The sequence below is a fragment of the Flavobacterium difficile genome (assembly GCF_011392115.1).
In the GTDB taxonomy this organism is placed as follows: Bacteria; Bacteroidota; Bacteroidia; order Flavobacteriales; family Flavobacteriaceae; genus Flavobacterium; species Flavobacterium difficile.
Genome location: NZ_JAAJBT010000002.1, coordinates 461,371 through 519,041, shown reverse-complemented (window position 1 = coordinate 519,041; position 57,671 = coordinate 461,371). Strand labels below are relative to the sequence as shown.

Below are 57,671 nucleotides of genomic sequence, written 5' to 3'. Positions count from 1 at the left end.
TAATATTTCGAACCATCGCATCTTTTAATAAAGAATAACGATTATCCATTTCCAAACATAAAGAGTTTAAGGTGTTAATTACTTTCGCATTATCAGTAATAATGGCTTCTTCTGTATCAGGAAGTTTCGCTAAATAATGGCGCTCAATCTTATTAAAAAGCGTCAATTCTACTTTTTTAGGATCCACCAAAACGAATTTTACTTCGGCAGGATGTTTTTTGTATAATAACGAAGTTAAAACCGCATTCAATCCGACCGATTTTCCCTGACCTGTTGCCCCTGCCATTAATAAGTGTGGCATTTTTGCTAAATCGACTACCAATGTTTCATTAGAAATCGTTTTTCCTAAAGCGATGGGCAATTCCATTTCTGCTTGTTGGAATTTTGGCGATGCAATGGCACTTTTCATAGAAACCATTGACGGATTAGCATTAGGAACTTCAATACCAATAGTTCCTTTTCCAGGAATCGGTGCGATAATACGAATTCCTAGTGCTGATAAAGACAATGCAATATCATCTTCCAAGCTTTTAATTTTAGAAATTCTAATTCCAGCTTCTGGCACAATTTCATATAAAGTCACCGTCGGACCAACTGTAGCTTTAATTTGTGCGATTTCAATCTTGTAGTTTTTTAACGTATCTACAATTTTATTTTTATTTTCTTCTAATTCAGCTTGATTGATTGTGATTCCAACACCTGTATAATCTTTCAATAATTCTATAGAAGGCATTTTAAAATTTGACAATTCTAAAGTGGGATCAAACAAACCAAAATCTTCCACTAAGCGTTGCGCTAAACTTTCCTCAACAATGTCTTCTTCTTCTGGTTTTTCAATTACGAAAGAAGCATCTTCTGTTTGAATTAGTTCTGGTTGTTTTGGAAGAACTTCTTCAACAATAGGTTTCTGAGCTTCTAAATGAATTTCCGATGAATTTTGAATAGTGGGTTTTAATGCTTTTTTATCTATTTCAAATGAAGCAGTTGGTTCGGGACGATTGATAACTTGCATGTTCGTCCATTCGTCATCTTCTTCTTCCGTAACAATTGGTTTTTTAAGCGTTGAAACTGGAACTATAGTTTCCTTGATAGCATTATTTTCTGTGACAACAGGCGCAATATTTTCTTCTGAATTATCAATTTCTGGAGTTACTTCAACTGGATTGTTTTTGGCTTCCAAAAAGTCTTTTACTTTATCTGGAGAAACTTTAATTTTAAATATTAAAAATACAATGGTAGCAAAAATCAACAATAATATCGTACCTATTTTTCCCGAATAATCCTGAATTAAATCATTGATTTCAAAACCAATAATTCCAGATAAATGAGGAATAAAATCCCACAACAATCCAAAGAAAATTGAAATTGTGATGATTAAATACAAATCCCAAAACGTTGACTTTCTTAGTTTTTTTAAGGGCAAATCGACAATTAAATAAGCACCAACTAAAAAGAATATTTTCACAAAAATAAAAGAAGAAATTCCGAAACCTTTGTGCAAGAAAAGTTCAGACAACCAAGCTCCAATTTTGCCAAACCAATTTTCAACGGCCACTTCCCTATTTCCTAATTCATTAATCTGACTTTGATCGTTGTTGCCAGAAACATAGTAAGAAACGAAAGAAACCAATAAAATGATAGCAATAATAACAAACAAAACACCAACTATGAATTTTTGTCCACGTGATGTTTTGAAAATTGAATTACTTAATTTATTTTCGGTTGTATTTGAAACTTCTTTTTTAGCCATTAATTTTAAAAATTGAATATTTTTGGAGCATAAATTAATGTACCAACTGCGATGGCACTAAATGCTGCAAACAAAACTGCACCAGCAGCAATATCTTTAATAAAACCTATTTTATCATGAAATTCGGGATGAACAAAATCAGCAATTTTTTCTACAGCTGTGTTTAATCCTTCCACGGCAATGACTAAACCAAAAGCTAGAACTTGAATCATCCATTCTTCTCTTGAAATATTAAAATAAAATCCTGCAACAATCATAATAATCATAATAGAAAATTGGACCATTACACTGTGTTCGGTAGTTACTAATTTGTAGGCACCTTTTGCGGCAAAACCTACACTTTTAATTCTACCAGAAACAAATCTTTTATCTTGAATCATAAAATTATAAGGCTTTTAAAGCGGCTTCGTAATTAGGTTCGTTAGCAATTTCACTCACTAATTCTGTATGCAAAATCACACCATTTTCATCAAGGACAACAATGGCTCTAGCATGCAAACCTTTTAAAGCAGAATCAGTTAAAGTCAAACCATAATCGTTTCCGAAAGTTCCTTCTCTGAAGTCAGATAAATTTATCACATTTTCTAATCCTTCTGAACCACAAAAACGTTTTTGAGCAAAAGGTAAATCTCTAGAAATACACAATACCTTTGTGTTTTCTAAATCGTTTGCCATTTTATTGAAAGTTCTAACTGAGGTCGCACATGTTGAAGTATCGATACTTGGAAAAATATTTAAGATAACACGTTGACCTTTATAGTCTTGTAAAGAAACCTCTGATAAATCGTTTCCTACTAATTGAAATTGTGGAGCGGTAGTACCAACTGTTGGTAAAGTTCCATTTGTATGTACAGGATTTCCTCCTAAAGTTACTGTTGACATGTTTTTAAATTTTAAGGTTCAAAAATACAAAAAATATATAAGTGTTAAGTGAAATGTCTAAAAGTTTTTAAAGTCTTATAAACATAAATAATTTCGACTTTAAGATTCATCATTTCAAGACATTTAGCTTGGCGTTCTCAGCTGTAGTTTACACTAATTTCCACAATACATCTTCTGGTACTGGTGCAATAATCTCCAATAGATCTTTAGTTACTGGATGCGTTAAAACTAGCTTTCTAGCGTGTAAATGAATTCCTCCGTTTGGATTACTTCTATCAAAACCATATTTTAAATCGCCTTTAATGGGACAACCAATAGCGGTAAGTTGTGCACGAATTTGATGGTGCCGCCCAGTATGTAAATCGATTTCTAATGCAAAATAATTGTCTAATTTTTTAATTGTTTTATAGGATAATTTGGCTTCTTTAGATTCCGGAACTTCTTTCAAATGAGCTTTTGAAGTATTGTTTTTGGTGTTTCTTTTTAAGAAATGCACTAGAGTATCTTCTGTTTTTGGAGGTGCATTTTTAACAATTGCCCAATAGGTTTTTTGAGTGGCTCGGTTTTTAAACGTCTCATTTAAACGTGTTAAAGCTTTCGAAGTTTTAGCAAAAACCACAATTCCAGTTGTTGGTCGATCTAAACGGTGGACCACACCTAAAAAAACTTCACCTGGTTTATTATAAGCAACTTTTAAATACGATTTTACAATTTCAGATAAAGGTGCATCACCGGTTTTATCGCCTTGTACAATATCTCCAACTCGCTTATTCACTACAATTATATGATTGTCTTCATGTAGGATTTGAAGATTTTTGGAATCTGAAACTATTTTCATTTTTTTTAGTTATTGAGTTGCTTAATTGCAAAAACTCAAGTTGATATTTATAATAAGTTTTAACTTAATATTGCTCGTTCGCATTTGGGAAATCAACCGACTTAACATCTGAAACATATTGTCCGATTGCTTTTGTCATGTCTTCAAATAAGTTCATATAACGACGTAAGAAACGTGGACTGAATTCGTGTGTCATGCCAACCATATCATGTAAAACCAATACCTGACCATCTACTCCACTACCCGCACCAATTCCGATTACAGGAATAGAGATGCTTTCTGCTACTTTTTGTGCTAATTTGGCTGGAATTTTTTCTAAAACTAATGCAAAACAACCAATTCGTTCAAGCATTTTAGCATCTTCAATTAATTGTTCCGCTTCTTCTTCCTCTTTCGCACGAACGGTGTAAGTTCCGAATTTATAAATAGATTGTGGAGTTAAACCTAAATGTCCCATTACAGGAATTCCAGCATTTAATATTTTTTTAATAGAAGATTCAATTTCTCTGCCACCTTCTAATTTTACCGCATGTCCGCCACTTTCTTTCATAATTCTGATAGAAGAACGTAAGGCTTCTTTAGAATCTGATTGGTAACTTCCAAAAGGCAAATCTACTACAACTAAAGCTCTATCAACTGCTCTAACTACGCTACTAGCGTGATAAATCATTTGATCTAAAGTAATTGGTAAAGTTGTTTCATGACCCGCCATAACATTACTTGCCGAATCTCCCACTAAAATTACATCAATTCCTGCAGTATCCACAATTTTAGCCATAGTAAAATCGTATGCCGTTAGCATCGAAATCTTTTCGCCGTTAGCTTTCATGTCGATCAACGACTTTGTTGTAATTTTTTTATAATCTTTTTTTGCTACAGACATTCTTTTTGAGTTAGAAGTCAGAAGTTAGAAGTTGGAAGTTTTGGTTCGAACCACTTTTCTGAAAATTAATGAATACAAAATTAATATAAAGATATGGATTGTAACAATTTTTCTACATTTAATACCAATATTTAAAATTTACATGATTATGAGATACTTACTTATTGTATTGTTTTTAGGGTTTAGTTTATCGATTTCAGCTCAAGAAAAAGACCCGATCGATAGTGAACAGGCGAAGCAAATCAAACAAACCATTTCTATTTTTTTCGAAGGATTACAATCGGCTGATACTTTAAAAATCAAGACTGTTTGCCATGAAGAAATGAAATTACAATCTATTATGGAGAAAAATTCGATTGGAACTTTATCTTTCGAAACCAATGAAAAATTTTACAAATCAATAGCTTCCCTACCCAAAAACCTTAAAATTGAAGAGCGTATTTTAAATTATAACATTCAAGTTGATGGCTCAATGGCAAATGTTTGGACGCCTTATGAATTTTATGTTAATGATAAACTAAGTCATTTTGGTACAAATTCCTTTACTTTGCTTTTGGAAAACAATATTTGGAAAATTGTTCATATTATAGATACTAGAAGAAAAAAGTAGAATTTGAAAAAAATAATTTTATTAGTCAGCATTTTTATTGGTTTAGCTACAAATGCACAAGACAGTATTTCAAAAGTAAAAATCGATGTTTCAGGTTTTATTGATACCTATTATTCTTATGATTTTGACCAACCTGAATCGAAATTTAAGCAAAATTTTTTATATAATTACAACAGACAAAATAGCTTTAACGTAAACATTGCTTTAATAAGAGCAACTATCAATTATGAAAATGTGTATGCGAAAATTTCTGCACATGCTGGAACTTATGTAGAGGATAATTATGCTTCAGAAAGTATAAAATATTTAAACGAAGCGTATTTAGGTGTATTCTTAAATAAGAGTCAAACTACAACTTTAGAAGCAGGAATTTTACCTAGTTATATTGGATTTGAATCTGCTATAACTCACGCCAATTTAACGGCAACTCGCTCTATTTTAGCTGAAAATTCTCCCTATTACATGACTGGTGTAAAATTAAATCATCAATTTAATGAAAAATGGAGTCTAGCCGGATTAATCACCAACGGCTGGCAACACATTGAAAAACCAAAAAGCGATATAGCACCTTCATTTGGCACACAATTAGTTTATAAACCCAACAACAAAAACACATTAAATTGGAGTACTTTTTTAGGAAAAGAGGCTTATGCTGGCAATTTTAACATGCGTTATTTTAGTAATTTTTATTGGGATGCAACTTGGAATTCAAAATGGCGTTCTATTTTTGGAATAGATTATGGAATTCAGGATATTTCTTCTAAAAATAATGAGAAGGCAACTTGGTGGAGTCCAATTTTAATCACACAATATACAATCAATTCAAAATGGCAAATGGCTTATAGAATTGAATATTATCAAGACCGAAAAAATGCGATTATTTCGAGTCTTTTTCCTTTCGAAACTATTGGAAATTCAATTAATTTTGATTTTTTACCGAATTCGAAATTTAAAATTAGAACCGAAGGAAAATGGTATCATGCCACGGAAAATAATTTCGATTTAGGAAGCAAAAATAACAACTATTCTATTACTACTACAATGAGTTTTGAGTTTTAAAATCAAAAATGAAATGCGACAAAAACTAAACATAATCAAACGTTATATTAGACAACTATTTGATTTAAAATCCACTCAAGAAGCTGAACAAATTACCTATTTAGAAATTAAAGAAGGTGTTGAGTTTAAAGGTAAAAATTTGTGGCTATTGGTTTTTGCTATAATTATTTCATGCATTGGTTTAAACATAAACTCTAAAAGTGCTGTAATTGGAGCCATGATACTATCACCTGTAATGGGACCAGTATTTGGAATTGGATTCTCATTAGGAATTTCAAATTCAGATTTATTCAAAACCAGTTTAAAAAATGCCTTGCGAATTGTTTTGGTCAGCGTTATATTTTCTACATTATACTATTTAATTAATCCGTATTCCATTGAAACAGAAGAACTAATTAGTTTTTCAAAACCTACGTTTTTTGATGTATTACTTGCATTTATTGGTGGTTTGGCAGCTATGTTGGCCATTTCTAGAGAAAGTGGCACACAAGTAATTATCGCAGTAGCAGTGGCAACTTCTTGTATTCCACCATTATGTACCGCTGGCTTTGGATTAGCAACTTTAAACTTAGATTATTTTTTAGGCGGATTGTACACCTATAGTATTAACTCGTTATTCATTGGATTTGGAACGTTATTAATGACTAAATATTTAAAATTTCAGAAACATGTAGCTCAAAATATCAAACATGCAAATGGTTGGTTTTTTGTTTTAGGAATTTTAGCGATCGTTCCTGCAGCATATTTTGCCTATGTTTTAGCTGTCCAAAATATGTTTCAATCGAAAGTGGAACACATCATTACAAATCAAATTGAAAACAAATATCATGTCATAAATTATGACATCAATTCGGAATTAAAAAGCATTGAATTAGACATTTCTACACCAACATTTGATGCAAAAATTGAACAAAATATTACTGCTTTTTTTGATCAAAATAACATCCAAAATATAGATTTAACCATTCATCAATCCATTGAAGAGAATCAAGATTTAAGTAAGGAAATCAAGAAATTACAAATTGAAATTATGGCGTTGAAGAAGACTAAATAATTATTTTGTAATAAAAATGAATTTTCTTAAATTAGAATTTCATTAAAAACCTGCAATATTTAATTCTGTATAATCATTTTTAGTTAGGTTTACTTTCAGATGTACATTACAATTACCACCATCACACATATCAATCAACCTATATTTGTAATTTTCTTCTCTATTGTTATTTTTACAATAACAACTTACCCAAACTTCTTTTTCTTGATTTTGATTTAAAACCGCTATACATTGAAAGATGTAATTTTCCTTTTTTCTAAGTTTTTTTTTATTTTCAGTGAAACACTTCTTTAAAATAGTATCGATCTGAAATAGCTCACTTTGTTCTAAATCATAAGGTTTTATGGTTTTAGGCTTATATCCATAATTAATGGGTTTTTGAAATTCTTCATTAAATGAAAAAAACGCATAATTTTGATACCTTTCTAAGTTTAATTTACTTTTAATATTCAAAAGGCTATTTTTAATTTCAATTTTAAAATCTGAATCACCATCGACAAACTCAATAAAATTATTTTTAATAACTGCTTTGTTAGAATTTATTAATTTAAAACGTGAAAAAAATTCAATAGTATCTTTTTTTAATTGCAAGCGACCTTTAAATTTTTCCTGTTTTTCATAATTAACATGTGAAATAATAGATTCACAAAAATAAGAACTATCTGAATATATTATTAATCTGGCTTCATCTTTCCCTACAAAATTTTCATTTATATTTTCGGCAAAGACAATTATTTTTTTTCTTGATTTAACAATAAATTCATTATCTTTCTCTTTACATTGAATTAAAAGCCCAAGTAGCAGGAAGTATATTACTATATGTCTTTTCTCCTTCATTCTAACAATCCGCTAAACCTACACCAATTGCCAAGCCACCTTCGGAAGTTTCTTTGTATTTTGAATTCATGTCTTTTGCGGTTTCCCACATTGTTGCAACGACTTTATCTAATGGCACTAACGTGTTTTTAGCATCGGTTTCTAAAGCTAATTCAGCAGCGTTTATGGCTTTAATCGCTCCCATCGTATTGCGCTCAATACAAGGCACTTGCACTAAACCACCAATTGGATCGCAGGTCATACCTAAATGATGTTCCATTGCGATTTCAGCAGCAACTAAAACTTGGTCTGGCGTTCCGCCCATTAATTCGCATAAAGCACCAGCTGCCATAGCTGATGATACACCTATTTCTGCCTGACAACCACCCATTGCTGCAGAAATTGTTGCCCCTTTTTTGAAAATACTTCCAATTTCTCCAGCTACCATTAAAAATTGTTTGATTTCTTTTTCTCCAGCTGTATGATTTTCAATTACCAAATAATACATTAAAACAGCAGGAATAACACCAGCACTTCCATTTGTTGGCGCTGTTACTACTCGACCTAAAGATGCATTTACTTCATTAACAGCCAAAGCAAAACAAGAAACCCATTTTAAAATTTGTCGGAATTTAACTTCAGTTTGACGAATGCATTGCAACCATTCTTGTGGAGAATTGTAATTGGCAATTCCAATTAAATTGGTATGCATATCGTAGGCTCTTCTTCGAACATTTAATCCGCCAGGTAAAGTACCTTCTGTATGTGAACCGATATACATACACTCTAACATCGTGTGCCAAATGCGTAGTAATTCGGAGTGAATTACTTCTTCGGAACGCATCGATCTTTCGTTTTCATATACGATTTCAGAAACCTTTTTATTTTCGGAATGACAAAAATCTAACAACTCTGTTGCCTTATCAATAGGAAAAGGAAAAGCACATTTAATGTCAGATTTTGAATTCGTATCTTCTTCTTCCTTAACTACAAAACCACCACCAATTGAATAAAAAGTGGAACTGTATTCCGAGTCGTTAGTATAGGCTGTAAAAATTAATCCATTTGCATGAAATGGCAAAAAATTCTTGTTGAAAAAGATATCCGAAACTATATTAAAATGGATTTTGAATTCGTTATCTAAAAGTAATTCATTATTCGTTTTGATATCTTCTATAATGGAATCAATCGCATCAATAGGCACGTATTCTGGATCGGCACCGCTTAAACCTAACATTACGGCTAAATCTGTAGCATGACCTTTTCCAGTTAACGACAATGAGCCATACAAATCGACTTTTACGCGATGAACAGCATCAATTATATTTTGACTTCGTAATTCTGCTAAAAATTGTTCTGCAGCACGCCATGGTCCTAAAGTATGAGAACTTGAAGGCCCTACGCCTATTTTTAACATATCAAAAACTGAAATACATTCCATATACTAAATCGTTATAGTAGCAAAGATAATATTTGAAGTTGGAAGTTAGAAGTAGGAAGTGAAAATTTTTGAAACTAATTTAAATAGATTTGTTACAGTTTGAAAATCGCACAAAAAAAGGAAGAAATTCAAGACTGAACTTATTCCTTTTCAATTTTAATATCTTGCAAAAACCTATTTAATATCAAACGCGATGAGTCGCATCTCTAGTTTCTACTTGGCTCTTTTTACTTTCTACTTGGCTCTTTCTACTTGGCTCTTTCTACTTGGCTCTTTCTACTTGGCTATTTTTATTTTTTAAATTTGCAAAAACCAATTTAATATCAGACGCGATGAATCGCATCTCTACTTTCTACTTGGCTCTTTTTACTTGGCTCTTTTTACTTTTTACTTGGCTCTTTTTACTTGGCTCTTTTTACTTGGCTCTTTCTACTTGGCTCTTTCTACTTGGCTCTTTCTACTTGGCTCTTATATTAATACCAACGCTTTTTATTCTTTTTTGCTCCTTCTGATTTTCTTGAATTTGAAGAATCAGTAGTCTTGGCACTTTTAGTCGCCTTTGGAGCGTGATTTTGTTTTTGTTTTACTGGTTTTTTCTTGCCACGCGTATCCGTTTCTTTATTTTTTAGTTCGTCTTCAGTGAAGGCTCTGAATGGATAGGGATTGTCTTTAACCACTTTAATTTGCTGACGTGTTAATTTTTCAATATCTTTCCAATAAGGCAATTCATCTTTACCACAAAAGGAAATCGCTAAACCTTCATTTCCCGCTCTACCAGTTCTACCAATTCGATGAACATAAGTCTCTGGAATATTAGGCAAATCGAAATTGATCACATAAGGCAATAAATCGATGTCAATACCCCGAGCTGCGATATCTGTGGCTACTAAAACAGAAATTTCTTGACTTTTAAATCCATCTAAAACTTTAATTCTGTTATTTTGAGATTTATTTCCATGAATTGCTTCCGCTGAAATATTTTTCGCTTTTAAGGCTTTTACTACATTATCAGCACTGTGTTTCGTTCTTACGAAAACCAACACATTATTTATATTTTCTTGTTCAATTAAATGAATCAATAATTTTCTTTTGTCTTCTTTTTGAACCATGTATACTTTTTGGTTCACTCTTTCTGCCGTACTCGAAACTGGCGCTACAGCTACATATTTTGGTTTTTTCAAAAACTGATCTGCTAATTCTCTTATCGCTACAGGCATCGTTGCTGAGAACAATAAAGTCTGACGGTTTTCAGGAAGTATTTTAATGATTTTCTTTACATCGTTAATGAAACCCATGTCTAACATTTGATCGGCTTCATCAATTACTAAATGATGTAAATTATTCATATCTAAAAATCCTTGCTTATTCAAATCTAAAAAACGACCTGGAGTAGCAATTAATATGTCGACACCTTCTTTTAATTGTTGAACTTGTGGCACTTGACTTACTCCTCCATAAATCACCATCGATTTGGTATTCATGTATTTTCCGTAAGTGGCAAAACTATCTTGAATTTGGTGTGCTAATTCACGTGTTGGAGCTAAAACTAAAGTTCTAATTACTTTTCTTTTGTTTTTTGAACCTACAATTGGATGTAAATAATTTAAAATTGGAATGGCGAATGCACCTGTTTTTCCTGTTCCTGTTTGTGCGCAACCTACTAAATCGTGTTCTTCTAAAATAATAGGAATGGCTTGCTGTTGAATAGGAGTTGGATTAGTATATTTTTCTTCTACTAAAACTTGAAGTATATTTCTATGTAAATTTAAATCTTGAAATGTCATATTTGTATTTTGAGCTACAAAGATAGTATTAAGTTGGAAGTTAGAAGTTGGAAGTTGAAAGTTTTTTAAAAAGAAACACAGATTTCAAAAATTATAAAAATTTTTTGAAATTTCATAAATCTATATTTCAAAAAAAGCTTAATTAGAAGATGGAAATTTAACTTTTATTTGGCACATTGACACATCGTTTTTTTGACACATTAATCTTTATCTTTGCAAAAAAAACGCATGAAGTTTAACAAATACTACGCATCCGCTTTATTAGCTTTTATCATATGGGGATTTTTCAGTTTAGCTTTAAAACCTTTACACGATTACCCTTCTTTAGATATATTATTTTATCGTGTCTTTTTTTCCACCACAGCTTTATTGGTTATTAATTTTACCTTTCGAATCAACTTACTAAAAAAGAGTTTAGAATTGTTTCAATCTTTTTCTAAAAAGAAAAAACGAAATACCATTTTACTTACTTGTGCTGGCGGTTTTTTACTAGTATTTAACTGGTTCTTATTTATGTATGCCGTTAATCATGTAACGTTGCAATCGGCTTCTCTAGCCTATTTAATTTGTCCGATTATTACAACTGTTTTGGCATTTGTTATTTTAAAAGAAAAACTGGACAATTGGCAATGGTTAGCAGTTGCACTTTGTGTGGTGAGTTGCGGTATTTTATCATACGGTCATTTAACTGAAATCCTATATAGCATTGTTATAGCGGTTTCTTTTGCTTTGTATTTAATCAGTCAACGACGCAATAATGAGTTTGATAAATTCTTAGTTTTAACTATTCAATTAGTCATTGCTAGTTTGGTATTACTGCCTTTTTATCCGATGTTTAGTGCCGCAATTCCATCTGAAAGTTTATTTTATTCCATGATGGGATTAATCGTAGGTTTATTTACAATACTTCCTTTATTTTTGAATTTATACGCTTTAAAAGGAATGAATTCTTCCGCAGTTGGAATTTTAATGTACACCAATCCGCTAATCAATTTTATTTTAGCAATATTTTATTTTAAAGAAGACATTCAGTTTTCGCAATTCATTGCTTATAGTTTAATCGGGATTTCAATAATTGTATTTAATAAAAATATTATTTTTAAATCGACTTAAACCTTTTTACTTTGTGAAAGTCTAAACTTAAACTAAACTTTTTTTTATGAAAAATTCTAGACTTTTTTTATTGTTATTTCTTCCTTTTTTAGGATGTAACGATAGTGAACCAGTTATTGAGGAAACAAACGTTGAAACCATGTACTTTCCATCAAATACAGATACTAATTGGGAAACAAAATCAGTTTCTAGTTTAGGATGGAACCAATCTCAAATTCAACCTTTAAAAGATTTTTTAATTGACAAACATACCAAATCATTTATGATTCTTGTGAATGGTAGAATTGTAATGGAAGAATATTTTAACGGTCACACTCCAAATGCAACATGGCAATGGAACAGCGCTGGAAAAACATTAGTTGCTACCATGACAGGCATTGCACAACAAGAAAATTTACTTTCTATCAATAACAAAGTTTCAGATTATTTAGGTAACGGTTGGACAAGTGAGCCATTAGCGAAAGAAAACTTAATTACATCTAGAAATTTACTAACCATGACATCTGGTTTAAACGATAATTCAGAACTAGTTTTAACCTCAAATTTAACTTATTTAGCTGATGCTGGTACAAGATGGTCGTATCATAACGTATTTCAAAAACTAATGGATGTAGTTGGAGCAGCTAGTAATCAAAATTTTGAAGCGTATTTTAATGCCAAATTAAAAAACAAAATAGGCATGGATGGTTTTTGGAACAATGGTCTTATTTATAAAATATACCATAGTAACACAAGAAGTATGGCCCGATTTGGTTTATTAGCATTGAATAAAGGAAAATGGAAAAATGAACAAATTATCAATGAGACTTTTTTCAATGAAAGTATTAATACATCTCAAAATATCAATCCCTCTTACGGCTATTTATGGTGGTTAAATGGAAAAAATAGCTACATGGTTCCGGGCGAACAAACCGTTTTTAATGGAAGTTTAGTTTCTAGTGCTCCAGCAGAAATGTATGCAGCTATGGGTGCGGAAGACCAAAGAATTTATGTTATTCCAAGTAAAAAAATGGTAATTATCAGAATGGGCGATGCCTCAGATCCTTTAAATCCAAGTTTTGCGGTTTCTGGTTTTGACAATGCACTTTGGCAAAAAATAAACGCAGTAATCAATTAATTTTTGGTGTTTCAATTTAACTTAAAAAACTTTTTAATTTTCCTTACAATATTTTGTTTGGAAGTACTTATCGCGCTATTTATTAAAGATAAATTCATTCGCCCTTATTTTGGAGATTATTTGGTTATTTTTTTAGTCTATTACTTTGTATTGAGTTTTTTGAATGCGAACAAGAATAAAATAGCTTTAGGTGTTTTAGTATTTGCTTTTATTGTTGAAATTATTCAATACTTTCAAATTTTGTCTTATTTTGATTTAGAAAAAAATAAGATTTTACGAATTGTAGCAGGAACTACTTTTTCATTTGAAGATTTGATCATTTACACGATGGCATTTCTTACCATTATCTTCTTTAACAGTTACAAAAAAAGAAACACTTTCTGACAGAAAACCAACACGTTAGCTTTTGTATAAATGACAGTTTGTCAGATAAAAATATGCCAACAAATGATTTTCTGCCAATTTTCAAGGATATTTTATCTTGGCACAAAACTTGACTTATCCATTACGAGTTTAAAAATAAACCGAATAAAATTTAAAATTAAACAAAATGAGTAAGATTATTGGAATCGATTTAGGTACAACCAATTCTTGTGTTTCTGTAATGGAAGGTGGAGAACCAGTTGTAATTGCTAATGCAGAAGGAAAAAGAACTACACCATCTGTAATTGCATTTGTGGAAGGTGGAGAAATTAAAATTGGAGACGCTGCAAAAAGACAAGCTGTAACTAACCCAACTAAAACTATTGCTTCGGTAAAAAGATTTATGGGTAACAAGTTTTCGGAAAGTGCTAAAGAAGCTTCTACTGTTGCTTACAAAGTAGTTAAAGGTGATAATGACACACCACGTGTTGATATTGATGGTCGTTTATACACGCCACAAGAATTATCTGCAATGACTTTGCAAAAAATGAAAAAAACTGCTGAAGACTATTTAGGTCATTCAGTTTCAGAGGCAGTTATTACTGTTCCTGCATATTTTAACGATGCACAACGTCAAGCTACTAAAGAAGCTGGAGAAATTGCTGGTTTAAAAGTAATGAGAATTATCAATGAGCCAACTGCTGCGGCATTAGCTTACGGATTAGACAAACAAGGTACAGATCAAAAAATTGCAGTATTCGATTTAGGTGGTGGTACTTTTGATATTTCTATCTTAGAATTAGGAGATGGTGTTTTTGAAGTATTATCTACTAACGGAGACACGCACTTAGGTGGAGATGATTTTGACCAAGTGATTATTGACTGGTTAGCAAACGACTTTAACGCTGCTGAAGGTTTAGATTTAAGAAAAGACCCAACCGCTTTACAACGTTTAAAAGAAGCTGCTGAAAAAGCTAAGATTGAATTATCTGCTTCTGCTCAAACAGAAATTAATTTACCATACGTAACGGCTACGGCTTCAGGACCTAAGCACTTAGTACAAACTTTAACTCGTGCTAAATTTGAACAATTAGCAGATTCATTAGTGAAACGTTCAATGGAGCCAGTTGCTAAAGCTTTAAAAGATGCTGGTTTATCAGTTTCTGATATTGATGAAGTTATCTTAGTTGGAGGTTCTACTCGTATCCCAGTGATCCAAGAACAAGTTGAAAAATTCTTCAACAAAAAACCATCTAAAGGAGTTAATCCTGATGAAGTTGTAGCTATTGGTGCTGCTATTCAAGGTGGAGTTTTAACTGGTGATGTAAAAGATGTATTGTTATTAGACGTTACACCTTTATCATTAGGAATTGAAACTATGGGTAACGTAATGACTAAATTAATTGAAGCCAATACTACGATCCCAACTAAAAAGTCACAAGTATTCTCTACAGCTGCTGATAACCAACCAAGTGTTGAAATTCACGTAATTCAAGGAGAAAGAACTATGGCGGCAGATAACAAAACTATTGGTCGTTTCCATTTAGATGGTATTCCACCAGCAGCAAGAGGTATTCCTCAAATTGAAGTAACTTTCGATATTGATGCAAATGGTATCATTAAAGTTTCTGCAACTGACAAAGGAACTGGAAAATCTCACGATATTCGTATCGAAGCTTCTTCTGGTTTAACAGCTGAAGAAATCGAAAGAATGAAAAAAGATGCAGAATTAAATGCTGAAGCAGACAAAATTGCTAAAGAAACTGCAGATAAAGTAAACGAAGCAGATTCAATGATTTTCCAAACAGAAAAACAATTAGCTGAATTCGGTGAAAAATTATCTGAAGATAATAAAACTGCTATCAACTTAGCTTTAATTGAATTAAAAATGGCTTACGAAGCAAAAGATGTTGCTGCAATTACGCCTGCTTTAGAAAAAATCAATACAGCTTGGACAAACGCATCAGCTGAAATGTACAATACTGGAGACGCTCAAGGAGCTGCACAAGCAGAACCACAAGCTTCAGGTGATACAACTCAAGATGTAGAATTCGAGGAAGTAAAATAATTTACAAATGAAAATTTACGATTTACGAAGTAAGATTTACAAGTAAAAAATAAATTAAATTTTTAAGAAACCGAGTAAGCAATTACTCGGTTTTTTTTTGTTGCAACATTTTGAATATGACAAAAGCATGCGGATAAGTAATAGCAGAAAAAAAAGAAAAAATAACCGTAATGAAAAACTTAGATGTACTTTGAAAGTAATAAAATAATCCAATCGCAAGTACCGAAAGTATCCAATATAAGAACGCATCTTTTACATACTTAAAAAAGTGAAATCTTGATAATGAGCCGTAAATAAATATAGTCTGCAATTGCATGGAAGGAATACTATGCCAAACGATAAAATAAATAGCAAATCCCCATATTAAAGAAGAAACTTTAAAAATTATAGCATACACTCCTAAAAAAAGAAATTGATAAAACAAAGATCCTCTACTTTTAGGATAAGCAATTAAGACTAAAAAAGTAAAAAGTAAAAAAACACACATAAATATTACAAAACCATAATATATATGTTGTGCATCAATTGTAAAAAAAGTTATTTGCTTCACTATAGCTACTACTTCTGCTGGATGCATCATAAATAAAAGAAAAAACAACATAAGTCCGTAACTTAAAGCATAAATTCTTAAATAGGTTTCGGGTAAAATAGTTTTTAAAAAACTCAATTGTTGCTCTCCAAAATGATACGAACTAGCCAAAATGAATAAAAGCAATCCTAAAAGTGGTGAAAGATAAAATAACAGTAAGGCTAAGAGTACTTGAAAAACATAAAAAACTAAAATTGTTATACTGTTTTTTGCTTTTCCATTAGATAAAAATTTACTTGAAATCAAAATATCATTCGCTCCATGATAAATTCCGAAGGTTAAAATCAAGATAATTCCCAAAATTACCTCGTAAATATCTGATAAATAACTCGATATCCACAAACTATAAAAACTTATTACTATCGCTAAACTATCGTATTTGCTCATTTTTTTAAATTTTGTTTAATAATTTATAAAAATAATTAAACAAATATTTGTTTTTTTGTTTAACAATTTCTAACTTTGATTAAACAAATTAACCAAATTATTAATAATAAAACAAACATTATGACAAACTTTAGTTTAATTTCTAAGATGATGTCTGACGATTACGTTGGATTCACATTTTTTGTAGGCTGTATGGCTATGATGGCTGCATCAGCTTTTTTCTTTTTATCGTTAAATCAATTTGACAAAAAATGGCGTACTTCCGTTTTAGTTTCAGGATTGATTACATTTATTGCTGCTGTACATTATTTCTACATGAAAGAATATTGGGCAGAAGTTGGAGAATCACCAACCTTTTTTAGATATGTAGATTGGATCTTAACTGTGCCTTTAATGTGTTTAGAATTCTATTTAATTTTAAAAGTAGCGGGAGCAAAAACAAATTTATTATGGAAAATGGTTGTGCTGTCTGTAATCATGTTAGTTACAGGTTACTTAGGAGAAACAGTATATGCAGACCAGGCGGCACTTTGGGGTGGAATTTCAGGATTAGCATATTTTGTAATTGTTTATGAAATATGGTTAGGTTCTGCTGCCAAATTAGCAAAAAATGCTGGAGGTAATGTTTTAGCTGCACACAAAATTTTATGCTGGTTTGTATTAGTAGGTTGGGCCATTTATCCATTAGGATACATGTTAGGAACTGACGGATGGTACACAAGCATTTTAGGTAAAGGAAGTGTAGACATTGCTTACAACATTGCGGATGCCATTAATAAAATCGGATTCGGATTAGTTATATACAATTTAGCGGTTCAATCGCAGAAAGATTAAGTTTTTAGTTTATTTTAAGAAGAAAGCCGTGTTAATTTTTTTAGCACGGTTTTTTTATTGAAAATAATTTGTACATTGGAAGACCAAAATCAAAAAACACAACACAATGAAAAACGTATTATTTGCGCTGCTTTTTATTTCTACTTCATTAAGTTTGGCACAAAAAGCAAAACCAAAAGCTGCAACTTCTTCTGCTTTAGCTACTTTTGAAAATTTAAAAGCTGAAATTATCACCGAAGGTGGCAAACAAAAACTAGCCATAATTATTGACAATGCTGGAAAGAAAGAAAATATCATTTTAAAAGATATCACAACAAAAGACAAAGCACAACAACCAAACAATTTTAAAATTAAATCTTTTACAGTTTCAGGCGTGAAATTATATCACTTTTCTTATACCGAAAATATAATTACAGAAACCAAACTTAAAAAAGAAGATGCTTTAATTACATCTAATGAAATTTGGGATTTATCTGCAACAAAAGTCAAAATTTTAGGAAATATTCAAACCGTTACCAACATAAAAGAAATTAAACAATTAGGAAAATCTACAGCTACTGAAACTATTGAAAAAACACGTAGAGAAGGTTTTGAATTCACTTTAACAAAAGATTTTGAGGTATTTTTATCTACTAAAACACAAATCAATAAATATAAGTTTAACACTACAACCAGACGTTACGATCCAAAAAAATAATTCTTTCTCTTAAAATTTGAAACTATCTAAAAATAGAAAGTTTGCCATCCTGAACTCCTATCAGAATCTCAAACTAAATTATTTAGATAGTTTTTTTTTATATGCGTGCATATATTTTTTTTAGTATATTTGAAAAAACTTAATTCTTATGCAAAAATTACACTTAACAGAAATTCTGAATGTAAAACATCCAATCATAATGGCGCCTATGTTTTTGGTGTCGAATACAAAAATGGTAATTGAAGGTATGAAAAGTGGTGTTGCAGGTTGTATCCCGGCATTAAACTACAGAACTCTGGAAGAATTAAGAAGTGCAATTTTAGAATTAAAAGAAGCTAAAGTTGAAGGTGGAAGTTTTGGTTTCAATTTAATTGTAAATAAATCAAATGTAAAATACAAAGAACAATTACGTGTTTTATGTGAAGAAAAAGTCGATTTTATTTTAACTTCATTAGGTTCACCAGAAGAAACTATCAATGAAGCGCATAAAGTGGGAATTAAAGTCTTTTGCGATGTAACCGATTTAAGTTTTGCTAAAAAAGTAGAAAGTTTAGGTGCAGATGCTTTAGTAGCAGTAAACAATCAAGCGGGTGGTCACAGAGGAAATATCAATCCAGAGGAATTAATCAAACAACTGAACGAAGGTACTACTCTACCCGTTATTTCTGCTGGTGGTGTGAGCAAAAAATCGGATATTGATAAAATGCTTTCTTATGGTGCGATTGGAGTTTCGGTGGGAAGTCCGTTTATCGCTTCAATTGAATCTGGTGTTTCTCAAGAATACAAGCAAGCTTGTGTAGATTATGGAGCCAAAGATATTGTAATGACAGAACGTATTTCAGGCACACCATGTTCTGTTATCAATACACCTTATGTTCAAAAAGTAGGAACCAAAACCACTTGGTTGGAACAAGTTTTGAATAAAAATAAGAGTTTGAAAAAATGGGTCAAAATGATTCGTTTTTACATTGGAATGAAAGCCACAGAAAAAGCTGCAACAGAAGTAACTTATAAAACTGTTTGGGTTGCCGGACCAAGTATTGAAAACACACATGCTATTTTACCTGTTTCTGAAATTGTAAAGAAATTAACAGTATAACATGTACGATAAACTTTTTACATTTTTAAACAAGTATTTCAAAAAAGCAACACTTTTCCGAGTATTGTTTAACATTTCTCCAATGTATAAAAGAAGTTGTGGAAAAATTATTTTCGCTTCTGAAGATTTACATGTGGTGAAAATTAAAATTCCGTTATCCTATAAAAACAGAAATTATGTAGGCTCCATTTTTGGTGGAAGTTTATTTGCTGCCACCGATCCCATTTATATGATACAATTGATGCAAATTTTGGGTAAAGATTTTGTAGTTTGGGATAAAAAAACGAATATCAAATTCAAACGACCAGCTTATGAAGATGCTTTTGCAACGTTTGAGTTTTCAACTACAGAAATGGAAGAAATCCTAAAAAAAGTAAAAGAAGAAAACGAAATGGATTACACCAAAATTCTACATATCACAGATAAAAATGGAACTATTTTCGCCGAATTGGACAAAACGTTATACATTGCTACAAAAGCCTATTATAAACAAAAAAGAAGTTTGAAGAGGTAACCGATAAGAACGCAAAGGAAATCTATTAAATCCTTCCAATCTGCGTGAAAAAATTATCTCAACCAATTGCCGATTTTTTGAAATGTTCTTCCGAAGAAAGTGCGCTTTTTTAAAGTTATAAAATAACCTTCTATTACTATATTATCATCTTTATATAAATTAACATTCATTTTATTCGATTGAACAATAATCTCATATTCCTTATAACCGAGATAACTAAAAACTAAAATATCACCTAAAGCTGCTTGAATTAAATATTCTCCTTTACCATTAGTTTGAGTGCCTTCAACAGTATTTTTTCTTACAATCGTTACTCCTGGAAAAGGTTTTCCTTCATATTCAGAAACCACACCAGTAACAGTAATTCTTGTTACAGAATCAGTAGCTTTATTCAAATATTTTAAATCTGTTTGTTCTTGTTCAGGTTTTTCTTGTGCGACAATAGTAGAAGTTCCTAAACCTAAAAACGCTAAAACTGAAGTCGCGAAATACCCAAAATAATTGGATTTTGTTTTGGTTTCGATTAAATTTCTATTCAATTGAGAAACGTTAATTCTTCCACATAAAGCATCATTTTTAGAAACCAATTTAATAATTTCATTGTCTGATAAATAAGTGAAATCTAAAACCGTTTTCTGACAAGACGCACAAAACCTGCCCTTTTCAACAGGCGTCATATTTTGCCAACCTTCCTGACAAGGTTCTGGAATGGATATTTGAATTTTTTGCTTCATTTTATAAATTTATACAATTCCACAGAGATACCCAAAAATTCTTCCAATCTTCTTGAAAATTTAACCGTAGTGAACGCATGGTTGTGCAAAATGCTTGCAAAATAAAAAACTGCGTAAAATAATCAACCTTATCCAAAAAAAATTAAATCCGTCAAATCTATAAAACTATAGAAATAAAAAAAGCCTACAAGAAAATTCCTGTAGGCCATATATTTATAGTTGAAAAGTGATTAAGCTAAAACCGCTTTTAAATCTCCGTTCATGGCTCTAACAGCATCTGCAGATTTAGCGAAAGTTGCTTTTTCAGCTTCGTTTAACTTTACGTCAACGATTTCTTCTACACCGTTTTTACCAATAATACATGGTACCCCTAAACAAATATCCGATTGTCCGTATTCACCTTCTAATAAAACTGAACAAGCAATCATTCTGTTTTGGTTGTTTAAGATAGAATCTACTAAATAGGCAACAGAAGCTCCTGGCGCATACCAAGCTGAAGTACCTAATAAACCTGTTAAAGTCGCTCCACCTACCATAGTATCAGCAGCAACTTTTTCTAATTCTTCTTGAGATAAATAGTTAGCCACTGGCGCACCATTATAAGAAGCCAAACGTGTTAATGGAATCATTGTAGTATCACCGTGACCACCAATAACCATTCCTTGTACATCGTTAGCTGGTTTGTTTAACGCTTTTGATAAATAATATTTGAAACGAGAACTATCTAAAGCACCACCCATTCCAATGATTCTGTTTTTAGGTAAACCTGTAGCTTTTAATGTTAAGTAAGTCATAGTGTCCATAGGATTAGAAACTACAACAATAATTGTATTTGGAGAAAATTTTAAGATATTTTCAGCCACTGATTTTACAATTCCAGCATTAATTCCGATTAACTCTTCACGAGTCATACCTGGTTTTCTTGGAATTCCAGATGTAATAACCACTACATCTGAATCAGCTGTTTTAGAATAATCATTAGTTACTCCAGAAACTTGTGTGTTAAAACCTGTAGTTGTAGCACATTGCATGATGTCCATTGCTTTTCCTTCTGCAAATCCTTCTTTAATGTCTAATAATACTACTTCACTTGCAATTCCTCTGTATGAAATTACGTCTGCACATGATGCACCTACATTCCCTGCTCCTACTATTGTTACTTTCATTTTAATAAATTAAATATATTGATGTTGTTATTTTTTACAAAAATATTGATAATGAAACAATTTTACGTTATTTCACTATTATTTTTTTTACTATTTGTTTGTCTTCATTACTAATTTTTACAAAATACATTCCGGTTTCAAAATCAATTGGAATCATTTGATCTTGATTTATAATTTTCTCGAATACTTTTGCTCCAGAAACAGAAAAAATTTCAACTTTTGAACTACTTAATAATCCGGATACAAAAATATGTTCTGAAGCTGGATTAGGAAAAACTTTTACTTCTGATGCATCAAAAGATTCAGAAGATAAAGCAGCAAACCAAGGCTGACCAAAATTAGCACCAAAAATATAATCGGCTAACAAAGGATAATCTATAAACGGATTTCTATTATTCTGCCAAGTTTGTACATAATTGTTTCTACTCATTTCGTAATCGTCACTTTTATCGGAAATATTCCAACTTAATAAAGTAGCTAAATCTCCAATATTTCCTGAAGGATTTCCCGCATTATTTTCACTTGGATCGCCATTTAAAACATTCAATCCGTTAAATCGAACCGCCATGTAAAAACAAGCTCTAGCTACATCACCTCGCCATGAACCTTGAGTACCAGCCGGACCAGCATAAACCGTTGCCGAGTTGGTTGTTCCATAATTTTTATTATTTCTGGATGAATTTTCTTGACCATTTTCCGCTCTAATGTGATGTGCATCTGACACACCATCAACCGTAGCAGCTGCACTTGTTGAAAGCCAAAATCCTATTCCATCAGCAAAATCGCCTTCAGCCACAACAAAACCACCACGCGATTGAGGAAAAATATGTTCTCTGTTCCACTTTCCAACGATACTACTACTATTTTGTTGATCTAGTTTCGACATAGGAATTTCTAAATACATGTCCCAAATTTGCCCGCTGTTTAACGGATTGGTGTCTGCAACTCTAATAATATCCCACATATCAGCATAACTATGCAACCTAACAGAAGAATTAACAATAATATCTTGTAAAGCCTGTTTCAATGCTGCACCAGATAAACCTTCTAAAGAAGCGTAATATCCAGGTGGCGCTGTACTCGCAACTTGACCGTAAGTTGGTGCTAAAGGTGTTCCAAAGTTAGCTACTTGAAAATCGGTGTCTGCAACACGTCTAACAATAGAATTATTACTCGATACAATAGATGCTGGAAGACCTGAAATAAAAAGAATTAATTCTTCGTCACCTTCTTCAATTACATCGTCTATTAAGGTTAATGTAGCTGTGGCAGAAGTACTTCCTGCTAAAAGAGTAATACTTGTAGGCCCTGTATAATCAGCAGTTGTAAAATTCCCATTATTTAAAGATATGGTGAATGTAGTATTTGCAGTTACAGGTGTAGTAGTAGTAAAAGTAAGAATCAGATTCTGTCCTTCTGTATAATTTGGAGCATTAAATGTAGTAGTCATGTAATTTATTGGAATTCCAGAACCATCATTGTTCATACCTGGAGTAGGTAATTTTACTTCATAAGTGCCATCAATTTTTCTTTGTATGGAGTGGTTTGCTGCATTAGAAGTACTATTTTCATTTACACAAACTGTTAAACCTAAAGCAGTCATTAAAGCAGTTGGCTGATTGGTTGCATTGTTAGAATAAGCAATAGCATCAATTAAACCAGTTGAAGTTACTGGAGTATTCAATGGAAAACTTGTAGCGTCTCCCAGATACAATGCAATTACATCCGGACCATTTTGCAAAGTAGCATCTAGCATTGCTAAACCCGGAGCAGGATCTAATAAAACATTTCCAACTAAAAAATTTCCATTGATATCCGTTACATAACCATCTAAATCTATAGCATTATAACTCAATGTTCCTCCATAAGGTGAAGTGCTTGTAGCGTTATAAAATACTAAAACATAACCGTTAAGCGAAAAATTTGGTGAAGAAGAATGTAGTTCGATAAATTCCTTTTGATCGGTAGAAGGTGTATCGGGATCTATTTCATTAATTACAATTTGAGCGGAAGAAAACCATGAGGTTAAAAAAATCGTTATATAAAGTAATGTTACTTTCATATTCAATTACATTTGGAGTACGAAACAAAATTAGTCATAATTATAATAAAACCTTATGAAAATTTCCTTTTTTTTAGTAATATTGAGAGCTATTAAGAAAAAGATGACAAAACTTAAAATATTCCTGTTTTTTATATTTACCCTAGTTTCATTTGCACAAAATGAAAGTAAGATTGATGCAAAAATTATTGAAAAAGGAAAAAAAATTGAAGTACTTCAAGAAATTACATTTTCCAATACTTCCTCTTCTACGCTTACAGAAATTGCTTTAAACGACTGGAACAATGCCTTTTCGAGTAAAAATTCTGCTTTAGCTAGAAAATTTTCTGACGAATTTAATAGAAGTTTTCATCTGTCTAAAAAAACCGATAGAGGTGAAACACAAATTTTAGAAATAACCAATTCTAACACCACTCCACTTGAATTTTACAGAACAGAAAATCAGGTTGATATTTTAAGAATAAAGTTAGCAGAACCACTAAATATTGGAGAAAGCACTACTTTGAAAATTAAATATGTCATAGTTTTGCCAAATTCGAAATTTACGAAATATGGGTTTTCTGAAAATAAATTATTAATAAAAAACTGTTTTTTGACTTTAGCTGCATTTGATACTGAAACGCAAAGTGAAGAAAATAGTGATGACTTAACATCAGAAATATCCAATTATAAAATTAATTTACAACATGATAATTTATATGTAACAACCGATTTAAATGTTATTAACACAAATTCAAGCACTTCTGTGTTGTCTGGAAATGCTAGATCTAATTTTTTTATAGCCCTAGAGAATGAAATAAGTTATGAAGAATTTAAAAATGAAGACATAACAATAGTTACAAATTTAAAAAGTAAAGACGTTCCAATCTATTATAAAGTACTGGTTATTAATAAAATCACAAATTTTGTTAAAGAAAAAATTGGCAGCTCTAATCCAGAAAAAATTGTAATTTCTCAAGAAGATTATGACCGTGAAGCATTTTATGGTTTAAATGAATTACCATCATTTATTTCTCCTTTTAATGATGACTTTGTTTTCGAATTAAAATTTTTAAAAACCTACTTAAATAACTTTTTAGCCGCCAATTTAAAAATTAATTTCAGAAAAGATCATTGGATTTTAGAGGGAATTCAACATTATTACATCAAAAAATACATTGATGAAAATTATCCAGATATTAAAGCATTTGGTAAATTATCGCGATTTAAAATTTTAAAAAAATATAAGTTAATTAACATGAATTTTTCTGAACAATTCATCTATAATTATTTATTGATGGCCAGAAAAAATATCGATCAACCTGTCGGAACTGATAAAAACACACAAATAAAATTCAATGAAAAAATAGCTGGAAAATTCAAAGCAGGATTAGCACTACACTATTTAAATGAATACTTGGAAACTTCTATTTTGGAAACTTCTATCTTTCAATTTGTTGAAAAAAATAAAATAAAAAAAACGACAAGTAACGACTTCAAAAACATTCTTGAAAAAAATGCAAATAAAAATTTAGACTGGTTTTTTAACGATTTAATTTATTCCAGAAACAAAATTGACTACAAAATAACAGCAGCAAAAAAAACTGCAGATTCCATTGATATTACACTGAAAAATGTTGGCGATGCAAAAGTTCCAATTTCAATGTATGCTTACAACAAAAATAAATTAATTCAAAAATATTGGATAGATAACAATACTAAAACTTTTACTTATAAAATTAAAAATGATAGTATTACAAAACTAATTTTGAATGATACTTATGAAATTCCTGAAATTAACAACAACAATAACAGTTACAAACTAAAAAACAGATTTTTAGGAAATAGAAAAATCAGATTTACACTTTTTAAGGATATTGAAGATTCAAAATTCAATCAAATTTTTTATGTTCCAACTACAGAATTCAATCTTTATGATGGAGTTTTATTGGGTATGAAATTCAATAATAAATCGGTTATAAATAAGCCGTTTGTATATGATGTTACTCCAAATTATTCAACAAAAACAAAAACTTTAGCTGGAAGTGCTAGTTTTAGCTTTAACGATCAAAACAGAAACAGCACTTTTTTTAATACACGTTACGGAATTTCTGGAACGCAATTGCATTATGCTCCTGATGCTTTTTACACTAAAATCACTCCTAGTATCAATTTTAGTTTCAGGAATCCAAATTTCAGAAAAAATGAAGGTGAAGGAATTACCCTTCGTCAAGTGTATGTAAATAGAGAAAAATCGAACTTCGTAACTACCAGAAACACTGAAAATTATTCGGTATTCAACTTAAGATATGGCTATAGTACTAGCGAATTAATTCAACAATTTTCTTATGGTGGCGATTTACAAGTTTCAAGTACTTTTGGAAAAATTTCAGGACAAATTCAATATCGAAAGCTTTTCGAAAATAATCGTTACATAAACCTAAGAGCATTTGGTGGTTTTTTTACACACAACGATAATACCAATGATTTTTTTAGTTTCGGAATAGACCGACCATCCGACTATTTATTTGATTATGCTCTAATAGGTAGAAGTGAAAGTACGGGTTTATTTAGCAGACAATTTGTAAATGCAGAAGGCGCTTTTAAATCAATTTTCGAAACCCGATTTGCCAATCAATACATTTTCACAACTAATGTTAGCTTTAACATTTGGAACTGGATTGAATTATATGGTGATGTGGGAACCTACAAAAATCAGGGATTTAATGCCAAATACATTTATGACAGTGGTGTGCATTTGAATTTAGTACAAGATTATTTTGAATTATTTTTCCCGATATATTCTTCTAACGGTTTCGAATTAAACGATAAAAATTATGGAGAAAGAATTCGTTTCATAGTAACGTTAAGTCCAAAAACTTTAACATCATTATTTACCAGAAGATGGTTTTAGATTTTATTTGACTCAACAAAAATTCACAGATTTTGAAGAATCATTCTATTATAATTTAAGAAAAAATATCGTCTTATAAATTGATATCAATTGGTATTGAATTTCTAATATTTTACATTATTCATAAATAAAAAGTAATAATCAAACATTTCTTTAAAGTATTTTTAGTTAAATTGGAATAAAAATATACATTATTCATAAAAACACCCATACAATGTAAATATTTCAATTTTTTGTTTAAATTTGTATCAAAGCATTGAACTATTATGAGCAAATCAAAAACTGCAGAAACATTATCTTTCGAAGATTTCAAAAAAGAGGTTTTAACCGATTTTAAAATTGCATCTGTTAGCCGTGAATGTAGTCTTCTTGGAAGAAAAGAAGTACTTACAGGAAAAGCTAAATTTGGTATTTTTGGTGATGGAAAAGAAGTGCCGCAATTGGCCTTAGCGAAAGCCTTCCAAAATGGCGATTTCCGTTCAGGATATTATCGTGACCAAACGTTTATGATGGCTATTGGCGAATTGTCAATCGTTCAGTTTTTTGCAGGTTTATACGGTCATGCCGATATAAATTTTGATCCAATGAGCGCTGGTCGACAAATGGGTGGACACTTTGCTACTCATTCTTTAGACGAAAATGGAAATTGGAAAAACTTAACCAAACAAAAGAATTCTAGTGCCGATATCTCTCCTACTGCTGGGCAAATGCCTCGTTTATTAGGTTTGGCACAAGCCTCAAAAATATATAGAAATGTTTCAGTCATTCCAACTGAGAATAATTTTTCAGTAAAAGGAAACGAAGTCGCTTGGGGAACAATTGGAAATGCCTCTACATCTGAAGGTTTGTTTTTCGAAACTATAAATGCTGCTGGTGTGTTACAAGTACCAATGGTAATGAGTGTATGGGATGACGAATACGGAATTTCAGTTCATGCCAAATACCAAACAACTAAAGAAAATATTTCAGAAATATTAAAAGGATTACAACGTGATGAAGAAAATAATGGTTACGAAATTTTCCAAGTTAAAGGTTGGGATTATCCAGCTTTAGTGGAAACTTACCAAAAAGCTTCAGAAGTTGCCAGAAAAGAACATGTACCCGTTTTAATTCACGTAAACGAATTGACTCAACCACAAGGACATTCCACTTCAGGTTCTCATGAACGATACAAAAACGCAGAACGTTTGGCTTGGGAAGCTGAATTCGACTGTGTCGCGCAAATGAAAAAATGGATGATTGCAAACAATATCGCTTCTGAAGAAGAGTTAAACGATATTGAAGCAGCGTCTAAAAAAGAAGTATTAGAAGGTAAAAAACAAGCTTGGGCGAATTATTTGTCTGCTATTAAAGAAGACCAAGCCGCAACAGTTGCAATTTTAAATCAAGTGGCTCAACACTCTGAAAATAAAGTTTTCATTGAAAAATATGCCAATGATATTGCTGCGATTAAAGAACCAATCAGAAAAGATTTATTAGTTGTAGCTAGAAAAGTATTAAGAATGCTTTCTGGTTCAAACAGAGAAACTTTAGCTACTTGGATTTCTAACTTTATTGAAAGAATTCAACCTAAATACAGCTCGCACTTATTTTCAGAATCGAATCAAAATATTGCCTCAACCACTGAAGTAAAACCTACTTACGATGAATCGGCTGAAGAAGTTGATGCGCGTTTAGTATTAAGAGATAACTTCGATAAAATTTTCGCAACTTATCCAGAAACTTTAATTTTTGGTGAAGATGCAGGAAATATCGGTGATGTGAACCAAGGTTTAGAAGGGATGCAAGAAAAATATGGAGAATTACGTGTTTCCGATGCTGGAATTCGTGAAGCTACCATTTTAGGTCAAGGTATCGGAATGGCAATGCGTGGTTTACGTCCGATTGCTGAAATTCAGTATTTAGATTATTTGTTATACGCCATTCAAATTATGAGTGACGATTTAGCAACCTTACAATATAGAACACATGGCCGTCAAAAATCACCATTAATTATCAGAACTCGCGGTCACCGTTTAGAAGGTATTTGGCATTCTGGTTCGCCAATGGGAATGATTATTAACGCAATTCGTGGCATACATGTATTAGTTCCAAGAAACATGACCAAAGCGGCAGGTTTTTATAATACTTTATTAAAAACTGACGAACCTGCTTTAGTAATTGAATGTTTAAATGGATACCGTTTAAAAGAAAAAATGCCAACGAATTTAGGTGAATTCCAAACGCCAATTGGTGTAGTAGAAACCATCAAAGAAGGAAAAGATATTACATTAGTTTCTTACGGTTCTACTTTAAGAATTGTAGAGCAAGCTGCAAAAGAATTATTAGAAAACGGAATTGACGCTGAAATCATTGATATTCAATCATTATTACCATTCGATATTAATAAGGACATTGTAAAATCAGTAGCTAAAACCAATCGTTTGTTAGTCATTGACGAAGACGTTCCTGGTGGTGCAAGTGCTTTCATTTTACAAGAAATTATTGAAAATCAAAACGCGTATCAACATTTAGACAGCGCGCCACAAACACTAACAGCTAAGGCCCACCGCCCAAGTTATGGAACAGATGGTGATTATTTCTCTAAACCAAGTGCCGAAGATATTTTTGAAAAAGTATACGAAATGATGCACGAATTCAATCCGAGCAAGTTTCCAAAATTATATTAATTAAAAACTCAAATATTAAAATAGGAAGTAGTAATTTTGCTTCCTATTTTTTTATGACTAAAATTTACATCGAATGGCAAATACCTATATCGCATACCATTTTACAATTGAACCAGCAGCATTAGGTTCAGAAATTTTAATTGCACAATTAGAGGAAACCGCTTTTGAAAGCTTTGAAGAAACAGAAGAAGGTGTTGCTGCTTATGTTCAAAAAGACGTTTGGACTGAACATATTTTAAATGATATTGAAATTCTAACGAATGAAAATTTTAAAATTTCTTATACAACAAATGAAATTGAGCCAGTAAATTGGAACGAAGAATGGGAAAAGAACTTCACTCCTATTGATGTGGACGGAATTTGTCATGTTCGTGCACCCTTTCATCCAGCAACTTCTGCCAAATACGAAATTGTAATCGAACCAAAAATGAGTTTCGGAACGGGGCATCACGAAACCACACACATGATGATTCAACATCTTATAGAATTAGACGTAACGAACAAAAAAACAATTGATATGGGTTGTGGAACTGCGATTTTAGCCATCTTGGCTGAAATGAAAGGCGCACATCCAATTGATGCGGTTGATATTGACAATTGGTGTTATTTAAACTCCATTGAAAATGCGGAACGTAACAATTGCAAACACATTTCAGTTTATGAAGGTGATGCTTCTTGGTTAACTGATGGTCAGAAATACGATATTTTCATTGCAAATATCAATAGAAATATTTTATTGAATGACATGGCGACTTACGTAAACTGCATGAATGACAAGGCTGTTTTATTATTAAGCGGATTTTATACCGAAGATTTTGAAGCAATTAACGAATGTTGTGAAAAATTAGGGCTAACTTTTGAATCGAAAAAGGAAAGAAATAACTGGTTAGGTTTGAAATACACAAAAAATTAGTAATTTTGTACCAGAATAAATTATTAGTTATGAGCACATTAACAGAAACATTAGAAGAAGTATTAGTTGAAGAAGCAGTTGGTGTAAACAACGAAATTATTTTGTACAACGATGATGTCAATACATTTGACCATGTGATTGAAATGTTAGTCAAAATTTGTGACCACACTTGGGAACAAGCCGAACAATGCGCCATTTTAGTACATTACAAAGGACAATGCACAGTAAAAACTGGTGAACTTTCTAAACTGAAACCGCAATGCACTTCCTTACAAGATGCAGGTTTAAGTGCTGTTATCATATAAAAAAAATCGACCAATAGGTCGATTTTTTTTTCTTTGTTGCTTTTAATGAGGCAATTTATTTTTTAAAGTTCCATAAATGTACGTTCCGAACAAGGCGCCAAGTAAAACAATACATATAGACAAAACACCATTTCCAATTAAAATAAAAATCGGACCAGGACAACTACCTACTAAACCCCAACCCAATCCAAACATCGTGCCTCCGATGCTATATCTAGAGAACGAAAAATCTTTATCTTGAATGTCAATTTCGGCACCTTTAAAGCCTTGAATCTCTTTCTTTTTGATCAAATAAATTCCAGTTACACCAACAAAAACGGCTGTGCCAATAATTCCATACATATGAAAACTCTGAAACATAAACATTTCATAAATTCTGTACCATGAAACGGCTTCTGCTTTTGTTAATACAATTCCGAAAACAATACCAACTATAAAAAACTTAATTAATTTCATTTGTTTATTTTATTTTTTTAAAGGTCAAATACATTCGTATAATTTAATGTTTGAAACAGAAACTATACTTTACTTACGTTATCATTCTATTACGAACCAAAAATTAATGGAATTAAAAAATGTGCAGAAATTAATCCTCCAACAAAGAAACCAATAACTGCAATTAAAGATGGGATTTGCAAATTACTTAATCCAGAAATAGCATGACCTGAAGTACAACCTCCAGCATAAGGTGTCCCAAATCCGATTAAAAATCCGCCTACTAATAAAATAAAAAATCCTTTTACAGAAAATGCATTTTCTAAACTAAATAAAGCATCAGGACCAATTTTTCCATTCGGTTCGTCAATGTTTAGAGCCTTTAAATTTTCAATTGTTTTAGGGTTAATTTGTAATATATCAGTAGAATCCATCAAAAAGTAAGAAGCAATAAAACCACCTACAACAGCACCCAATGCAATAGATAAATTCCACTTTTGAGCCTTCCAATCAAAATCAAAATATTCGATTTTCTTTTTAGCAAACGTCATACTACAAATATTTCTTAAGTTAGAGGACATTCCAAAAGTTTTACCAAAATAGGTTAACACCAACATAATTAATCCGATTAAAAAACCAGAAACCGCCCAATGCCAAGTCCCATGAATTACTTCCATATATAGTATAAAATTATTTTTGATTAGTATATTTGCAATAATTTTCAAAGATACATAAAATGAGTAAATTTAAAATAGAATTTAAATGGGCAATATACTACACTTTTTTAGGAATTATGTGGTTTCAACTAGAAAAATATTTGGGTTATCATGATGAAAAAATTGCCTTTCATCCCGTTTTCACAAACTTTATTTACATTTTTATCTTTTTAATTTATCTTCTTTTTTTAGTTGATAAGAAAAAAAACTTTTTTAACGGTGTAATGTCGTGGCAGCAAGGTTTGCTTTCAGGCGTCATTTTAGCACTTTTTGCAATGGTATTAACCCCATTTGCTTTATACTTTTCCTTAAAATATGTTAATCCGAATTTTTTCGAAAGCATGATCAACTATTCGGTTTCCAAAGGAATGAAATTGGAAAATGCTACCGCTTTATTTGATACTACAACCTATATGTTATTTGCAGCATTTGGTACTTTTTCTTTTGGTATACTATTTGCAGCACTTGCAGCAGCACTAATAAAAACTAAAAAATAATTTCTAATGCGAAAAATATTAATTGCTAGTATACTACTTCTTTTTGTTTCTTGTGTAAGCACCAAAAACACGATTCAAAATATTGATGAAACAGCCGTTTTACCGAATATTGTTGGTGGTCAGTTTGTATTAACTGAAACTGCTTCTGATTCAAAATATGGTTTTAGCGAATTTTATCCAATCAATTTGGGATTTTCTTTGTATGAAAACAGTAATAACTTAAATGTAAATCGTTTTTTCAATTCGTTAACGGGTCCAAATGGAGAAAAAGTAACCTATAAACTAATTGAAACATGTTGTCCTTTCCCAAGTAAAAAAAATAAAATGGGTGCAGGAACATTAGATTTATATGAAATTTATTTTAATGAACAACCCACGAATAAAAAAATATACATCAATACATTTGAAAAAGGGAAAGTAATGTGTCCGAAAGGATTTGGAATAAAAAAAATCTAAACTTCTATCGACTAAACCTTTAACTTTAATTATCTTTGCACCACAAATAAACAACTACAGATGAACTTAGAAAATATTCCTCAAATAAAGCATTTAAACAGCGGTAATTTTTTTGTATTGGCAGGACCATGTGCTATTGAAGGCGAAGAAATGGCTTTACAAATTGCTGAAAAATTAGTTACTATAACAAACAATTTAAAAATACCATTTGTTTTTAAAGGAAGTTTTAAAAAAGCAAACCGTTCAAGAATTGATAGCTTTTCGGGAATTGGTGATGAAAAAGCATTAAAAATATTAGAAAAAGTAGCTAAAGAATTTGGTGTTCCAACTATTACAGACATTCATACCAATGAAGATGCGGCTATGGCTGCTGCTTATGTGGATGTGTTGCAAATTCCCGCTTTTTTAGTGCGTCAAACGGATTTAGTAGTTGCTGCGGCAAAAACAGGTAAAACTGTAAATTTAAAAAAGGGACAATTTATGAGTCCAGAAAGTATGAAACACGCCGCTCAGAAAGTTAAAGATTGTGGAAATGATAATTTTATGATTACCGATAGAGGTACGATGTTTGGTTATCAAGACATGATTGTTGATTTTAGAGGTATTCCAACGATGAAAGAATTTGGAACAACCGTATTAGATGTTACACATTCTTTACAACAACCAAATCAAACGAGTGGAGTCACAGGCGGAAGACCAGATATGATTGAAACTATCGCTAAAGCTGGAATTGTAACAGGTGTTGATGGAATTTTTATTGAAACCCATTTCGATCCTGCAAATGCAAAATCTGATGGTGCAAACATGCTACATTTAGATTATTTTGAAGGCTTAATGACAAAACTAGTTGCTATTCGTCAAACCATAAATACATTTTAAGAAAACTAGAACGCCCAAATGAAAAAAATAGCAACATTAATAATCACTTTAACAGCCATAACCAGCTTCGCTCAAACAGAAAATAAAGGAGATTTACCCGTTTTAAAAGAAAATTACACTTCACATAATAAAGGAAAATTTTACATATTTTGGGGTGGAAACCGTGAAACTTACTCAAAATCCGACATAAGATTTACTGGAGATAATTACGATTTCGTAGTTCACGATGCTCAGGCTAATGATAAACCAAAAGGCTATCATATTGATTATGTAAATCCAGCAAGAATGACAATTCCTCAAACTAATTTCAGATTGGGTTATTTTATTAACGACAAGTATAATATTTCTATTGGTTTTGATCACATGAAATATGTTTTTAAACAAAATCAAACTGCAAATGTTAGCGGTTATGTAAACCTTCCAGTTACTGAAAATGGTGCGATTTATAATGGCAATTATAACAATACACCCGTTAATTTTTATACGAATTATACGCCTGATAACGACTCAAATCCGCCGCCCTTTTTAACTTTTGAACATACTGATGGCTTGAATTATATCAATACTGAGTTTTCAAGAGTTGATGATATTTCTTCTAAATTATTCAAATCTTGGAACAGCGATAAATTTCAAATTAATGTAACGGAAGGTATTGGTGCTGGAATATTATTACCAAAAACGAATACTAGATTATTAGGAAAAGATAGATACGATCAATTTCACATATCTGGATTCGGAATTTCAGCAAAAGCTGGATTAAATTTTACTATTTTCAAACATTTTTTCTTGCAAACAGAAGTAAAAGGTGGTTACATTGAAATGAATAACATTAGAACTACGCAATTTAAAAACGACAAAGCTGCACAAAACTTCTGGTTTTTACAGAGTATAATTACAGTTGGAGGAATTTTTAGATTGTAAGGAAGCAATCTTATAAATTATGAAACGTGGTATTTTATAGTATCACGTTTTTTTATACAACAACTTTGCTTCTTGTATCACTTCTCTTAATATATTATCTGGAATGGTATCCAAAGAAAAATAACGTAAAGATTTAATTTGAGTTCTGCCTTCGGAATTTAAATAACCCATATGATTCGTTAATTGATTTCCATAAAAGAAAGCCACATCAACAAATTTCTTTTTTTGACTAACATTAATGTAGCAAAATGGTTTATTTCCATCATAATAAAAAGGAATTTTCCATTTAAAAAGCATGACAACCTCAGGAAACTCTTGTTCTATAACACCACAAACATAATGTATAATTTCCTGATATTGTTGTGGTTGATTTAAAATATAAAGCGCTGCAGGTTTCATCAAAACTAATATTTATCCAAAAATAAATAAAAAAAGTTGTGTATTTCACTTTTTATTAATTACTTTGTTTTTCAAAGCACTTTAAAATGGAAGAAAAAAATTATTTAAACGACTTAAAAGACATTAAAGAAATGATGCGTAAATCGTCGCAATTTATTTCTTTAAGCGGTTTGTCTGGTGTATTGGCGGGTATTTATGCATTAGTTGGCGGTTGGTATGCCAATGAATTAATTGATAAATACTTTGCAAATGAGTATTTGACTTATGAAAGTGCGCAAGTATTAGAAAATAAATTAATTGTAATTGCTTTAGTAATCATACATTTATCTATATTTTCAGGTTTACTTTTAAGTAATTCAAAATCAAAAAAGTTAGGTGTAAAATTATGGAACGAAACTTCTAAAAGATTAGTTATAAATTTCGGAATTCCTTTAGCTACTGGTGGTGTTTTAGTTTTAATTTTAATTGAAAGACAATTTTACGAATTGATTATTCCTACAACCTTACTTTTTTATGGTATGGCTTGTATCCACGCAAGTAAATATACTTTAGGTGATGTCAAATACCTTGGAATTACCATAACAATTATTGGATTATTATCTGCTTACTTTTACCAATACAGCATTCCTTTATGGATGTTAGGCTTCGGGTTTTGCCATATTTTTTATGGCGGAATGATGTGGTTTAAATATGATAGAAATAAATAAACAAAGTATCAAATGAAAAAAATAATTCTTTCAATAGTTTCAATTTGTATGGTGCTTCTATTTTCATGTGGAAATAGTAAAACCAACTTTACTGAATTTCAAAACGGAGATATTATTTTTCAAACTTCAGAATCTGAACAATGCGAAGCAGTTAGAATAGCCACCAATTCTAAATTTTCTCATTGTGGTATCATTTTTATAGAAGAAGGAAAAACGTATGTATATGAAGCGGTTCAACCAGTTAAAATTACACTTTTGTCTGATTGGATTACACATGGAAAAGATGCAAAATATGTTGTCAAACGTTTAAAAAAATCAGTAGCACAACTTACTGATTCGCAAGTGAAAGCAATGAAAACCTATGGGTCAAAGTTGCTAAATAAAAACTATGATATTTATTTAGGTTGGTCAGATTCGGAAATGTATTGTTCTGAATTAGTATGGAAAATCTATCAAAATGGAGCTAATATTGAAATTTGCGAAACGAAAGAATTGAAAGATTTTAATTTAGAAAATCCGCTAGTTAAAAGAATTTTATATCAGCGCTATGGTTCTCAAATTCCGTTTAATGAAAAAGTAGTTGCACCATCACAATTACACGATTCTGAATTATTATAAGTAGTTTTTGATAATTATTAATACTTTTGCAAAAGTAAATAAATAGACACTGAAACAAGTTCAGTATAAACCATGAAAAACATCATCCAAAATATCAACAAAGCATTTGACCATAGAATACGACTCGGAATTATGTCGGTTCTAATGGTGAATGAATCTGTGGATTTTAATGCGATGAAAGAATTTTTAGGTGCTACTGACGGAAATTTAGCCAGTCACATCAAAGCTTTAGAATCCGATGAATTTATTGCCGTTGAAAAACAATTTATTGGTAAAAAGCCCAATACAAAATATAGCATTACTCCTATTGGTAAAAAAGCCTTTCAGGATCATATTGCTGCGCTAGAAAAATTATTAAAAACAAAATAACCCTATTTTTTTAATCATATACTTTGAATTTCAAAGTACTTTAACTATAAGTAAAAAACCCAAAATATTTAAATTAATATTAAATAAACATATCTATAAAATGAACAAAATCATCACTATTTACGTTTTAAATCGAAAACAAGACACTTTGATTTGGTTGGCTTCAATAGTAGCCATTACTTTATTATTACTTAGAGTAAAAATTACACATACTATGTATCTCTTATTTTTAATATGGAATTTATTTTTAGCAATAATTCCTTATGTTTTGTCATCGAATATTTACTCAAATTTTTTTGATTCAACTAAAAAATTTCAAAACTGTGTTTCTGCTTTTATTTGGGTGTTATTCATTCCAAACACATTCTACATCTTAACTGATTTTACTCATTTGCATTTCAAAGACTCTTTACAATTTGGCTTAGATCTGCTCATTTTATCAAGTTTTAGTATTGCTGGATTTTATATTGGCTTGCTTTCCTTACATCACATTCATCAATTAACTATGGCGAAATACGGCAACAAAATGGGATACTTATTTATAGTGTCAATTAGTTTTTTATCTGCTTTTGGAATTTATTTAGGACGAGTGTTACGTTATAACAGTTGGGATATTATTTCCAAGCCGATTGCATTAGTTTATACATCAATTGAAGCGCTTTTTAAGATTGAAACTATCATTTACACAATTCAATTCGGATTAATGATACTAATTAGTTACATCATTTTCTATAACTTGAAAGTGAAGAATTATAACCACAAGACAGATTAAATAAATGATTTAAATGATAGAATGTTCTTTTTAAATCTATTGACTATTAGATTTTTAAAATTACAGTTGGTATTACTATATTATTTTTTACACATTATCAATTTTTAAAAAACCAAACATTACAGCTTTTCATTAGCTTATATCGGTTTATAAAATAAATATTTAAATGAATATGTGTTTATTCGATATTTATTTTTTTACATAAAAAACTCCGATAGCCATATAAATACTATCGGAGTTTTAAATTTTAATTTGAGAATTTATTTGATATATTTTTCAATCCATTTGTCCCAAAATTTAGTATAAATTGCTAAAATGGTAAGTAAAAACAAAAAGAAATAATACCAAGCATTAGTTACTAAATCTAACCAACTTAACGCTCCTTTAGAAAAACTAATGATTAATAATACCTGAGCACCATATGGTAACAAACCTTGAAAAACACAAGAAAAAATATCTAAAATGGTTGCTGTTTTTTTGGCATTAAGTCCGAATTCATCGTTAATTTCTTTGGCGATTCCTCCAGTAACTACAATCGAAACCGTATTGTTTGCAATCGCCACATTTACCAAACCTACAAGAGCTCCAATACCCATTTGTGCAGAACGTTTCGTTTTTACACGTTTTTTTATTTGATGTAATAAAAAGGCAATACCTCCAGCTTTTTCAACTAAAGCCGCTAAACCACCCGTTAACATCGATAACAGAAAAATATCTGTCATACTTGTAAATCCTTGATAAATGGCTTTAGAAAAAGTTAAAATCGTAAAATCACCAATCGTAAATCCTAAAATACCAGCTGCAACGATTCCTATAATTAAAGTAACGAAAACATTTATGCCGATAACCGCCAAGACAATTACTAAAATATAAGGCATAATAGAAATCAATTCATAATCACCAGCTTGTACTGGAATTTGACTACCACCATAACCTAAAAACAGTAAAACCAAAAGCGTTAATACAGCTGCAGGAAGTGCAATTAATAAGTTAATTTTAAATTTATCTTTCATTTGACATTCCAATGACTGAGTTGCCGCAATGGTAGTATCTGAAATCATAGATAAATTATCACCAAACATGGCTCCTCCTAATAATGCACCACCAATTAAAGGCAATGAGGCACCCGATTTATCTGCTAACGAAATTGCAATAGGACCTAAAGCTACGATACAGCCTACTGAAGTTCCTGTAGCGGTAGATAAAAAAGAAGCAATAACAAAAATTCCTAAAGGAAAAAAAGAAGAATTTATATTTTCTATTCCTAAATTTACAACAGCATCTACTCCACCAGTTACAGAAGTTACAGTCGCAAAAGCACCAGCCAAAAGGTAAATTAAACACATGGTTATAATTTTGGAATCACCACAACCAGCAATTAATTGATCTACTTTTTCATCTGTACTATTTTTAAATAAGATAAAAGCGGTGATAATTCCTAACGTTACAGCTACAGATGAAGGCAGCGCATAAAAATCATTAAATAAGATTCCACTTCCTAAAAAAGTGAAAATAAAAACTGCCAAAGGCAACAAAGCAAAAAGACTACCTTGATTTTGATTTGAATTCATAAAATATTATTTTTTTTAAATTATATCTCACGAATAATTCATCAAAAACAATAAAAATGAGAGTAAACAACATTTTTTCCAAATGATTTGGCTTATCGTTTTAGCACCTTGCTTGTTGTTGCAGGTTGCTATCTTTGAAAGATTCGTGATAACGGGTGCAAAAGTAGTTGAAAAAATATCTTTTAAAAAAAATTTTGAAAAACTTAACTAAATTTTAATGCTTGTTAAGAGAATAAACAAAAAACCTAAAAAAAAACTCCGCTAATCTAGAGACTAACGGAGTGTATAAAATAGCTATGAAGCTTAATGACTACCTTCTACTTCAATAGCATCGACATCAATATCTTGCTTTTTCAAAATTCCTTTGACTAAAATGGCAAATAATGTTAAATAAGCAAAACAAATTACCGCCACTATGTACGATTGGTGAATACCGATAATATCGGATAATTTACCTTGAATAGGAGGAATAATTCCACCACCTAAAATCATCATCACTAAAAAGGCTGAACCTTGAGAAGTATATTTTCCTAAGCCAATAATAGATAAACTAAAAATTGCTGGCCACATGATACTACAAGCTAATCCGCCAGCTAAGAAAGCATAAATAGCAACTGTTCCAGAAGAAAACAATCCAATTAACATGGCAATAATTCCGAAACTACCGAAAATCATTAAAGTTCTAGCTGGTTTATCTTTACTTAAGAAGAAAGCAATAATTTGTATAAAAATACAAAGTACATAATAGTATAAAGGCTTCATATCTTTTCCAGAAATGATATTCACACCTAAAATAACGGCAAAAGCAATTAAAGGCACTACGATTAATGCTATGGTTTTTTTAGATCCTTGTAAGTTAAAAACTGAAATAGCTCCAGCCCAACGACCAATCATTAATCCGCCCCAATACATTGAGATGTAGGGAGCAATATCAGAAGATTGCATGCTTCCAAATTCTTCTAATTTTAACAACTCACCTAAATTACTTCCAATAGCCACTTCTACTCCAACATATACAAAGATGGCTAACATTCCTAATACCAATTGTGGATATTGCATCGCACCCCAACCGTTTACGTTTTTCTTAGCTGATAAATAGGAAAATAGAATTCCACCTAAAACCACTAATAACGCTCCAGATAGCCATAACATTCGAGATTGTTCCAAAGGTACTTTTAGTGTTTTAACTTCATTTTCTTTTTGGCTAATGGCAGCAGTATGATTTTTCAAACCTTCTTCTGTAAATCTGGCTACTTTAGCGGTTTCCTTTGCCTGGTCAATTTCTTTACTTAATCTTTCAATTTTTAAAGCTTCTTCACTTTTATAACTTTGAAAAATTGGGGTAAACATTACAGCCAACAAAACCGTCATAATTACTAAAGTTCTCAGCGCTTTATTTGCTTTTTCCATTGGTTCGGTTGCAATTCCTGCTGGAACTTTCTTAGAAAAATAAAACAGCGCTGCAGATCCAACAAATAGTAAGCCCACTACAACATATAATATCACTACTTTATCTAAAGGTAAACTTTTAATTTGTTCGTCTGAAACTGCTTTTGCACTTCCAAATAAAGCAAATGCTACTAAAATTGGACCAATAGTTGTTCCTAAAGAATTAATTCCACCTCCTAAATTTACTCTACTCGCACCTGTTTTTGGATTACCTAATAAAATTGCAAAAGGATTTGCTGCGGTTTGTTGTAAAGAGAATCCTAATGCTACAATGAATAAACCTACTAACATTCCGGCATATACACTTGCTTCAACTGCAATAATCATTGCTCCGGCACCTAATGCAGAAAACAATAAGCCATACACAATACTTTTCTTATATCCCCAAGTACCAACAATATCTTTACCAGTAGCATTTCCCATTGCAAAAAGCAATAATGCACCAATATAATATGCTGTATAAAAAGCAAAATCAATTAATTGTGATTGAAATTGGTCTAACGAAAAGAAGTTTTTACAAAATGGTATAAAAATACTGTTTCCAGCAGCTATAAATCCCCAAAAGAAAAATACGGTAATTAGTGTATATAATGCGGGATAATTGGTTGGTTGGTTTTCTGAATTCATAAATAGTAGTTTATATTTTTAATAGTTTTATGATTAGTTAATTGCTAATTAACAAAATATTATGGCATAAATTTATAAAATTGAAATTTAATTTTTAACGAAATCGTTGTAGTTGTGATTTTGTATAGTTAAATCGTATTACAAAAGCATGGAATTCGTAATGGGTTTTACAAATTGTTAGGACTGATAACTGAAATTAAAAAATCCCAATTTCTTGGGATTTTTTTTATTCTTTTCCATCTAAATAGTTTTGCAAATAAGCAAAACGTGTTGTTAGTTTTCCGTTTTCTGTAATTTTTGCTCTTTCTAAAACACCATCTGCATCACCATTAAAAAAAGCAGGAATTACGTGTTTTAGGAACATTACTCCGAAGCCTTCACTGGCATCTTTTGGTAATTCACAAGGTAAATTATCTACGGCCATTACCACTATGGCGCTTGGATGAAACATATCTACTTCTTTGTGTTCACCTGGTAAATAACCATAACTTGGTTCGGCAATTGTGCTTGCTCTTAAAGTACACGCAATTGGTCCGTTTATATCGCAAGAAATATCTGTTACAACTTTAAGTTTACATTTCGGAGAAGCTAACATTTCTTTTGATAAAATTACTGGAGCTCCATTTCCATAAAAATGTCCTGCCATAAAAATGTCTGATACTTCTGCAAAACGCTCAAAATTTGACACGTAATTTTGCGGATTAGTATAAAAATCTGATTTATCAAATGCTACACCTTCTTTATGTGTGTTGTAGTCATTAACATCAATTATTGTATAAACAGGATAGGTATAAGTATTTTGTAAGTAAGCATCTACAGACACTTCTTTAATTTTCATTCCATCTAACATTTCTTTGGCACCCATAGCCACTTTACCTCTACCGGTTAAAACAATTTTTATTGCAGGTAAAAAAGGCTTTTTAAGCTGTGTTATTAAAGCAGCCTGATTAGGTAAGGTTTCAGCTTTCGGCAAATTAAAAAGATCAAATTTTAATCCGAATGCCCTTATACCATTGTAAGCACCAACAATTCCTGCATAACGACCAAAACCAATTAATCGGGTATTGTCTTTTTCAACAACAGTTTCATGGTCATACAATTCTATATTTTTATCTATGCAAGCTTGTAATAATTTACGATTATAAGCTTGTTTTTTTATCGTGTGTGAGAAGAAAAAATATTTTTTATTAGGAAGCAAAGCATCAACTGGAATTTCTTTTACACCTAAAAGCACATCACAATCAGAAAGATTATCAGAAACTTCAAATCCTTTATCGGTATATTCTGAATCTGAAAATACTCTAACATCTGAAGATTCAATTTTTATTGAAGCTTTTGGGAAAAGTTTCGTGACTTCTAAAAGTTCACTTGGTGTAAAAACTACTCGACGATCTGGGGGATTTTTTCTTTCTTTTACAATTCCGAATTTCATTTTTTGAAACATTTTTTTTGAAGTGGTTACAAATATAACAAATTCGAAATAAAAATAGTACTTAGAAAAGGGTTTCTAAACGCCCTAAAAGAAAAAAAACATATTTTATATTTTTTTAAGTTTTTGAATAATTTTATACTATTTTTTTAACACTATTGTTTAGAAAAATTCTTCATTTAACGAATAATAAATAATTACTTTTTTAAATTTAAAAATCCTTCAATTACTTTTAAATATTAGTAAATTTAGTATCTTTGGCATCCTATTTGGAAAGTTATTTTCCAAATAAAAATGGGGTCGACTGGTTTTGACAGCAAGTGGCACTGAAAAGTAAGCATGTCGAGCATTGTATTTTTGGCTCGTAAATATCAATAATACACACTTTATAAACGGCGAAAATACTTACGCTTTAGCTGCATAATCCGAATTATAGTACGATAATGCCAAGTCCCAACAAGGTTGGGAAGCTGGATTTCTCTCAAAAGCCTTGGTTTATGGCGGTTGATTAAGAGGAATGGTAAAAATAAACCTAGGAATGGTAAAACTTTAAATCCATTCTGACAGTAATAAAGTTAAGCAATTAGTGGCTGTTTTTGGCCGGGCTGGTTGTCGAAAATTCAAACAAAAACTAAACATGTAGAAAGCTCTTTGATGGCTTGTTTGGACGAGAGTTCGATTCTCTCCGACTCCACAATAAATACTGATTTTCAGTGTTTTACAAAATTTACACCCGATTTTACACCCAGTTATGTAAAATTGGGTGTTTTTTATTATTAGCACATTTTTTAAAATTTGAGCGCTATAAAACTTAATTATTGCTTTTAAATTTCACAATAATTTCTTCAATGTCTTCTTTAATGAATTCCCAATATTTGCCTTTGAAACAAATAGGATTGAATTCATCATCAGCTAAACTAAAATCAGTAAAGTTTTGAATAATCAAATCTCTATCATGAGAGTATGGATATCTTTGTTCATGTAACTCTAACATTTGGGTTAAACTATAATTTTCAAATAGTTCATGTAAATCCCAAAAATCTTTTTTGCGACCACCTCTTTGAACTACATCTAACTTCATAGCAATGATTTCTTCAATCGTAGCCATTCTAATAGTATCTTCTAAACAATAAGGTTGAATGAATTTATCTGTGTAAAAGATATCTAACTTTAAGGTATTGTCTTTATCCTCCCCTACTAAATAGGATTTACCCATTCCTGGAATACTATTTGAAAGATGGTCTAAATATTTGAAATTGCTTTCTAAATACTTTTCAATAGCTTCAAAATCAATTTCACCATAATCCACATCACTAAAAAGGTCTATATCTATCGATTCTCTATGTCCAATTTGTAAACTCAATGAAGTACCTCCAACTAATCTAAAGTTTTAAACTCTTAAGCTGCCATTAATTGAAATAAGCCTTCTTTTAATAAATCATTTACGGTTTTGTAGTGAAGCATTATTCTATTTATTTTTATAGATAGTATATGGTTTTCCTGTTGACGTAGTAAGCGCAATGTTTATTTTATCAGCACCATAAAAATGAATTAGTTCTTGTTTTTCAGTTTCATTTCCACGTTCAAAAATTCTTCTGATAACAGCTTTATAATGCTTATCCCAGTCTATCATAGTTATATCGGTATCCCAAAATAATGATTTTCGTAATAAAGATAAATTAGGTGTACTGCCTCCTCTTTTATGCTTTTCTTCATTTATTTCAAAATAGGTTTGAAGTATTGCTAAGGTACCTTCTTCTAAACCAAGCCTTTCTTCAATCTTAAGTGCTAATGCGGTATTTAATTTACGCTTACCCTTGGTTATTGCATTAAGTGTTTGTGGATGTTCTCCTATAGACAGAGCAAAAGTACGCTGTTGCAGCGCTCTTTTTTTAAATTCGCGATCCAAAATAATACCTGGGTGAATCCCTTTATATTTTTCTAAATAGATATTCATAGCACAAATGTAAACAAATTTGTTTACATTTTACACAAATCCTGCCAATGATTTGAAAACTTATATACTTTTTAAAATTATTTAATTATTTTGAAATCACTAATTAAATTATATAAAATTACATCATAAGATTTTATACTATTTTAATGGTGTTTGTTAAGTAGAAAAACCGCTCACACTAAAAAACCAATCATTCAAAATCCTTAAAAAAGGGAATCTTTTCAAGATTAGGTGCTCTATGATTATACAAAAAACCCTTCAAAAGATTCAACTTTTGAAGGGTTAATTTTAACTTTAAAAATTATCTTACTACTGCTTTAGTTAGAAGTTGTTCTATATTATCTGGAATTACATTATCTAACTTTGCAATTCCTAATGAAGTGGTTCCTTCTTTAATATCATCTAAAAGCCATTTGCCATTTGTAAATTCGAAAAACCAAACATAATCAACATCCTGAAATCCCTTTTTTCCTTCCACAACATTGTTGGTAGCTTTATCTACTAAATAATCTTCTACTTCAACATCTAAAGAAATTGCAATTCTAGTTCCATTTAATGTTTCATCAGTTGAAAACTCTAAATACAAAGGATTAATTTTGGTTATTTTTCTCAATTTAGAAACATTATGGAGGTTGTGGTTTTTCCAATAGTCTAAATTTACGATTTGCTGATTTTGCCAATACCAATGGTTTACATACTCTTTAACTTCAGACATGTTCTCGTTTTCCCAAGCTATATACACTCGTTTAATAATATGAGTAAATTCTTTTTCTAACTGCAACCAATTGAAATTTTTATTTTTTAAACTTAACTTCTCTAAGAGTTTCTTATTTTTATAAATGGCAATTTTCTCGGTAAAATATACATACAAAATGAAAGGCAATAAAATAACTGTTACTATACCTAAAAGCAATTTTCCCCAAAAAGATTTAAAAAGTCCTTTTGCTATGTAACCACCAGGACCAGCAAATGCAGGTTCAACGGAAAATAACAAAATCATGACTACGATAACCAACCAATTTTTCTTTAAAAATTTCATGTAATTTTATTTGAGTTAATAGTAATTAATATAACTGGTCGTATCATGTAGAAAAACCAATTTTTTAGTTTTCGAATTTAGATAATTTTTCTGATTACTGATTATCGAAGTGCATTTAATTACTAACATAACTTTCTATCCGTTTTTTTTCTGAAAAGTTACTAGATAACAATTACTGTTTTCAAATTAAAAGAAATTTCTTGAATCGGTAACTAATTTCTGGTTTTTGTATACCCCATGATCAAAATCTAATCTATTGGCCTTAACTGCAATTGGATAATAATCACCGGTTTGTGCGGTCATTTTGATTTTGTTAGTTGCTTCAAAGTTAAAATCGATTTTACCTTCAGCAACTTCTTCAAATTGGGCTTTTAAACTTGAAGATATTTTAAAATCGGTTTCAATTTCAACGTTTAAATTTTTTGCATATAATACACCGGTTACTATAATGACATCATTTTTATTCAAACTTTTTAATAATGATTCATTCGGATGTAAAAAATCTGCAGATGATAAAAAGTTATTTAAAGTACCTATTTCAATTTCTTTCGTAATAGAATTGTCATAACTGATGGTTACTTTTTTTCCTTTCTTTATTTCTGTTGCTATATTTAAATTTGCCAATCCTATAGATTTTAGAACGGTATCTAAAGTGGTGATTCCTATATTAAAATTAAACTCATTTTTAATTTCAGAATTTACAGACAACGCCTCATTAGTTACTATATTTATCTTTACATCACTTTCGAAAGCATGTGCTAACTGATCGTAAAATAATTGAATTTTATCAAAATCTTTTTTCAACCAAAGTTGTGTTAACTTCTGATTTCTAACTGGACTTTCAATTAAGTCGTATCCAGATTTTCTTAAGCTACTTGTTAAATTCATGGTTTTAATTTTAATTTTTACTGCTTACTCTTTTATCCCTTTTCAGCTTACGGGTGTTATTTATTTTTCAATTCCATTTCCAAAAATATTTTTGTTTAAAACGCGTTGGTCTATTTCGCCTTTTACTACCCAAGAAATTCCGAATGCCAGTAGCATAATGGTTTCTAACCAATACGTAACGTTATACTTTTCTGCCCAAAATGTTGTGGTACTGGTAGTTTTTTCTAAAATAAAAATAATAATAAGCACAATCATGCACGACATCATAATTAATGCACAATTTCTATAGATGTTATGCGATTTCATTTTACCAAAATCTTCTGGATGTTTTGTTCTTCTGAAGTTGACAAATGAAATTACAGAAAGGGTTATAAAAAATAAGGCCGCAGCTAAATAATGAATGTAGCCGGTAGTTTCGCTTGCTACGAAAACTCTAAAATTATCATTTATTTGTTTTGAACTTGTTGGGAAGATCACTACTAACAACGCCATCAAACCAGCAAAATTCGTCATAAAACTGTCGCCTGGAATCTTACAATATTTTCCAGACTTGGGTTTAGAATAGCCGCGATAACAAAATAAGAATAACGAAACTGCACACAAAGCACCTGTAAATAATTCGCCAACCGCAGTATAATAAAAGTGACTAATGGAGTCTTTTAAATTTTCATCAGGTAAGTAAGGTTTTTCAAAAGTAATCCAAAAAGAATGGTTTAAAATCTCAGATTCATTAATTAGGGCATTCATTGACCAAAGTCCAAAAGGCAACAACATGCCAATTATTCCCACCGCTCTTCTAATTTTATGATAGGAAATTACTCTATTTTCCTCTCCATTAGTGAAATTATCTCTGTTTTCAGTAGTGGTTTTCATTTTATTTTATTTAGGTGAATTAAAAAGACATTTCTTTAAAAGAAAAAAGTTAAAACATTACAAATCAAAGATATACAATTAAAAGCACAAATCTATACGCAATTAAACCTGTTTAAATTACAGGTAATTTTACGTAATCCAAATTGTAAGAAGAACTAAATAAAAAGAAAAATTAGCCAATTAAAATTTATTCGAAAGGAATAATCATATGAAACTCGGCACCTTTATGCAATTGGCTATTTATTGCTAAAGATGCATTGATTAGTTCTAAACGTTCTTTTATATTTTTTAAGCCAATTCCGTCTGAAGTTTTTGTTGTATCGAAACCCATTCCGTCATCTTTAACTATCACTTCGAGTTTATTAGAATTGGTATGAATGTTTAAAAGACATTTTTTTGCATTGGCATATTTATGTACATTTAAAAATAACTCTTGTAAAATTCTGTAAATATTTATTTTTGCTAATGATGATAATTTCGACCAATCGACGTTATCGTTAACAGCAAGATAAAAAGTAGTGGGTCCTATACCCGAGTTGGAACTAATTAAATTTTGAAGTAAAAAAGTAAAATCGGTAGAATTAAAATTATTTTCTGAACTCAAATCATGTGAAAGTGTTCGTATTTCCGATTCAATTTTTTGTAATTCTTTCACTAAAACCAGTCGTTTTTCTTTAGCATCCAAATCGTCAAATTCATTTAAAAAACCTAAGTTTAGTCGCACTCCATAAATTTGATTCATGATTCCGTCGTGCAATTCTTTTGAAATTCGATTTTGTTCGTTTTGTTTCGCGTTAACTAGTTCAATCTGAAAATCGTTTGTAAGTTTAAACAATTCTTTATCGGCTTTGTTTTTTTGTTCTAATAAAAGCACTTCCTTTTTTAAAGCCATTCGATGTCGAATATAAATAATTAAAAGAAAAACAATAACCGACATTATAATTCCTAAAACTAAGACTAAATTTTTATAGGAAAGCACTTTGTTTTGATCTTCTACCTTACTAGTTTCGAATTCAATTCTTGCAAATTTATCTCTACTTTTACGTTGTTTTTTTACGATACTATCGCTAATTCGAACATATTCATTTTTATAAAATGAAGCATATTTGGGATTTGTAAGGGCTAAAAAGTTCAATGCTTTTAATTGTTCATTTCCGCTTCTTAATTGTTTAGACAACACTAAGGCTTCATTAAAAAATAAATTGGCCTTAACCGTATCTTTTTTTAACAGTAGAAATTCGCCATAATTGATAATTTTGTACAAATAACTCTGAGTATTTTCTGAACTTTTAGCGGCATTCATAACAGAATTAAAATAAGCATTGGCTTCCTTTAAATTACCACTTTTCATTAATGAATACGCTAAATTGCCCTTAACGCCCTCGTAAAGTTTTAAATCTTTAGCTTTTAAATTTTCTGTTAATAAATTTTTTAAGATACTAGCAGATTTAGAAAATTCTTTTTTCTTATCATAAATATTACAAATATCAATCGTATTGATAATATTAAATTTAAATGTTTCTTCAAGATTGAAACCTTGTCGTTCCATTCTTTTTAAAGCAGTTGCAGCCTGATTAAAATAGTCTAAAGCTTTATCGTACTCTTCTAATTCTGTATGGTTAGAACCTTGTAACGAACAACACATGTATAGCAATTCCAAATTGTTGCCATTTCTTAAAAAGCTAAGTGCTTTTATTACCTCAATTTCACTTTCTGTGTAATTGCCTTCATAAAACAATAAATAGGCTTTGTTATAATGCACTTTGGCTAATCTATCCGTATTACCCAACAATTGAAAAACTTTTTCAGATTCTTTATAATAATAGTAAGCGCTATCTTTTTGAAAATTTTCGTAACAATCACCCATATAATATAAAGACCTTCCCATACTGACAGAGTCTTTACTCATCTTAGCAATTTCATATGCCGCTTTTGTTATTTTGAATGATTTTTTATTTTCTTTTAAGTAATAGTACTCTGTAGATAATTTTAAGAATCTGTTCATTCGAATAGAATCAACTTCAATATCGTTCACTTTTTTTTCAACAGAATCTAAGTACAGTAATTTATTATCTTTTGATAATTTTAAATAATTTTTAGTTTCAAAAACATCATCTCCAATAACAGCAACATCTCTACCTTTTTTACAAGAAAAGATAGAGATGCTGATAAGAATGAATAAGAGTTTATTTTTCAAAAATTTTATTTTAATTCAAAAATATGAAAAAAAAGAAAACAACTTGAATAAAAATTAATCTCTTCCTTTTGGCTTTAATGGATCACCAGCAAGGGTTACAACAACTGAATCACTTTCTCTTGAATTTAAATCTGTAGTTTCAAATTGTTGTGTTCTTCTTGTAGTTGTTTCTGTATTAGATTGAGGTTCGTCTGCAGTACAAGAAACTAGGAAGAAAGCAAGAGCAATTGTAGCTAAAAGAGTATAATTTTTCATAACATTTTTTTTTAAGTTTAACAAAGTTTTGTTTTTTTTTAGTTTGTCAAAATTAAAAAACAAAAAACACATAAAATATGTTTTTGGAGTGTTGTAAGTAACTCACCTACCAAGAGAAGTAACTGTATATAAATTTTATGTGAATGACATTTTATATTTTTCCTATTCTTTTGATGATGGCATCAATATTTTCTCTGAAGGTTCTAGAAAAAGGAATTTTGTACATATTATCGAATAAAAAGCAATCGAACTTGCCTAAATTGATTCGTGTTACAAATTTTATGTTAACGATGTAGCTGTTGTGGACTCTAAAAAAATAAAACGGAAGTTGTCCTTCAAAAAATTTCATGGTTTTGAATCCGGATATAATTTTTCCTGATTGCAAATAAAAATCGGTGGTATTATTGTCTGCTTTTAAATAAATAATTTCGTCTAAAGGAATAAAATGATAGTCGCCATTAGATTTGATACACAGTTTTTCCATAGAAGTATCTTTGTAATATTTGATAAACTTCAACACAGATTTTCGCAACTCTGAATTTAGTTGTGGAAGCAATACATAATCCATCACACCTTGTTTTAAGGCTTTGTATGCATATTCTTCCGTGGCGTTTATAGCCACAACATAAGGAAGTTTTTCTAAATACTGCTGTACACTTAAAAGCAGATGCAAAGGGATTTCATTTGAGAAATGAAAAAAAATAAGTTGCGGTTTTTTTTCTAAAATTAAATCAATTGCATCGTCATAATTCGTACTGATTCCAACACATAACAACTCATCAAACTCTAGAAATCTGTCACTTTCTTTGTTTAAAGTTGAAGTTGCATCAATAATTATATAGGATATTAGCACGATTTAATTAAATTTGATGCAATTTAACACCATTTACCCATACAATTTTACGGTTTTTGGCACAAATACTTACGGTTATGAATAAATTGAAAAATTTAACAGTTTTAGTAGTAGATGATCATCCGTTTACGTCTGATGCTTACATCAATTTGATTTCTAAGGAAAAAGATGAAAATAGCTTTAAATTTGTAAAAGAAACAAACTGTGAAACAGCATTTAATAGCATTCAATTTATGCTAAAAAAAGGTAAAAAATTAGATATGGCTTTGCTAGATATTAATTTACCACCTTATGAAAAAGGGCGCATTTTATCGGGTTCTGATTTAGCGGTATTAATTCGTGAGAAATTTCCAAAATGTAAAATTATCATGTTAACCATGCATACCGAACCATTATTATTAAACAAGGTAATTAAAACTATCAACCCTGAAGGATTCATTTCTAAAAATGATATTGACTTTACCACTTTCCCAAATATATTTTTTAAAATTAAAAATGGTGAAAATTATTTTAGTCCAACCATAAACAAGTCTATTCAAGCGTTAGTTGGGAAAACTTTAAATTGGGATGAATATGATACCCAAATTATTTTATTGTTAGAAAAAGGCATTCAAACCAAAGATATTCCAAACTATATTGACATTTCATTAAGTTCAGTTGAAAAAAGAAAAGCCAGCATAAAAAGACAATTGGCGGAACAGAAAATCACTGATAATGAGTTAATTACGCTTTGTAAAAAGTTAAAATTAATATAAAATTTCAAACCGTAAACATTAGTCCGAAAAACCGTAAAATTTGTTGAAACGAATGCCGTACCTTTATAATTATTAAAATGATTATGGCGGTAGGTATATATATTTCAGGTTTAGAGCATGCTACAGATAATGAAACTGTAGAAAAATATGCTGCACGATATGTAAAAGAGTTAGAAAACGCTACTTTTAACTTCAAATACTACACTAAAATTGAAAAAATTTATTACACAGCTACACACAGTAGTTATGTAATAAAAATTTATGAGCATGATAAGAATTCTGAACCTTCAGCATCTGATAAATTAGTTTATAAACTATATGATTTTGAGTACCACAAAGAACTAAACCAAGAGTACCAAACTAAAAATTTATTTTTTAAAAACAGTCAATTGTTGTTTTTAGTTCTTAAAAAAATACCTAAAATAGTTAGCAATTTATTAAAAAAATCTACCTACAAAAAAGGAGGAAAAACCTTTTATATGTTTTTCTATTTTTTTATAATGTCTGTGGCAGTTCTTTCGCTTTTGCCCTTTCTAATCCTGTTTTTCGATACGTTGAATGCAATAGCAAACAGCGACATCAATCTTATGCAATTGGTCTTAAAATATTGTATCGTATTAACGGTATCTTTCATGTTATTTATACCAGAATCTAACATTATACTTACCAAAATTGCAGCAGAATTTATCTTACTAGATCATTACATTTACAATAAGGATCAAAAAGAAAAAATTAAAAATAATTTAGAGCACCTTATCGATTATATTGTACAACAAGACGTAAACAAAAAAATCCATTTTCATACGTACAGTTTCGGTTCTATAATTGCCTTAAACAGTTTATTTCCTGTACAATCCGAACCATCAGAAAACCTTTTACAAAAAGTGAATTTATTAGTCACTATTGGTGCGCCGTATGAATACATTAAAAATTACTATCCTAACTTCTATAAAGATAGAAATGATTATATGACGAAAAAAATCCAGTGGATTAATGTTTATTCTTTAGCAGATGCCTTTGCGAGTAATTTCAGATACGATAATAAAGCAGGCGAAGCCAATTACGGAATTTTAAATACCGAAGAAACGCCGATAAACATTAACTATGAAATTTCTCAGAATACCAATCATAATGTGTTTGATTTTTTAGGACTAAAGAAAATGTATATGCATGAATCTTACTGGGACGACTCCAGATCAGGAGCCTCATGCACGCATTTAATTTATTTCAAAATGCGTGAAATCGGACAGTGGTCTGTAGCGTAAAAAAAAGTACGAGATGCGAAGTACGAGGTTAGAAGTACGAGGTACGAGGTATGAGGTACGAAGTTAGAAGTACGAGGTACGAGGTACGAGGTACGAGATACGAAGTACGAGGTTAGAAGTACGAGGTACGAAGTACGAGGTACGAGGTATGAGGTACGAAGTTAGAAGTTAGAAGTACGAGGTACGAAGTACGAGGTACGAAGTACGAGGTACGAAGTTAGAGGTACGAAGTTAGATGTACGAGGTACGAGATACGAGGTACGAGGTACGAAGTTAGAAGTTAGAAGATAGAAGTACGAGAAACGAGGTACGAGAAACGAGGTACGAGAAACGAGGTACGAGGTACTAAGTTAGAAGTTAGAAGTACGAGGTACGAGATTCGAGGTACGAGGTACGAGGTACGAAGTTAGAAGTACGAGGTACGAGGTATGAAGTTAGAAGTACGAAGTACGAAGTACGAGGTACAAAGTTAGAAGTTAGAATTACGAGGTTAGAAGTGTAATTTACGAAAAAATCTCACTCACAAAGGTAGTATTTCACAAACTGAAATCCCTTTCTCTCATTCTCCCATCTCCATTATCTACCTACCATCCTCCCATCATCTAGCTACCATCACCCTATCTCCTAATCTCTCATCACTCAATCTCTCATAACTCAATCTCCCAATCACCCATTCTCCTCAATCACTCATCACCCCATCACCCATTCTCCCCAATCTCATCACTCAATCTCTCATCACTCAATCTCTCATTACCCCATCACCCATTCTCCCCAATCTCATTACTCTATCTCCCAATCACCTTATCACCCCATCTCACTTTCTCCCCAATCTCTCATCACCCAATCTCTCATCACCAATCTCCCATTCTCCACAATCTCCCATTCTCCACAATCTCTCATCACTCAATCTCCCAATCACCCATTCTCCTCAATCTCTCATCACCCCATCACCCATTCTCCCCAATCTCATCACTCAATCTCTCAATCTCTCATCACTCAATCTCTCAATCTCTCATCACTCAATCACCCAATCACCCAATCTCTCATAACTCAATCTCCCAATCTCCCAATCACTCATTCTCCTCAATCTCATCACTCAATCACCAACTCTTTTAAATAATCATTAAATAATTTCCAATTTCTTGTTCAAAACTTTTAATAAAACTTTAACTTTTATATATTTATACCCTAAACTTTAAACTCAAAAGAACATGAAACAAAAACTTTACTATTTTTTAATGATATTTATGTATCAATTTATCCTATTTGCCCAACCGGGTGAATGTTTAGATTTTGATGGAAACAATGATTTCGTAAATTGTGGGACTTCTTTAAATTCGGTTATAGATCCCTTAAATACCATAACAGTAGAAGCTTGGGTAAGACCTACCACTAACACTGGATTAGGAGTAATTGTTGGAAACTATGCCAATAACGACCAATCTTCTATGCAGTTTTTATTACGTAGAGATACCAACAACTACAGTTTTTGGATCAGTGGCATCCCAGGAAATTTTAAAGACGTTGTTGCAACGAATACAGTAACGGTTAACACTTGGCAACATGTTGCTGGTGTATGGAATGGTTCTGAATTAAGAATTTATGTAGATGGTATTTTAAGAGCTACTAGAACTGGTGTTACTGAAAGTAGTTTTGCTGCTACTACTAATGCTTTACATATTGGAAACAACCAAGCTGGTACAGGTGCTGAACGTTTTACGGGTAGCATAGATGAAGTTCGAATTTGGAATTTCGCTAAAACTATCGAACAAATTAACGGTGCTAAAAACTGTGAATTGCCTAGTTCGTCACCAGGCTTAATTGCGTACTATACTTTCAACCAAGGAAACAGTGCACAAAACAATAGTACAGTTACTACCTTAAATGCTGTAGCGGGTCCGAATGGAACGTTAACTAACTTTGCTTTAAACGGTTCTACTTCTAACTGGTTGGCTGGTTCACCAGTAACTACGGGTTCTGTAGTGCCTTCTGTTGCTACTGTAACTACTCCAGTAGTATATTTACAAGGTGATATTGCTACTCCATTAACGGCTACAATTGGTGCCAATGGAACTGGTTTATTATGGTATACTGCAGCTACAGGTGGTGTAGGTAGTACAACTGCACCAACGCCAAGTACTGCAACTTTAGGAAACACCACTTATTGGGTAACTTCTACGAATGCAAATGGTTGCGAAAGTGCCAGAACTGCCCTTGTAGTTTCAGTGAAAGTAAGTAACGACGATTGTTCTAATACGATATCGCTTACTGTGGGTGCTTCTTTTAACGACGCACCTGCTAATGTGGTATTAAGTACTGCTACCAATTCGGGTACTCCAACGCCAGTTTGTGGAAATTACCAAGGTGGAGATGTTTGGTATACTTCAACAGTTCCTGCATCTGGAAATCTTGTTATTGAAACTAACGGAACGGGCGTTTACGATACTGGATTAGAAATATATACAGGTACTTGTGGAGCTTTAAACTTATTTAGCTGCGACGATAATAACGGAAATGGCGATTATTCTAAAATTGTATTACTAGGTCAAACACCTGGAACCGTATTTAGAATAAGAGTTTGGGAAAACTTCTTTGCCAACTCTAATGCACAATTCCAAGTAGCGGCATATGATTATATCGAACCTGCTACCCACTTAAACTTTGATGGAACAGATGACGTGGTTAACCTAGGAACAGGATTAACTAGTTATTTTACAGGAAGAACACAAGTAACTCTTCAAGCTTGGGTAAGACCTGAAACGGCTACTGGATTAGGAACAATTATTGGAAATTATAACTATCCAACTAATATTAACGCCATGCAAATGATGTTAAGACGTGATGGTTTACAATATACTTTCTGGTTAGATACTGGATCTGGATATACTAGTATTGCCGCTGTAAATGCTGTAGTATTAAATACTTGGCAGCACGTAACTGGAACTTGGGACGGTTCAACTATGAGACTATACATCAATGGGAATTTAGTAAATTCTGCAGCGAAAACAGGTACCATTCCTGCAAAAACAACAAGTTTTAGTATTGGGTCTAACGTAGCAGAACGTTTTGATGGGGACATAGACGAAATCAGAATTTGGAATGTAGCCTTAGCACCAACAGACATCATGAATACTATGAATTGTGAGGCTATTAATCAACCAGAATTAGTGGCACACTACAAATTCAATCAAGGAAATGATTATTCAAACAACACAAGTGTTCTTACTTTAGCAGATAGTTCAGGAAATAACTACTCGGGTACGTTAACGAATTTCTCTTTAACAGGTGCTACTTCAAACTGGCGTAGAGGTTCGATAGTGATTACAGGAAATTCATGTGCTTTATTAAGTAGTTCGAACTTCGAAAGTACTACTTCTATAAAAGTGTATCCAAATCCATCGAATGGTATTTTCACGATTGAAACTAAAGACAACTTAACTGTTGAACTTTACGATATGGTAGGAAAACTGGTAGCTAGTAAAAAAGTAACTATAGGTAATTCTACTATAGACATTACTCATTTCGATGCGGGTATCTACATCTTAAAAGCTACTACTGCAACAGGTGCCAACCAAACGTATAAAGTTATTAAAGAATAACGATAAGGTAGTAAAAGGCAATATGCGCCTTATGCTTACTAGATAAAGAAAAACCGTTTCAATATTTTGAAACGGTTTTTTTATTTTTATAAAGTTAAAGTAGGATTATTATGACTATGTTTTTCAATTCTTAAACAATGTTGTCATGTTATATTACGTTGTCATCCTGTTTCAGGATCTAGTTTCAATACTACTTTCTTTTACACCCTAATTAGAACCTGAAACAAGTTCAGGTTGACAAACTTTGCGTTGATTGTGTGTCTTGCTGAACTCGTTTCAGTATCTAGTTTCAATACTACTTTCTTTTACACCCTAATTAGAACCTGAAACAAGTTCAGGTTGACAAACGTTGTAGATAAACGTTGTGTGTAAACTATGTGCAATCTTTGTCATGCTGTCCCGAAACTTCGGGATCGATTTAGCATCTAGTTTCAATCACGCGTTCTTTTACACTCTAATTAGAACCTGAAACAAGTTCAGGTTGACAAACGTTGTGGATAAACGTTGTGGATAAACTAAGCGCAATCTTTGTCATGCTGAACTAGTTTCAACATCTAGTTTCAATACTACTTTCTTTTACACTCTAATTAGAACCTGAAACAAGTTCAGGTTGACAAACGTTGTAGATAAACGTTGTGTGTAAACTATGTGCAATCTTTGTCATGCTGAACTAGTTTCAGCATCTAGTTTCAATACTACTATCTTTTACACCCTAATTAGAACCTGAAACAAGTTCAGGTTGACAAACTTTGTAGATAAACGTTGTGTGTAAACTATGTGCAATCTTTGTCATGCTGAACTCGATTCAGCATCTAGTTTCAATCACGCGTTCTTTTACACCCTAATTAGAACTGAAACAAGTTCAGGTTGACAAACGTTGTGGACAAACGTTGTGGATAAACGTTGTGTGTAAACTATGCGCAATCTTTGTCATGCTGAACTAGTTTCAGCATCTAGTTTCAATACTACTTTCTTTTACACTCTAATTAGAACCTGAAACAAGTTCAGGTTGACAAACTTTGCGTTGATTGTGTGTCTTGCTGAACTCGTTTCAGTATCTAGTTTCAATACTACTTTCTTTTACACTCTAATTAGAACCTGAAACAAGTTCAGGTTGACAAACGTTGTAGATAAACGTTGTGTGTAAACTAAGCGCAATCTTTGTCATGCTGAACTAGTTTCAGCATCTAGTTTCAATACTACTTTCTTTTACACTCTAACTAGAACCTGAAACAAGTTCAGGTTGACAAACTTTGTAGATAAACGTTGTGTGTAAACTATGTGCAATCTTTGTCATGCTGAACTAGTCTCAGCATCTAGTTTCAATACTACTTTCTTTTACACCCTAACTAGAACCTGAAACAAGTTCAGGTTGACAAACTTTGTAGATAAACGTTGTGTGTAAACTATGTGCAATCTTTGTCATGCTGAACTAGTTTCAGCATCTAGTTTCAATAACACTTTCTTTTACACTCTAATTAGAACCTGAAACAAGTTCAGGTTGA

52 protein-coding genes, 1 other RNA gene and 1 riboswitch (1 of these 54 running past the window's edge) are annotated in these 57,671 nt (G+C 31.2%); of the genes, 27 read left to right on the top strand and 26 right to left on the bottom strand.

All coding sequences use genetic code 11. The features are described from left to right. The 5 genes from G4D72_RS05310 to panB form a co-directional block, all read right to left on the bottom strand. Window positions 1-1,750, bottom strand: partial view of a DNA translocase FtsK gene (locus G4D72_RS05310; protein ID WP_166076584.1) — the 5' portion only. Its footprint begins 734 nt before the window's first position; 1,750 of the gene's 2,484 nt are visible here — the first part of the coding sequence; the start codon lies at window positions 1,748-1,750; the stop codon falls past the left edge of the window. A 5-nt stretch (window positions 1,751-1,755) separates the two neighbouring features. Next, on the bottom strand, window positions 1,756-2,130 hold the full coding sequence (locus tag G4D72_RS05305) for a diacylglycerol kinase family protein (protein WP_166076583.1): 375 nt from the start codon (window positions 2,128-2,130) through the stop codon (window positions 1,756-1,758). A 4-nt stretch (window positions 2,131-2,134) separates the two neighbouring features. After that, window positions 2,135-2,632 carry a thiol peroxidase gene (gene tpx, locus G4D72_RS05300; RefSeq protein WP_166076582.1) on the bottom strand — a complete coding sequence of 166 codons (498 nt, stop codon included), beginning with the start codon at window positions 2,630-2,632 and terminating at the stop codon, window positions 2,135-2,137. Window positions 2,633-2,780: 148 nt separating this feature from the next. After that, entirely contained in the window at window positions 2,781-3,470 is a 690-nt protein-coding gene (locus tag G4D72_RS05295) for an RluA family pseudouridine synthase (protein ID WP_166076581.1), read from the bottom strand. Between the two features lie 64 nt (window positions 3,471-3,534). Next, window positions 3,535-4,353, bottom strand: coding sequence for a 3-methyl-2-oxobutanoate hydroxymethyltransferase (gene panB, locus G4D72_RS05290; protein WP_166076580.1), 819 nt, complete (start codon window positions 4,351-4,353; stop codon window positions 3,535-3,537). A gap of 148 nt (window positions 4,354-4,501) precedes the next feature. Between panB and G4D72_RS05285 the strand changes: the two genes are divergently transcribed. From G4D72_RS05285 to G4D72_RS05275, 3 genes are read left to right on the top strand one after another with little or no spacing between them, the layout of a single operon-like run. After that, a complete protein-coding gene (locus tag G4D72_RS05285; RefSeq protein WP_166076579.1) occupies window positions 4,502-4,963 on the top strand; it encodes a nuclear transport factor 2 family protein in 462 nt (153 codons plus the stop codon). A gap of 3 nt (window positions 4,964-4,966) precedes the next feature. Then, complete coding sequence (locus tag G4D72_RS05280; protein WP_166076578.1) at window positions 4,967-6,022, top strand: outer membrane beta-barrel protein; 1,056 nt, start codon at window positions 4,967-4,969, stop codon at window positions 6,020-6,022. 13 nt (window positions 6,023-6,035) lie between these two features. After that, complete coding sequence (locus G4D72_RS05275) at window positions 6,036-7,076, top strand: DUF389 domain-containing protein (protein WP_166076577.1); 1,041 nt, start codon at window positions 6,036-6,038, stop codon at window positions 7,074-7,076. A gap of 42 nt (window positions 7,077-7,118) precedes the next feature. Here the strand turns inward: G4D72_RS05275 and G4D72_RS05270 are convergent, their stop codons facing one another. From G4D72_RS05270 to G4D72_RS05260, 3 genes are all read right to left on the bottom strand, one after another. Beyond that, complete coding sequence (locus tag G4D72_RS05270) at window positions 7,119-7,913, bottom strand: hypothetical protein (RefSeq protein WP_166076576.1); 795 nt, start codon at window positions 7,911-7,913, stop codon at window positions 7,119-7,121. A 1-nt stretch (window position 7,914) separates the two neighbouring features. Continuing rightward, a complete protein-coding gene (locus G4D72_RS05265) occupies window positions 7,915-9,333 on the bottom strand; it encodes an L-serine ammonia-lyase (protein WP_166076575.1) in 1,419 nt (472 codons plus the stop codon). Window positions 9,334-9,806: 473 nt separating this feature from the next. Further along, entirely contained in the window at window positions 9,807-11,117 is a 1,311-nt protein-coding gene (locus tag G4D72_RS05260; RefSeq protein ID WP_166076574.1) for a DEAD/DEAH box helicase, read from the bottom strand. Between the two features lie 228 nt (window positions 11,118-11,345). Here G4D72_RS05260 and G4D72_RS05255 point away from each other — a divergent pair, with 228 nt between their 5' ends. The 4 genes from G4D72_RS05255 to dnaK all read left to right on the top strand — a co-directional run bounded on the left by G4D72_RS05255 (window position 11,346) and on the right by dnaK (window position 15,778). After that, window positions 11,346-12,230, top strand: coding sequence for an EamA family transporter (locus tag G4D72_RS05255; protein WP_166076573.1), 885 nt, complete (start codon window positions 11,346-11,348; stop codon window positions 12,228-12,230). Window positions 12,231-12,276: 46 nt separating this feature from the next. After that, window positions 12,277-13,347 (top strand): serine hydrolase domain-containing protein, encoded by a 1,071-nt coding sequence (locus tag G4D72_RS05250; RefSeq protein ID WP_207784862.1) that lies wholly within the window; start codon window positions 12,277-12,279, stop codon window positions 13,345-13,347. 57 nt (window positions 13,348-13,404) lie between these two features. Then, entirely contained in the window at window positions 13,405-13,731 is a 327-nt protein-coding gene (locus G4D72_RS05245) for a ribosomal maturation YjgA family protein (RefSeq protein ID WP_207784861.1), read from the top strand. Between the two features lie 166 nt (window positions 13,732-13,897). Next, window positions 13,898-15,778: a molecular chaperone DnaK gene (dnaK, locus tag G4D72_RS05240; RefSeq protein ID WP_166076570.1), complete on the top strand. Its 1,881-nt coding sequence runs from the start codon at window positions 13,898-13,900 to the stop codon at window positions 15,776-15,778. A gap of 82 nt (window positions 15,779-15,860) precedes the next feature. On the opposite strand, the gene G4D72_RS05235 is transcribed toward dnaK, so the two are convergent. After that, window positions 15,861-16,754 carry a Brp/Blh family beta-carotene 15,15'-dioxygenase gene (locus tag G4D72_RS05235; protein ID WP_166076569.1) on the bottom strand — a complete coding sequence of 298 codons (894 nt, stop codon included), beginning with the start codon at window positions 16,752-16,754 and terminating at the stop codon, window positions 15,861-15,863. A gap of 120 nt (window positions 16,755-16,874) precedes the next feature. Here G4D72_RS05235 and G4D72_RS05230 point away from each other — a divergent pair, with 120 nt between their 5' ends. From G4D72_RS05230 to G4D72_RS05215, 4 genes are all read left to right on the top strand, one after another. Beyond that, on the top strand, window positions 16,875-17,588 hold the full coding sequence (locus G4D72_RS05230; RefSeq protein WP_166076568.1) for a bacteriorhodopsin-like: 714 nt from the start codon (window positions 16,875-16,877) through the stop codon (window positions 17,586-17,588). Window positions 17,589-17,694: 106 nt separating this feature from the next. Then, window positions 17,695-18,285 carry a hypothetical protein gene (locus tag G4D72_RS05225; RefSeq protein ID WP_166076567.1) on the top strand — a complete coding sequence of 197 codons (591 nt, stop codon included), beginning with the start codon at window positions 17,695-17,697 and terminating at the stop codon, window positions 18,283-18,285. Between the two features lie 148 nt (window positions 18,286-18,433). After that, window positions 18,434-19,384 (top strand): NAD(P)H-dependent flavin oxidoreductase, encoded by a 951-nt coding sequence (locus tag G4D72_RS05220; protein ID WP_166076566.1) that lies wholly within the window; start codon window positions 18,434-18,436, stop codon window positions 19,382-19,384. 1 nt (window position 19,385) lies between these two features. Further along, a complete protein-coding gene (locus G4D72_RS05215; protein WP_166076565.1) occupies window positions 19,386-19,898 on the top strand; it encodes a DUF4442 domain-containing protein in 513 nt (170 codons plus the stop codon). 53 nt (window positions 19,899-19,951) lie between these two features. Here the strand turns inward: G4D72_RS05215 and G4D72_RS05210 are convergent, their stop codons facing one another. The 3 genes from G4D72_RS05210 to G4D72_RS05200 form a co-directional block, all read right to left on the bottom strand. After that, entirely contained in the window at window positions 19,952-20,632 is a 681-nt protein-coding gene (locus G4D72_RS05210; RefSeq protein WP_166076564.1) for a carboxypeptidase-like regulatory domain-containing protein, read from the bottom strand. Between the two features lie 230 nt (window positions 20,633-20,862). Next, on the bottom strand, window positions 20,863-21,798 hold the full coding sequence (locus G4D72_RS05205) for a malate dehydrogenase (RefSeq protein ID WP_166076563.1): 936 nt from the start codon (window positions 21,796-21,798) through the stop codon (window positions 20,863-20,865). Window positions 21,799-21,865: 67 nt separating this feature from the next. Beyond that, complete coding sequence (locus tag G4D72_RS05200) at window positions 21,866-23,860, bottom strand: endonuclease (RefSeq protein WP_166076562.1); 1,995 nt, start codon at window positions 23,858-23,860, stop codon at window positions 21,866-21,868. A 103-nt stretch (window positions 23,861-23,963) separates the two neighbouring features. Between G4D72_RS05200 and G4D72_RS05195 the strand changes: the two genes are divergently transcribed. From G4D72_RS05195 to G4D72_RS05180, 4 genes are all read left to right on the top strand, one after another. Then, window positions 23,964-26,753, top strand: coding sequence for a M1 family metallopeptidase (locus G4D72_RS05195; RefSeq protein ID WP_166076561.1), 2,790 nt, complete (start codon window positions 23,964-23,966; stop codon window positions 26,751-26,753). Between the two features lie 266 nt (window positions 26,754-27,019). Continuing rightward, window positions 27,020-29,422, top strand: coding sequence for an alpha-ketoacid dehydrogenase subunit alpha/beta (locus G4D72_RS05190; RefSeq protein ID WP_166076560.1), 2,403 nt, complete (start codon window positions 27,020-27,022; stop codon window positions 29,420-29,422). Window positions 29,423-29,495: 73 nt separating this feature from the next. Then, the gene (gene prmA, locus G4D72_RS05185; protein WP_166076559.1) at window positions 29,496-30,335 is read left to right on the top strand and encodes a 50S ribosomal protein L11 methyltransferase; all 840 of its coding nucleotides are present in this window, start codon (window positions 29,496-29,498) and stop codon (window positions 30,333-30,335) included. A 29-nt stretch (window positions 30,336-30,364) separates the two neighbouring features. Then, window positions 30,365-30,640, top strand: a complete 276-nt coding sequence (locus G4D72_RS05180) for an ATP-dependent Clp protease adaptor ClpS (RefSeq protein WP_166076558.1) — start codon at window positions 30,365-30,367, stop codon at window positions 30,638-30,640. Window positions 30,641-30,682: 42 nt separating this feature from the next. On the opposite strand, the gene G4D72_RS05175 is transcribed toward G4D72_RS05180, so the two are convergent. Together G4D72_RS05175 and G4D72_RS05170 are read right to left on the bottom strand one after the other, a co-directional pair. After that, a complete protein-coding gene (locus G4D72_RS05175) occupies window positions 30,683-31,096 on the bottom strand; it encodes a DUF6691 family protein (RefSeq protein ID WP_166076556.1) in 414 nt (137 codons plus the stop codon). A gap of 89 nt (window positions 31,097-31,185) precedes the next feature. Continuing rightward, on the bottom strand, window positions 31,186-31,752 hold the full coding sequence (locus G4D72_RS05170; RefSeq protein ID WP_166076555.1) for a YeeE/YedE family protein: 567 nt from the start codon (window positions 31,750-31,752) through the stop codon (window positions 31,186-31,188). A 59-nt stretch (window positions 31,753-31,811) separates the two neighbouring features. Here G4D72_RS05170 and G4D72_RS05165 point away from each other — a divergent pair, with 59 nt between their 5' ends. Genes G4D72_RS05165 through G4D72_RS05150 form a run of 4 tightly spaced genes read left to right on the top strand, consistent with a single transcriptional unit; the run spans window position 31,812 to window position 34,544 of the window. Further along, the gene (locus G4D72_RS05165; protein ID WP_166076554.1) at window positions 31,812-32,288 is read left to right on the top strand and encodes a DUF4199 domain-containing protein; all 477 of its coding nucleotides are present in this window, start codon (window positions 31,812-31,814) and stop codon (window positions 32,286-32,288) included. A gap of 6 nt (window positions 32,289-32,294) precedes the next feature. Next, window positions 32,295-32,744 (top strand): 2-dehydro-3-deoxyphosphooctonate aldolase, encoded by a 450-nt coding sequence (locus G4D72_RS05160; protein ID WP_166076553.1) that lies wholly within the window; start codon window positions 32,295-32,297, stop codon window positions 32,742-32,744. Window positions 32,745-32,804: 60 nt separating this feature from the next. After that, a complete protein-coding gene (kdsA, locus tag G4D72_RS05155; protein ID WP_166076552.1) occupies window positions 32,805-33,623 on the top strand; it encodes a 3-deoxy-8-phosphooctulonate synthase in 819 nt (272 codons plus the stop codon). 18 nt (window positions 33,624-33,641) lie between these two features. Further along, entirely contained in the window at window positions 33,642-34,544 is a 903-nt protein-coding gene (locus tag G4D72_RS05150; RefSeq protein WP_166076550.1) for a hypothetical protein, read from the top strand. 42 nt (window positions 34,545-34,586) lie between these two features. Here the strand turns inward: G4D72_RS05150 and G4D72_RS05145 are convergent, their stop codons facing one another. Further along, complete coding sequence (locus G4D72_RS05145) at window positions 34,587-34,943, bottom strand: DUF1801 domain-containing protein (protein WP_166076549.1); 357 nt, start codon at window positions 34,941-34,943, stop codon at window positions 34,587-34,589. An 86-nt stretch (window positions 34,944-35,029) separates the two neighbouring features. On the opposite strand from G4D72_RS05145, the gene G4D72_RS05140 reads away from it, so the two are divergent. The 4 genes from G4D72_RS05140 (at window position 35,030) to G4D72_RS05125 (ending at window position 37,409) form a co-directional block, all read left to right on the top strand. Beyond that, window positions 35,030-35,650, top strand: a complete 621-nt coding sequence (locus tag G4D72_RS05140) for a hypothetical protein (RefSeq protein WP_166076548.1) — start codon at window positions 35,030-35,032, stop codon at window positions 35,648-35,650. Between the two features lie 12 nt (window positions 35,651-35,662). Next, the gene (locus G4D72_RS05135) at window positions 35,663-36,268 is read left to right on the top strand and encodes a YiiX family permuted papain-like enzyme (RefSeq protein ID WP_166076547.1); all 606 of its coding nucleotides are present in this window, start codon (window positions 35,663-35,665) and stop codon (window positions 36,266-36,268) included. 72 nt (window positions 36,269-36,340) lie between these two features. After that, window positions 36,341-36,637 carry a winged helix-turn-helix domain-containing protein gene (locus tag G4D72_RS05130; protein ID WP_166076546.1) on the top strand — a complete coding sequence of 99 codons (297 nt, stop codon included), beginning with the start codon at window positions 36,341-36,343 and terminating at the stop codon, window positions 36,635-36,637. A 100-nt stretch (window positions 36,638-36,737) separates the two neighbouring features. Beyond that, a complete protein-coding gene (locus G4D72_RS05125) occupies window positions 36,738-37,409 on the top strand; it encodes a DUF1361 domain-containing protein (RefSeq protein WP_166076545.1) in 672 nt (223 codons plus the stop codon). 260 nt (window positions 37,410-37,669) lie between these two features. On the opposite strand, the gene G4D72_RS05120 is transcribed toward G4D72_RS05125, so the two are convergent. From G4D72_RS05120 to G4D72_RS05110, 3 genes are all read right to left on the bottom strand, one after another. Beyond that, window positions 37,670-38,980 carry a Na+/H+ antiporter NhaC family protein gene (locus G4D72_RS05120; protein ID WP_166076544.1) on the bottom strand — a complete coding sequence of 437 codons (1,311 nt, stop codon included), beginning with the start codon at window positions 38,978-38,980 and terminating at the stop codon, window positions 37,670-37,672. Between the two features lie 62 nt (window positions 38,981-39,042). After that, window positions 39,043-39,137, bottom strand: a riboswitch (SAM-I-IV-variant riboswitch). A gap of 146 nt (window positions 39,138-39,283) precedes the next feature. Continuing rightward, entirely contained in the window at window positions 39,284-41,056 is a 1,773-nt protein-coding gene (locus G4D72_RS05115) for a sugar MFS transporter (RefSeq protein WP_166076543.1), read from the bottom strand. Between the two features lie 226 nt (window positions 41,057-41,282). Continuing rightward, on the bottom strand, window positions 41,283-42,488 hold the full coding sequence (locus G4D72_RS05110) for an NAD(P)-dependent oxidoreductase (RefSeq protein WP_166076542.1): 1,206 nt from the start codon (window positions 42,486-42,488) through the stop codon (window positions 41,283-41,285). Between the two features lie 293 nt (window positions 42,489-42,781). On the opposite strand from G4D72_RS05110, the gene ssrA reads away from it, so the two are divergent. Then, window positions 42,782-43,182, top strand: a transfer-messenger RNA (tmRNA) gene (gene ssrA, locus G4D72_RS05105). Between the two features lie 114 nt (window positions 43,183-43,296). Here ssrA and G4D72_RS05100 read toward each other — a convergent pair. From G4D72_RS05100 to G4D72_RS13525, 8 genes are all read right to left on the bottom strand, one after another. Next, window positions 43,297-43,848, bottom strand: coding sequence for a nucleotidyl transferase AbiEii/AbiGii toxin family protein (locus tag G4D72_RS05100; protein WP_235922449.1), 552 nt, complete (start codon window positions 43,846-43,848; stop codon window positions 43,297-43,299). A gap of 105 nt (window positions 43,849-43,953) precedes the next feature. Further along, window positions 43,954-44,442, bottom strand: a complete 489-nt coding sequence (locus tag G4D72_RS05095) for a helix-turn-helix transcriptional regulator (protein ID WP_166076541.1) — start codon at window positions 44,440-44,442, stop codon at window positions 43,954-43,956. 301 nt (window positions 44,443-44,743) lie between these two features. Then, on the bottom strand, window positions 44,744-45,481 hold the full coding sequence (locus G4D72_RS05090; RefSeq protein WP_166076540.1) for a Tim44 domain-containing protein: 738 nt from the start codon (window positions 45,479-45,481) through the stop codon (window positions 44,744-44,746). 186 nt (window positions 45,482-45,667) lie between these two features. Continuing rightward, on the bottom strand, window positions 45,668-46,369 hold the full coding sequence (locus G4D72_RS05085; protein WP_166076539.1) for a gasdermin: 702 nt from the start codon (window positions 46,367-46,369) through the stop codon (window positions 45,668-45,670). A 60-nt stretch (window positions 46,370-46,429) separates the two neighbouring features. Continuing rightward, a complete protein-coding gene (locus G4D72_RS05080; protein WP_166076538.1) occupies window positions 46,430-47,242 on the bottom strand; it encodes a hypothetical protein in 813 nt (270 codons plus the stop codon). A gap of 187 nt (window positions 47,243-47,429) precedes the next feature. Continuing rightward, window positions 47,430-49,439 carry a tetratricopeptide repeat-containing sensor histidine kinase gene (locus G4D72_RS05075; RefSeq protein WP_166076537.1) on the bottom strand — a complete coding sequence of 670 codons (2,010 nt, stop codon included), beginning with the start codon at window positions 49,437-49,439 and terminating at the stop codon, window positions 47,430-47,432. A gap of 54 nt (window positions 49,440-49,493) precedes the next feature. Continuing rightward, complete coding sequence (locus G4D72_RS05070) at window positions 49,494-49,694, bottom strand: hypothetical protein (RefSeq protein ID WP_166076536.1); 201 nt, start codon at window positions 49,692-49,694, stop codon at window positions 49,494-49,496. 151 nt (window positions 49,695-49,845) lie between these two features. Continuing rightward, window positions 49,846-50,547: a LytR/AlgR family response regulator transcription factor gene (locus G4D72_RS13525; protein ID WP_166076535.1), complete on the bottom strand. Its 702-nt coding sequence runs from the start codon at window positions 50,545-50,547 to the stop codon at window positions 49,846-49,848. A gap of 77 nt (window positions 50,548-50,624) precedes the next feature. On the opposite strand from G4D72_RS13525, the gene G4D72_RS05060 reads away from it, so the two are divergent. From G4D72_RS05060 to G4D72_RS05050, 3 genes are all read left to right on the top strand, one after another. Continuing rightward, entirely contained in the window at window positions 50,625-51,302 is a 678-nt protein-coding gene (locus G4D72_RS05060; RefSeq protein WP_166076534.1) for a response regulator, read from the top strand. Window positions 51,303-51,385: 83 nt separating this feature from the next. Next, a complete protein-coding gene (locus G4D72_RS05055) occupies window positions 51,386-52,567 on the top strand; it encodes a hypothetical protein (RefSeq protein ID WP_166076532.1) in 1,182 nt (393 codons plus the stop codon). A 1,211-nt stretch (window positions 52,568-53,778) separates the two neighbouring features. Continuing rightward, on the top strand, window positions 53,779-56,166 hold the full coding sequence (locus G4D72_RS05050; RefSeq protein ID WP_166076531.1) for a LamG-like jellyroll fold domain-containing protein: 2,388 nt from the start codon (window positions 53,779-53,781) through the stop codon (window positions 56,164-56,166). The last annotated feature ends 1,505 nt before the right edge of the window (window positions 56,167-57,671 follow it).

Bases quoted from the DNA above. Each gene is read 5' to 3' on its own strand.
- G4D72_RS05305 (WP_166076583.1), bottom strand. From the start codon at position 2,130: ATGATTCAAGATAAAAGATTTGTTTCTGGTAGAATTAAAAGTGTAGGT.
- tpx (WP_166076582.1), bottom strand. From the start codon at position 2,632: ATGTCAACAGTAACTTTAGGAGGAAATCCTGTACATACAAATGGAACT.
- G4D72_RS05295 (WP_166076581.1), bottom strand. From the start codon at position 3,470: ATGAAAATAGTTTCAGATTCCAAAAATCTTCAAATCCTACATGAAGAC.
- panB (WP_166076580.1), bottom strand. From the start codon at position 4,353: ATGTCTGTAGCAAAAAAAGATTATAAAAAAATTACAACAAAGTCGTTG.
- G4D72_RS05285 (WP_166076579.1), top strand. From the start codon at position 4,502: ATGAGATACTTACTTATTGTATTGTTTTTAGGGTTTAGTTTATCGATT.
- G4D72_RS05275 (WP_166076577.1), top strand. From the start codon at position 6,036: ATGCGACAAAAACTAAACATAATCAAACGTTATATTAGACAACTATTT.
- G4D72_RS05270 (WP_166076576.1), bottom strand. From the start codon at position 7,913: ATGAAGGAGAAAAGACATATAGTAATATACTTCCTGCTACTTGGGCTT.
- G4D72_RS05265 (WP_166076575.1), bottom strand. From the start codon at position 9,333: ATGGAATGTATTTCAGTTTTTGATATGTTAAAAATAGGCGTAGGGCCT.
- G4D72_RS05260 (WP_166076574.1), bottom strand. From the start codon at position 11,117: ATGACATTTCAAGATTTAAATTTACATAGAAATATACTTCAAGTTTTA.
- G4D72_RS05255 (WP_166076573.1), top strand. From the start codon at position 11,346: ATGAAGTTTAACAAATACTACGCATCCGCTTTATTAGCTTTTATCATA.
- G4D72_RS05250 (WP_207784862.1), top strand. From the start codon at position 12,277: ATGAAAAATTCTAGACTTTTTTTATTGTTATTTCTTCCTTTTTTAGGA.
- dnaK (WP_166076570.1), top strand. From the start codon at position 13,898: ATGAGTAAGATTATTGGAATCGATTTAGGTACAACCAATTCTTGTGTT.
- G4D72_RS05235 (WP_166076569.1), bottom strand. From the start codon at position 16,754: ATGAGCAAATACGATAGTTTAGCGATAGTAATAAGTTTTTATAGTTTG.
- G4D72_RS05230 (WP_166076568.1), top strand. From the start codon at position 16,875: ATGACAAACTTTAGTTTAATTTCTAAGATGATGTCTGACGATTACGTT.
- G4D72_RS05225 (WP_166076567.1), top strand. From the start codon at position 17,695: ATGAAAAACGTATTATTTGCGCTGCTTTTTATTTCTACTTCATTAAGT.
- G4D72_RS05220 (WP_166076566.1), top strand. From the start codon at position 18,434: ATGCAAAAATTACACTTAACAGAAATTCTGAATGTAAAACATCCAATC.
- G4D72_RS05215 (WP_166076565.1), top strand. From the start codon at position 19,386: ATGTACGATAAACTTTTTACATTTTTAAACAAGTATTTCAAAAAAGCA.
- G4D72_RS05210 (WP_166076564.1), bottom strand. From the start codon at position 20,632: ATGAAGCAAAAAATTCAAATATCCATTCCAGAACCTTGTCAGGAAGGT.
- G4D72_RS05205 (WP_166076563.1), bottom strand. From the start codon at position 21,798: ATGAAAGTAACAATAGTAGGAGCAGGGAATGTAGGTGCATCATGTGCA.
- G4D72_RS05200 (WP_166076562.1), bottom strand. From the start codon at position 23,860: ATGAAAGTAACATTACTTTATATAACGATTTTTTTAACCTCATGGTTT.
- G4D72_RS05195 (WP_166076561.1), top strand. From the start codon at position 23,964: ATGACAAAACTTAAAATATTCCTGTTTTTTATATTTACCCTAGTTTCA.
- G4D72_RS05190 (WP_166076560.1), top strand. From the start codon at position 27,020: ATGAGCAAATCAAAAACTGCAGAAACATTATCTTTCGAAGATTTCAAA.
- prmA (WP_166076559.1), top strand. From the start codon at position 29,496: ATGGCAAATACCTATATCGCATACCATTTTACAATTGAACCAGCAGCA.
- G4D72_RS05180 (WP_166076558.1), top strand. From the start codon at position 30,365: ATGAGCACATTAACAGAAACATTAGAAGAAGTATTAGTTGAAGAAGCA.
- G4D72_RS05175 (WP_166076556.1), bottom strand. From the start codon at position 31,096: ATGAAATTAATTAAGTTTTTTATAGTTGGTATTGTTTTCGGAATTGTA.
- G4D72_RS05170 (WP_166076555.1), bottom strand. From the start codon at position 31,752: ATGGAAGTAATTCATGGGACTTGGCATTGGGCGGTTTCTGGTTTTTTA.
- G4D72_RS05165 (WP_166076554.1), top strand. From the start codon at position 31,812: ATGAGTAAATTTAAAATAGAATTTAAATGGGCAATATACTACACTTTT.
- G4D72_RS05160 (WP_166076553.1), top strand. From the start codon at position 32,295: ATGCGAAAAATATTAATTGCTAGTATACTACTTCTTTTTGTTTCTTGT.
- kdsA (WP_166076552.1), top strand. From the start codon at position 32,805: ATGAACTTAGAAAATATTCCTCAAATAAAGCATTTAAACAGCGGTAAT.
- G4D72_RS05150 (WP_166076550.1), top strand. From the start codon at position 33,642: ATGAAAAAAATAGCAACATTAATAATCACTTTAACAGCCATAACCAGC.
- G4D72_RS05145 (WP_166076549.1), bottom strand. From the start codon at position 34,943: ATGAAACCTGCAGCGCTTTATATTTTAAATCAACCACAACAATATCAG.
- G4D72_RS05140 (WP_166076548.1), top strand. From the start codon at position 35,030: ATGGAAGAAAAAAATTATTTAAACGACTTAAAAGACATTAAAGAAATG.
- G4D72_RS05135 (WP_166076547.1), top strand. From the start codon at position 35,663: ATGAAAAAAATAATTCTTTCAATAGTTTCAATTTGTATGGTGCTTCTA.
- G4D72_RS05130 (WP_166076546.1), top strand. From the start codon at position 36,341: ATGAAAAACATCATCCAAAATATCAACAAAGCATTTGACCATAGAATA.
- G4D72_RS05125 (WP_166076545.1), top strand. From the start codon at position 36,738: ATGAACAAAATCATCACTATTTACGTTTTAAATCGAAAACAAGACACT.
- G4D72_RS05120 (WP_166076544.1), bottom strand. From the start codon at position 38,980: ATGAATTCAAATCAAAATCAAGGTAGTCTTTTTGCTTTGTTGCCTTTG.
- G4D72_RS05115 (WP_166076543.1), bottom strand. From the start codon at position 41,056: ATGAATTCAGAAAACCAACCAACCAATTATCCCGCATTATATACACTA.
- G4D72_RS05110 (WP_166076542.1), bottom strand. From the start codon at position 42,488: ATGAAATTCGGAATTGTAAAAGAAAGAAAAAATCCCCCAGATCGTCGA.
- G4D72_RS05095 (WP_166076541.1), bottom strand. From the start codon at position 44,442: ATGAATATCTATTTAGAAAAATATAAAGGGATTCACCCAGGTATTATT.
- G4D72_RS05090 (WP_166076540.1), bottom strand. From the start codon at position 45,481: ATGAAATTTTTAAAGAAAAATTGGTTGGTTATCGTAGTCATGATTTTG.
- G4D72_RS05085 (WP_166076539.1), bottom strand. From the start codon at position 46,369: ATGAATTTAACAAGTAGCTTAAGAAAATCTGGATACGACTTAATTGAA.
- G4D72_RS05080 (WP_166076538.1), bottom strand. From the start codon at position 47,242: ATGAAAACCACTACTGAAAACAGAGATAATTTCACTAATGGAGAGGAA.
- G4D72_RS05070 (WP_166076536.1), bottom strand. From the start codon at position 49,694: ATGAAAAATTATACTCTTTTAGCTACAATTGCTCTTGCTTTCTTCCTA.
- G4D72_RS05060 (WP_166076534.1), top strand. From the start codon at position 50,625: ATGAATAAATTGAAAAATTTAACAGTTTTAGTAGTAGATGATCATCCG.
- G4D72_RS05055 (WP_166076532.1), top strand. From the start codon at position 51,386: ATGGCGGTAGGTATATATATTTCAGGTTTAGAGCATGCTACAGATAAT.
- G4D72_RS05050 (WP_166076531.1), top strand. From the start codon at position 53,779: ATGAAACAAAAACTTTACTATTTTTTAATGATATTTATGTATCAATTT.